The 55,317-nt window shown below is 71.8% G+C and carries 51 protein-coding genes, 1 tRNA gene and 1 pseudogene (2 of these 53 only partly in view); 30 read left to right on the forward strand and 23 right to left on the reverse strand.

Annotated elements, in window-relative coordinates:
- Nucleotides 1-239, forward strand: the 3' portion of a protein-coding gene (locus tag ABZ172_RS13770) for a Fur family transcriptional regulator (protein ID WP_356883547.1). It extends 223 nt beyond the left edge of the window; only the last 239 of its 462 coding nucleotides appear in the window; its start codon lies beyond the left edge, outside the window; the stop codon is at nucleotides 237-239.
- A 30-nt stretch (nucleotides 240-269) separates the two neighbouring features.
- Nucleotides 270-1,235, forward strand: a complete 966-nt coding sequence (locus ABZ172_RS13775) for a folate-binding protein (protein ID WP_356883549.1) — start codon at nucleotides 270-272, stop codon at nucleotides 1,233-1,235.
- A 31-nt stretch (nucleotides 1,236-1,266) separates the two neighbouring features.
- Here the strand turns inward: ABZ172_RS13775 and dtd are convergent, their stop codons facing one another.
- On the reverse strand, nucleotides 1,267-1,716 hold the full coding sequence (gene dtd, locus ABZ172_RS13780) for a D-aminoacyl-tRNA deacylase (RefSeq protein WP_356883551.1): 450 nt from the start codon (nucleotides 1,714-1,716) through the stop codon (nucleotides 1,267-1,269).
- 116 nt (nucleotides 1,717-1,832) lie between these two features.
- On the opposite strand from dtd, the gene ABZ172_RS13785 reads away from it, so the two are divergent.
- The 3 genes from ABZ172_RS13785 (at nucleotide 1,833) to ABZ172_RS13795 (ending at nucleotide 4,924) form a co-directional block, all read left to right on the forward strand.
- On the forward strand, nucleotides 1,833-2,507 hold the full coding sequence (locus ABZ172_RS13785) for an ABC transporter substrate-binding protein (protein ID WP_356883553.1): 675 nt from the start codon (nucleotides 1,833-1,835) through the stop codon (nucleotides 2,505-2,507).
- A gap of 52 nt (nucleotides 2,508-2,559) precedes the next feature.
- The gene (locus ABZ172_RS13790; protein ID WP_356883555.1) at nucleotides 2,560-3,537 is read left to right on the forward strand and encodes an asparaginase; all 978 of its coding nucleotides are present in this window, start codon (nucleotides 2,560-2,562) and stop codon (nucleotides 3,535-3,537) included.
- A 133-nt stretch (nucleotides 3,538-3,670) separates the two neighbouring features.
- Nucleotides 3,671-4,924 (forward strand): GNAT family N-acetyltransferase, encoded by a 1,254-nt coding sequence (locus tag ABZ172_RS13795; RefSeq protein WP_356883557.1) that lies wholly within the window; start codon nucleotides 3,671-3,673, stop codon nucleotides 4,922-4,924.
- Nucleotides 4,925-5,094: 170 nt separating this feature from the next.
- Here the strand turns inward: ABZ172_RS13795 and ABZ172_RS13800 are convergent, their stop codons facing one another.
- Complete coding sequence (locus ABZ172_RS13800; RefSeq protein WP_356883559.1) at nucleotides 5,095-5,922, reverse strand: alpha/beta hydrolase; 828 nt, start codon at nucleotides 5,920-5,922, stop codon at nucleotides 5,095-5,097.
- A 528-nt stretch (nucleotides 5,923-6,450) separates the two neighbouring features.
- Nucleotides 6,451-6,921, reverse strand: a complete 471-nt coding sequence (locus ABZ172_RS13805) for a DIP1984 family protein (RefSeq protein ID WP_356883717.1) — start codon at nucleotides 6,919-6,921, stop codon at nucleotides 6,451-6,453.
- A 273-nt stretch (nucleotides 6,922-7,194) separates the two neighbouring features.
- Here ABZ172_RS13805 and ABZ172_RS13810 point away from each other — a divergent pair, with 273 nt between their 5' ends.
- The 3 genes from ABZ172_RS13810 to ABZ172_RS13820 all read left to right on the forward strand — a co-directional run bounded on the left by ABZ172_RS13810 (nucleotide 7,195) and on the right by ABZ172_RS13820 (nucleotide 8,866).
- Nucleotides 7,195-7,704 (forward strand): helix-turn-helix transcriptional regulator, encoded by a 510-nt coding sequence (locus ABZ172_RS13810; RefSeq protein ID WP_356883560.1) that lies wholly within the window; start codon nucleotides 7,195-7,197, stop codon nucleotides 7,702-7,704.
- Nucleotides 7,705-7,732: 28 nt separating this feature from the next.
- Complete coding sequence (locus ABZ172_RS13815) at nucleotides 7,733-8,413, forward strand: hypothetical protein (RefSeq protein WP_356883561.1); 681 nt, start codon at nucleotides 7,733-7,735, stop codon at nucleotides 8,411-8,413.
- A gap of 117 nt (nucleotides 8,414-8,530) precedes the next feature.
- Nucleotides 8,531-8,866 (forward strand): DUF2516 family protein, encoded by a 336-nt coding sequence (locus ABZ172_RS13820; RefSeq protein WP_356883563.1) that lies wholly within the window; start codon nucleotides 8,531-8,533, stop codon nucleotides 8,864-8,866.
- Here ABZ172_RS13820 and ABZ172_RS13825 read toward each other — a convergent pair.
- From ABZ172_RS13825 to ABZ172_RS13835, 3 genes are all read right to left on the reverse strand, one after another.
- Nucleotides 8,848-10,203 carry a SpoIIE family protein phosphatase gene (locus ABZ172_RS13825; RefSeq protein ID WP_356883565.1) on the reverse strand — a complete coding sequence of 452 codons (1,356 nt, stop codon included), beginning with the start codon at nucleotides 10,201-10,203 and terminating at the stop codon, nucleotides 8,848-8,850. The genes ABZ172_RS13820 and ABZ172_RS13825 overlap by 19 nt on opposite strands.
- A gap of 461 nt (nucleotides 10,204-10,664) precedes the next feature.
- Complete coding sequence (locus ABZ172_RS13830) at nucleotides 10,665-11,732, reverse strand: NlpC/P60 family protein (RefSeq protein WP_356883567.1); 1,068 nt, start codon at nucleotides 11,730-11,732, stop codon at nucleotides 10,665-10,667.
- A gap of 300 nt (nucleotides 11,733-12,032) precedes the next feature.
- Complete coding sequence (locus ABZ172_RS13835; RefSeq protein ID WP_356883569.1) at nucleotides 12,033-12,818, reverse strand: class I SAM-dependent methyltransferase; 786 nt, start codon at nucleotides 12,816-12,818, stop codon at nucleotides 12,033-12,035.
- Between the two features lie 407 nt (nucleotides 12,819-13,225).
- On the opposite strand from ABZ172_RS13835, the gene mshA reads away from it, so the two are divergent.
- From mshA to ABZ172_RS13850, 3 genes are all read left to right on the forward strand, one after another.
- Complete coding sequence (gene mshA, locus ABZ172_RS13840) at nucleotides 13,226-14,575, forward strand: D-inositol-3-phosphate glycosyltransferase (protein WP_356883571.1); 1,350 nt, start codon at nucleotides 13,226-13,228, stop codon at nucleotides 14,573-14,575.
- Between the two features lie 139 nt (nucleotides 14,576-14,714).
- Nucleotides 14,715-15,221 carry a YbjN domain-containing protein gene (locus tag ABZ172_RS13845; RefSeq protein WP_356883573.1) on the forward strand — a complete coding sequence of 169 codons (507 nt, stop codon included), beginning with the start codon at nucleotides 14,715-14,717 and terminating at the stop codon, nucleotides 15,219-15,221.
- A gap of 382 nt (nucleotides 15,222-15,603) precedes the next feature.
- The gene (locus tag ABZ172_RS13850) at nucleotides 15,604-16,383 is read left to right on the forward strand and encodes a hypothetical protein (protein WP_356883575.1); all 780 of its coding nucleotides are present in this window, start codon (nucleotides 15,604-15,606) and stop codon (nucleotides 16,381-16,383) included.
- Between the two features lie 36 nt (nucleotides 16,384-16,419).
- On the opposite strand, the gene ABZ172_RS13855 is transcribed toward ABZ172_RS13850, so the two are convergent.
- Nucleotides 16,420-16,662: a hypothetical protein gene (locus ABZ172_RS13855; RefSeq protein ID WP_356883577.1), complete on the reverse strand. Its 243-nt coding sequence runs from the start codon at nucleotides 16,660-16,662 to the stop codon at nucleotides 16,420-16,422.
- Nucleotides 16,659-16,907: a hypothetical protein gene (locus tag ABZ172_RS13860; protein ID WP_356883579.1), complete on the reverse strand. Its 249-nt coding sequence runs from the start codon at nucleotides 16,905-16,907 to the stop codon at nucleotides 16,659-16,661. Before ABZ172_RS13860 ends, ABZ172_RS13855 begins: the two co-directional genes overlap by 4 nt.
- An 858-nt stretch (nucleotides 16,908-17,765) precedes the next feature.
- On the opposite strand from ABZ172_RS13860, the gene ABZ172_RS13865 reads away from it, so the two are divergent.
- Nucleotides 17,766-19,553 carry a DUF262 domain-containing protein gene (locus ABZ172_RS13865; protein WP_356883581.1) on the forward strand — a complete coding sequence of 596 codons (1,788 nt, stop codon included), beginning with the start codon at nucleotides 17,766-17,768 and terminating at the stop codon, nucleotides 19,551-19,553.
- 573 nt (nucleotides 19,554-20,126) lie between these two features.
- On the opposite strand, the gene ABZ172_RS13870 is transcribed toward ABZ172_RS13865, so the two are convergent.
- On the reverse strand, nucleotides 20,127-20,888 hold the full coding sequence (locus ABZ172_RS13870) for a phosphoglyceromutase (protein WP_356883583.1): 762 nt from the start codon (nucleotides 20,886-20,888) through the stop codon (nucleotides 20,127-20,129).
- Between the two features lie 208 nt (nucleotides 20,889-21,096).
- On the opposite strand from ABZ172_RS13870, the gene ABZ172_RS13875 reads away from it, so the two are divergent.
- Complete coding sequence (locus ABZ172_RS13875; RefSeq protein ID WP_356883585.1) at nucleotides 21,097-22,380, forward strand: MFS transporter; 1,284 nt, start codon at nucleotides 21,097-21,099, stop codon at nucleotides 22,378-22,380.
- Between the two features lie 153 nt (nucleotides 22,381-22,533).
- Here ABZ172_RS13875 and ABZ172_RS13880 read toward each other — a convergent pair whose 3' ends face one another.
- Entirely contained in the window at nucleotides 22,534-22,674 is a 141-nt protein-coding gene (locus ABZ172_RS13880) for a hypothetical protein (RefSeq protein WP_356883587.1), read from the reverse strand.
- A gap of 332 nt (nucleotides 22,675-23,006) precedes the next feature.
- Complete coding sequence (phoU, locus tag ABZ172_RS13885) at nucleotides 23,007-23,684, reverse strand: phosphate signaling complex protein PhoU (protein WP_031093478.1); 678 nt, start codon at nucleotides 23,682-23,684, stop codon at nucleotides 23,007-23,009.
- A gap of 199 nt (nucleotides 23,685-23,883) precedes the next feature.
- Between phoU and ABZ172_RS13890 the strand changes: the two genes are divergently transcribed.
- Nucleotides 23,884-25,152: an ATP-binding protein gene (locus tag ABZ172_RS13890; RefSeq protein ID WP_356883590.1), complete on the forward strand. Its 1,269-nt coding sequence runs from the start codon at nucleotides 23,884-23,886 to the stop codon at nucleotides 25,150-25,152.
- Nucleotides 25,149-25,829 carry a response regulator transcription factor gene (locus ABZ172_RS13895; RefSeq protein WP_069171393.1) on the forward strand — a complete coding sequence of 227 codons (681 nt, stop codon included), beginning with the start codon at nucleotides 25,149-25,151 and terminating at the stop codon, nucleotides 25,827-25,829. Before ABZ172_RS13890 ends, ABZ172_RS13895 begins: the two co-directional genes overlap by 4 nt.
- 140 nt (nucleotides 25,830-25,969) lie before the next feature.
- Here ABZ172_RS13895 and ABZ172_RS13900 read toward each other — a convergent pair whose 3' ends face one another.
- Complete coding sequence (locus ABZ172_RS13900) at nucleotides 25,970-26,614, reverse strand: DUF461 domain-containing protein (RefSeq protein ID WP_356883592.1); 645 nt, start codon at nucleotides 26,612-26,614, stop codon at nucleotides 25,970-25,972.
- A gap of 664 nt (nucleotides 26,615-27,278) precedes the next feature.
- Here ABZ172_RS13900 and ABZ172_RS13905 point away from each other — a divergent pair.
- From ABZ172_RS13905 to ABZ172_RS13950, 10 genes are all read left to right on the forward strand, one after another.
- Nucleotides 27,279-27,761 (forward strand): CarD family transcriptional regulator, encoded by a 483-nt coding sequence (locus ABZ172_RS13905; protein ID WP_006380568.1) that lies wholly within the window; start codon nucleotides 27,279-27,281, stop codon nucleotides 27,759-27,761.
- A gap of 389 nt (nucleotides 27,762-28,150) precedes the next feature.
- Entirely contained in the window at nucleotides 28,151-28,915 is a 765-nt protein-coding gene (gene ispD, locus ABZ172_RS13910) for a 2-C-methyl-D-erythritol 4-phosphate cytidylyltransferase (RefSeq protein ID WP_356883594.1), read from the forward strand.
- Nucleotides 28,905-29,420, forward strand: a complete 516-nt coding sequence (ispF, locus tag ABZ172_RS13915) for a 2-C-methyl-D-erythritol 2,4-cyclodiphosphate synthase (protein ID WP_356883596.1) — start codon at nucleotides 28,905-28,907, stop codon at nucleotides 29,418-29,420. The genes ispD and ispF overlap by 11 nt, the downstream gene beginning before the upstream one ends.
- 811 nt (nucleotides 29,421-30,231) lie before the next feature.
- On the forward strand, nucleotides 30,232-30,843 hold the full coding sequence (locus ABZ172_RS13920; protein ID WP_356883598.1) for a GNAT family N-acetyltransferase: 612 nt from the start codon (nucleotides 30,232-30,234) through the stop codon (nucleotides 30,841-30,843).
- A 27-nt stretch (nucleotides 30,844-30,870) separates the two neighbouring features.
- A complete protein-coding gene (locus tag ABZ172_RS13925) occupies nucleotides 30,871-32,382 on the forward strand; it encodes an ABC transporter substrate-binding protein (RefSeq protein ID WP_356883600.1) in 1,512 nt (503 codons plus the stop codon).
- Nucleotides 32,383-32,386: 4 nt separating this feature from the next.
- Nucleotides 32,387-34,099, forward strand: a complete 1,713-nt coding sequence (locus ABZ172_RS13930; protein WP_356883602.1) for an ABC transporter permease subunit — start codon at nucleotides 32,387-32,389, stop codon at nucleotides 34,097-34,099.
- A complete protein-coding gene (locus ABZ172_RS13935; protein WP_356883605.1) occupies nucleotides 34,096-35,346 on the forward strand; it encodes an MFS transporter in 1,251 nt (416 codons plus the stop codon). The genes ABZ172_RS13930 and ABZ172_RS13935 overlap by 4 nt, the downstream gene beginning before the upstream one ends.
- Before the next feature lie 54 nt (nucleotides 35,347-35,400).
- A complete protein-coding gene (gene cysS, locus ABZ172_RS13940) occupies nucleotides 35,401-36,801 on the forward strand; it encodes a cysteine--tRNA ligase (protein WP_356883607.1) in 1,401 nt (466 codons plus the stop codon).
- Nucleotides 36,802-36,907: 106 nt separating this feature from the next.
- Nucleotides 36,908-37,864: a 23S rRNA (guanosine(2251)-2'-O)-methyltransferase RlmB gene (rlmB, locus tag ABZ172_RS13945; RefSeq protein ID WP_356883609.1), complete on the forward strand. Its 957-nt coding sequence runs from the start codon at nucleotides 36,908-36,910 to the stop codon at nucleotides 37,862-37,864.
- Between the two features lie 377 nt (nucleotides 37,865-38,241).
- Nucleotides 38,242-39,825: a DoxX family membrane protein gene (locus ABZ172_RS13950; RefSeq protein ID WP_356883611.1), complete on the forward strand. Its 1,584-nt coding sequence runs from the start codon at nucleotides 38,242-38,244 to the stop codon at nucleotides 39,823-39,825.
- Between the two features lie 152 nt (nucleotides 39,826-39,977).
- On the opposite strand, the gene ABZ172_RS13955 is transcribed toward ABZ172_RS13950, so the two are convergent.
- The 3 genes from ABZ172_RS13955 to ugpC all read right to left on the reverse strand — a co-directional run bounded on the left by ABZ172_RS13955 (nucleotide 39,978) and on the right by ugpC (nucleotide 42,553).
- On the reverse strand, nucleotides 39,978-40,697 hold the full coding sequence (locus ABZ172_RS13955) for a nucleotidyltransferase family protein (protein ID WP_356883615.1): 720 nt from the start codon (nucleotides 40,695-40,697) through the stop codon (nucleotides 39,978-39,980).
- Nucleotides 40,698-40,733: 36 nt separating this feature from the next.
- Complete coding sequence (locus tag ABZ172_RS13960; protein WP_356883617.1) at nucleotides 40,734-41,147, reverse strand: hypothetical protein; 414 nt, start codon at nucleotides 41,145-41,147, stop codon at nucleotides 40,734-40,736.
- 269 nt (nucleotides 41,148-41,416) lie between these two features.
- Nucleotides 41,417-42,553 (reverse strand): sn-glycerol-3-phosphate ABC transporter ATP-binding protein UgpC, encoded by a 1,137-nt coding sequence (gene ugpC, locus ABZ172_RS13965; RefSeq protein ID WP_014154882.1) that lies wholly within the window; start codon nucleotides 42,551-42,553, stop codon nucleotides 41,417-41,419.
- A 177-nt stretch (nucleotides 42,554-42,730) separates the two neighbouring features.
- On the opposite strand from ugpC, the gene ABZ172_RS13970 reads away from it, so the two are divergent.
- A tRNA-Thr gene (locus tag ABZ172_RS13970) sits at nucleotides 42,731-42,805 on the forward strand.
- 179 nt (nucleotides 42,806-42,984) lie between these two features.
- On the forward strand, nucleotides 42,985-43,824 hold the full coding sequence (locus ABZ172_RS13975; RefSeq protein ID WP_356883619.1) for a hypothetical protein: 840 nt from the start codon (nucleotides 42,985-42,987) through the stop codon (nucleotides 43,822-43,824).
- A 1,816-nt stretch (nucleotides 43,825-45,640) separates the two neighbouring features.
- Here the strand turns inward: ABZ172_RS13975 and ABZ172_RS13980 are convergent.
- The 4 genes and pseudogenes from ABZ172_RS13980 to ABZ172_RS13995 form a co-directional block, all read right to left on the reverse strand.
- Nucleotides 45,641-45,814 (reverse strand): annotated as a pseudogene (locus ABZ172_RS13980) (transposase); the annotation flags it as partial.
- Nucleotides 45,815-45,887: 73 nt separating this feature from the next.
- Nucleotides 45,888-46,247, reverse strand: coding sequence for a hypothetical protein (locus tag ABZ172_RS13985; protein ID WP_356883621.1), 360 nt, complete (start codon nucleotides 46,245-46,247; stop codon nucleotides 45,888-45,890).
- 70 nt (nucleotides 46,248-46,317) lie between these two features.
- Nucleotides 46,318-47,004, reverse strand: coding sequence for a TNT domain-containing protein (locus tag ABZ172_RS13990; protein ID WP_356883623.1), 687 nt, complete (start codon nucleotides 47,002-47,004; stop codon nucleotides 46,318-46,320).
- Nucleotides 47,005-47,496: 492 nt separating this feature from the next.
- A complete protein-coding gene (locus ABZ172_RS13995) occupies nucleotides 47,497-48,906 on the reverse strand; it encodes an FAD-dependent oxidoreductase (protein ID WP_356883625.1) in 1,410 nt (469 codons plus the stop codon).
- 63 nt (nucleotides 48,907-48,969) lie between these two features.
- Here ABZ172_RS13995 and ABZ172_RS14000 point away from each other — a divergent pair, with 63 nt between their 5' ends.
- Nucleotides 48,970-49,878, forward strand: a complete 909-nt coding sequence (locus ABZ172_RS14000; protein WP_356883627.1) for an aminoglycoside phosphotransferase family protein — start codon at nucleotides 48,970-48,972, stop codon at nucleotides 49,876-49,878.
- A gap of 201 nt (nucleotides 49,879-50,079) precedes the next feature.
- Nucleotides 50,080-50,556 carry a GNAT family N-acetyltransferase gene (locus tag ABZ172_RS14005; RefSeq protein WP_356883629.1) on the forward strand — a complete coding sequence of 159 codons (477 nt, stop codon included), beginning with the start codon at nucleotides 50,080-50,082 and terminating at the stop codon, nucleotides 50,554-50,556.
- Between the two features lie 30 nt (nucleotides 50,557-50,586).
- On the opposite strand, the gene ABZ172_RS14010 is transcribed toward ABZ172_RS14005, so the two are convergent.
- Nucleotides 50,587-51,783, reverse strand: a complete 1,197-nt coding sequence (locus tag ABZ172_RS14010) for an FAD-dependent oxidoreductase (RefSeq protein WP_356883631.1) — start codon at nucleotides 51,781-51,783, stop codon at nucleotides 50,587-50,589.
- Between the two features lie 98 nt (nucleotides 51,784-51,881).
- Here ABZ172_RS14010 and ABZ172_RS14015 point away from each other — a divergent pair, with 98 nt between their 5' ends.
- Complete coding sequence (locus tag ABZ172_RS14015; protein ID WP_356883719.1) at nucleotides 51,882-52,589, forward strand: pentapeptide repeat-containing protein; 708 nt, start codon at nucleotides 51,882-51,884, stop codon at nucleotides 52,587-52,589.
- 23 nt (nucleotides 52,590-52,612) lie between these two features.
- Here the strand turns inward: ABZ172_RS14015 and ABZ172_RS14020 are convergent, their stop codons facing one another.
- The 3 genes from ABZ172_RS14020 to ABZ172_RS14030 form a co-directional block, all read right to left on the reverse strand.
- Entirely contained in the window at nucleotides 52,613-53,110 is a 498-nt protein-coding gene (locus ABZ172_RS14020; protein WP_356883633.1) for a hypothetical protein, read from the reverse strand.
- A 345-nt stretch (nucleotides 53,111-53,455) separates the two neighbouring features.
- Nucleotides 53,456-54,088: a response regulator transcription factor gene (locus tag ABZ172_RS14025; protein WP_356883635.1), complete on the reverse strand. Its 633-nt coding sequence runs from the start codon at nucleotides 54,086-54,088 to the stop codon at nucleotides 53,456-53,458.
- Nucleotides 54,085-55,317: the 3' portion of a sensor histidine kinase gene (locus tag ABZ172_RS14030; RefSeq protein WP_356883721.1), read on the reverse strand. It continues 51 nt past the right edge of the window; only the last 1,233 of its 1,284 coding nucleotides appear in the window; its start codon lies off the right edge, out of view; its stop codon occupies nucleotides 54,085-54,087. Before ABZ172_RS14030 ends, ABZ172_RS14025 begins: the two co-directional genes overlap by 4 nt.

The following is a 55,317-nucleotide window of genomic DNA, read 5'->3' on the forward strand; positions in this document are numbered from 1 at the left end:
ACGGCGCCCCGACGTACCACCTGGCGGACCGCCACCACCACATCCACCTCGTCTGCCGGGACTGCACGAACGTCATCGAGGCCGATGTGGACGTGGTCGCCGACTTCACGGCGAAGCTGCGGGGCGCCTTCGGCTTCGAGACCGACATGAAGCACTTCGCGATCTTCGGACGCTGTGCCGACTGCACGGCGAAGGCGGACCGGGACCCGACGCCTCCGGGCACCGGCGGCGCGCGGTAGTCCGGACCGTACGGGTCGTACGCTGGTCGCATGAAGAGCCCTCTGCTGTCCCTGCCCGGTGCCGTGCCCGCCGAGGGCCGTGACGACGGCGTCGCCGCGCACTACGGCGACCTGTTCCGTGAGCAACGCGCACTCGCCGACGGCAGCGGCCTCGTCGACCTGTCGCACCGCGGGGTCGTCACGGTGACCGGTGAGGAACGGCTGACCTGGCTGCACCTCCTGCTCACCCAGCACGTCAGCGACCTCGCGCCGAACCGGGCGACCGAGGCCCTGGTGCTGTCCGCCAACGGACACATCGAGCACGCGGTCTACCTGGTCGACGACGGCACGACGGTGTGGATGCACACCGAGCCGGGGACCCAGGGCGAGCTGATCGCCTACCTGGAGTCGATGAAGTTCTTCTACCGGGTCGAGGTCGCCGACCGCACCGCGGAGTTCGCCGTGGTGCACCTGCCGGCCGGTTCCATCGCGGAGGTCCCGGACGGTGCCGTCGTGCGGGAGACCGCCCACGGCCGCGACCTCTTCCTGCCCCGTGCCGCCCTGGAGGCGTACGCCGCCGCGCACGGCCCGGTGGCCGGGATCCTGGCGTACGAGGCGCTGCGCGTGGAGGCGCACCGCCCGCGCCTGGGCTTCGAGACCGACCACCGCACGATCCCGCACGAGCTGGGCTGGATCGGCAGCGCCGTGCACCTCCAGAAGGGCTGCTACCGGGGCCAGGAGACGGTCGCCCGTGTCCACAACCTGGGGAAGCCGCCGCGCCGCCTGGTCTTCCTGCACCTCGACGGCAGCGAGGTGCACCTGCCCGGCCACGGGACGCCGGTCCGGCTGGCCGCCGACGGCGCGGAGGGCCGTCAGCTCGGCTTCGTCACCACCTCCGCCCGCCACCACGAACTGGGGCCGATCGCCCTGGCGCTGGTGAAGCGGAACGTCGCGGTGGACGCGGAGCTGATCGCGGGTGACACCGCGGCGGCCCAGGAGACGGTCGTCGAACCGTAGACGGCCTGCGCACGCCGTCCCACCGGGGGCGCTACACCTCGACCAGCACGGTGAACGGGCCGTGGTTCGTGAGCGAGACCCGCATGTCCGCCCCGAACCGGCCCGTCTCCACCTGCGCGCCGAGCGCGCGCAACCGGGCCACCACCTCGTCGACCAGCGGTTCGGCGACCTCGCCCGGTGCCGCGGCGTTCCACGTGGGCCGGCGGCCCTTCCTGGCGTCCCCGTAGAGGGTGAACTGGGAAATGACCAGAAGTGGTGCATTCACGTCCGAGCAGGACTTCTCACCCTCCAGTACCCGCAGCGTCCACAGCTTGCGGGCGAGCTGCGCCGCCTTCTCCGCCGTGTCGCCGTGAGTGACCCCCACCAGCACACACAGCCCCTCGCCGGCGATCTCGCCGACCGTGCCGGTCTCCGGCGCACCGTCCGCGGCGCCCGCCACGGTGACGCTCGCGCCGTCCACTCTCTGTATCACTGCACGCATACAGACCAACCTATCTTGGGCTGAACGGGTACAGAGCACCTGCATGAACACCCTGCGTAGTGACACCATGCACGATGTCGGTGTGCCGACGTACCGGTTCGAGGGGACGGAACATCATGACGACACGTGGAACCGGGCCATCGCCCGGTGCCGTACCGAGGGCGCGTACCGCCGGCCTGCGACCGCCGGTCCAGCGGACCGGTGCCGCGCCGGGGCAGCCGCCCGCCCCGCCGCCCGTGCAGCTGCCCGGAGCGGTGTCCGTGCCCGGACAGAGCGGGGGCGGTGCGGTCGAAGGACTGGCCTCCGTCCGGCCGCAGCCCGAGTTCGCCGGGCTGCGGCTGCCGGAACTGCGCACGCTGCGCCGTGACGCCCAGCGCGACGAGGCCGACCTCAGTTACGTACGCCGTCTGGTCCAGGGCCGGATCGACATCCTGCGGGCCGAACTGGCCCGGCGGGTGGACCCGGAGTCGCCCGTCGTGGACCGGCTCTCGGAGATCCTCGCCGACGCCCCGTCCGTCCACCGCTCCTCGGCGCGGCACGTCACCCTCACCACGCCGCGCAGCGACGAGTACCGCCGGCTGGCGGCGGACACCCTCGCGGAGGTCGGGCTCTCCGACCTGGACGCCCGGACGGACGAGGAGCTCCTCACCGCCATGGGGCGGCTCGTGCGCTACGAGCAGCAGGTGTCGCGACGCCGCCACCGGCTCCAGCGGACCGTCGACGATTGCAGCGCCGAGATCGCCCGCAGGTACCGTGACGGGGAAGCACAAGTAGAGGACCTGCTCGCCTGAAGCGACCCTTCCGGGGGCGGGTCACGCCCGCCCCCGGAAGGCCACCCGTCCCATGACCTCCTTCATACCCCCGATGTCGCCCCCGTCTCCCGAGCTCCCGGTGCTGGCCGAGGTCGTGCGGTCCGGTTTCACCGAGGGCCGCCACCGGGGGTCGCTGGTCGTCCTGGCCGCGGACGGGAGTGTGGAGCTCGCACTGGGCGACCCGGCGGCCCCGGTCTTCCCGCGCTCGTCCAACAAGCCGATGCAGGCCGCCGCGATCCTGCGGGCCGGGCTCGACCTGTCGGGGGAGCGGCTGGCGCTGGCCGCCGCCAGCCATTCGGGCGAGGACTTCCACCTCGGCCTGGTGCGCACCATGCTCTCCGAGCACGGCCTGCGGACGGAGGACCTCCAGACCCCGCCCGACCTGCCGCTGGACCCGGTCGAGGCCGAGGCGTACCTCGCGGCCGGGGGTGTGCGGGAGCCGCTCACCATGAACTGCTCGGGGAAGCACGCGGCGATGCTGGCCGTCTGCGTGCGCAACGGCTGGGACACCGCCGGCTACCTCGACCCGGCGCACCCGTTGCAGCAGCTGGTCGGCGAGGTGGTCGCGGAGGCGGCGGGCGAGCCCGTCGCCGCGGTCGGCACGGACGGCTGCGGGGCCCCGCTGATGGCGATCGGGCTGGTGGGCCTGGCCCGTGCGTTCCGCTCCTTCGTGCTGGCGGAGCCGGGCTCGGCGGAGCGCCGCGTCGCCGACGCGATGCGGGCGCACCCGGAGTACGTCGCGGGCACCCGGCGCCCGGACACCTGGCTGATGCGGGAGGTGCCGGGCTCGCTCTCCAAGATGGGGGCGGAGGCGGTGCAGGCGCTGGCGCTCCCCGACGGCAGGGCGCTGGCGTTCAAGATCGACGACGGTTCCACCCGGGCCCTGGGCCCGGTGCTGGCCAGGGCGCTGGGGCTGCTCGGCGTGGACGCCCCCGTGGTGTCCCGGATCGGGCGGGCGCCGCTGCTGGGCGGTGCCGCGGAGGTCGGCGAGATCCGGGCGGCGTTCTGAACGGGGCGCGTTCTGCGAAGGGCGTGTTCGGAGCGGGCCGTGTTCTGCACAGGGCGTGTTCGGAGCGGGCGCGTACGGGGGCGGCGGGAAAAGCGCGCGACAGGGTGCGCGCCCCGTGCCTAGCGTGGGCCGTATGAGCCGTGACCTGCGCACCGTGACCGCCGCCGAGTACCCCGAGTGGCTCCGCGCCGTGGGGACCGGGTTCCTCCGGTCGGCCGCGGCTCCCGGTGAGGAGGAGGTCGCGGTGCGTCTGGCGAACACCGACCTCGCGCGTGTCCAGGGTGTGTTCGACGCCGGGCGGTGCGTGGCGACCTTCCGGTCGTTCGCACAGGACCTCACCGTCGTCGGCGGGGCGAAGGTGCGGGCCGACGCCGTCACCGCCGTGACGGTGACCCCCACGCACCGCCGGCGCGGGCTGCTGAGCCGGATGATGGCCGCGGACCTGGCGGCGGCGAAGGAGCGCGGCGATGTGGTCGCCTCGCTGATCGCCGCCGAGTACCCGATCTACGGGCGGTACGGATTCGGGCCCGCCGCCTGGGCCACCGAGTGGGAGATCGACGTCCCCCGTGCGGGTCTGGACCCGCGTGCGAGGATCCCGTCCGAGTCGGACGGCGGCCGGGTCGAGCTGGTCGACGGGGCCGACGTACGCAAGCTGGGACCCGAGCTCCACGCCCGCCTCGCGGCCCGGCAGCACGGGGCGGTCTCCCGGGACGAGCGCTGGTGGCAGCGCAGCACCGGGGTGGACGTGCCGGCCTTCGAGACGTGGACGGAGCCGTTCTACGCGGTGTACCGGTCGGCGGACGGCGAGACGGACGGGCTGATCGCCTACCGCACCGACGACCACTGGGGCGACGCGAAGCAGCCGCTCAACAAGGCGACGGTCATCGGCATGATCGCCGTGACCCCGGCGGCGGAACGCACGCTGTGGCGGTTCGTCTGCTCCATCGACTGGATCACCACGGTCCGTACCGGCCACCGGGCCCCCGACGACCTGCTGCCGCTCCTGCTCCCCGACCCGCGCGCCGCCCGCGTCGTCACGCACGCGGACTGGCTCTGGCTGCGTCTGCTGGACGTGCCCCGGGCCCTGGAGGCGCGTACGTACGCCACCGAGGCCTCCCTGGTCCTGGAGGTGAGGGACGCCGCCGGGCCGGCGGCCGGCCGGTACCTGCTGGAGGTGTCACCCTCCGGTGCCTCCTGCGCCGCGACCACCCGGACCGCCGAACTCACCCTGGACGTGGCGGAGCTGGGCACGCTCTACCTGGGTGACGAGTCCGCGCTGCGGCTCGCCGCGCTGGGACGGGTGGACGAGCACCGTGCGGGGGCCGTCGCGACGGCGGACGCCGTGTTCCGCGCCTCCCGCCGGGCGTGGTGCCCGGACGTGTTCTGAGCCCTGCCCGGCCGTGGCGGTGCCCGTGCCCCTCGCCGCCACGGCTGCGCCGGCCGCCGCCCGGCCGTGCACGTACGGCCCGTCCCGGCGGCCGGGCAGGGCTGGGGTGCGGCCGGTCCGTTTGGGTGCGGCCGTTGCCCGTGCACAGCCCGTCCCGGAGGCCGGGCCCCTCAGGTCGCGAGGAAGTCCAGGAGGTCCGCGGTGAACCGCTCCTTGTCGCCGGGGACGAGGGCGATGCCGTGCGAGCCGCCCTCGTAGACCTTGAGCGTGGCGTTCTGGAGCAGCTCGGCGGTCTTGCGGCCGGTGGCGTCGATCGGTACGACCTGGTCGTCGTCGCCGTGCACCACGAGGGTGGGGATGTCGAACCTCTTCAGGTCCTCGTGGAAGTCGGTCGCCGCGAAGGCGTCCACACAGTCCACCCCGCCCTGGACGGTCTGGGCCATGGCCATCAGCCAGAACGCGTCCTGGTTGCCCCGGGTGACCTTGTTGCCGTCCCGGTTGGCACCGAAGAACCCGATGGCGGTGTCCTTCCAGAACTGCGAACGCTCGGCCAGGATGCCCTTCTTGATGTCGTCGAAGACCGACCGGGGCACTCCCTCGGGGTTGTCCGGGCCCTGGAGCATCAGCGGAGGGATCGCGGACAGCAGGACCGCGGACCTGATGCGTTCGGTGCCGTACCGGCCGATGTAGCGGGCCAGTTCACCGCCGCCCATGGAGTGGCCGACGAGGGTCACGTCCCGCAGGTCGAGCTGGGTGAGGAGTGCGTCGAGGTCGTCGGCGAAGGTGTCGAAGTCGTAGCCCCGGTAGACCGGCGTGGAGCGGCCGTGTCCGCGGCGGTCGTGCGCGATGCCGCGGAAGCCCGCGTCGGCGACCGCCTTGAGCTGGTCCTGCCAGGCGTCGCCGTTCAGCGGCCAGCCGTGGATGAAGACCACGGGCCGGCCGGTGCCCCAGTCCCGGTAGAAGATGTCGACACCGTCGCGCGTCGTGCAGATCGGCATGAGGTACCTCTCGGTCCGCGGAAGGCCGGCCCGGAGCCGGGCGTCCGTATCGGTGACGAGCCCGCCGTGCGCCGCTGACCGGCACCGGGGCGCCGTGAGGAGGCGCGGCACGAGCCCTGCGTCCGTTCCCCCGTCCCATCTTCCACACGACGGCACCGGCCGCACCTCGGCGTACGGACCGGACGCCGCCACGCCTCGCACGGGCGCCGGCGATCTGCCGTGCCGCGGTGATCGGGGGAGCCCGTCGTGCGGTGGTGGTGGGGGGGTGGTGCTGGGGGAGGCCCGTCGTGCCGCGGTGATGTGGAGAGCCCCGTACCCGCCCTCACCGCTTCGGATCTGCACGTGGTGATGTGCTGTGCAAGGTGCACCGTTACCTGTGCGCCGTGCTGAGCTGCGCCGTGGACGGGGAATCGAACCCCTGCGTTGCTCCTCACGCACCAGGAGTGGACCGGAGAGCCGCCGGCCCTCGGCGTGTGCACGCCTCCGAAGCAGCTACCTGCTCCACATCCGTCCGAGTCCGCCGGACGCTCAGTCCAGCAGGTCCGCCTCCCAGTTCGTCCGCTGGATCCGCACGTCGACCTCGCGGATCTCCCGCGCGAGCAGGTCCGCCCGACCGCGCAGTTCGGCGACCGGCAGTGCGGAGACCATCATCAGCTCGGACCGGAGCTGCCGGCCGTGTCCCCGTTCGCCCGTGCCCGCTGCCGCGTCCGCCGCCGCGGAGACCACGGAGTGGCGCAGCCGCAGGACGTCCCGGCGGGCGAGGGCGTCGGTGAGCGTGCCGTGGGGGTCCACCCGCACGGTGGCGTTGGTCCGGTTGATCCGCCGGATCAGGGTCTCCAGGGTGTCCAGCACCTCGACGGTCTCGGTCAGCAGCTGAGCGGCGTCCTCGGCGGGTGTCTCCCCCTCCTGGTGCCGCGCGCTGCTGACGACGCGTGCCCGCAGCTGCTCCACCCGGCGCGTCGCCTCCGCACGTTCCGCCAGTGCCTCGGCAAGCTTCATCTTCTCCACCTCCCCCTTCATGAGTCGGACGAGTGTACGAGCACCCACCGGTCCGGACGCATCAGGTTTTCGGGCGGCCGGAGGCCTGCCGGGAGGCGGGCGACGGGGCCCGCGCGGAGGTGGACAGCCCCGGAGCGCACCGGGGGTGAGGCCGGCGACGGGGGCGTTGCGGGCACGGGGGCGTGGGGCCGGTCCGGTGAGGCGGGTGTTGCCTGGAACACTTTTGCAAGCATGCGCTTGCAAAAGTTAGCAAGGCTGGTGCACCATCGGGTCATGGCATCACTCAACGTCGGCAATCTCGGCGAGTACCTGCGTGAGCAGCGGCGCACCGCGCAGCTCTCCCTGCGGCAGCTCGCCGACGCCGCCGGAGTGTCCAATCCGTATCTCAGCCAGATCGAACGCGGCCTGCGCAAGCCGAGCGCCGAGGTGCTCCAGCAGGTCGCGAAGGCCCTGCGGATCTCCGCCGAGACGCTCTACGTGCGGGCCGGGATCCTCGACGAGCGGGAGCGGGAGGAGCTGGAGACGCGGGCGGTCATATTGGCCGATCCGTCGATCAACGAGCGGCAGAAGAACGTACTGCTGCAGATCTACGACTCCTTCCGCCGGGAGAACGGTTTCGATGTCGCGCCCGACACCGGGCCCGAGTTCCACGGCGCCGCCGACGCGAAGAGCAGAATCGACGCCGACGCGGAAAGCGGTGCCGGGGACGAGAACGGCGCCGGTCCGGATGCCCGCGGCCCCCGTACGGCCGGCGGCAGTGATGCAGACCCACCAGCGAACTGACTTCTGATGATCCGGGAGGACCACAGTCATGGCCATCACCGATGACCTGCGCAAGACCCTCACCGACCCGACCCCCCTCTACTTCGCCGCCGGCACGGCCGACCTCGCCGTGGAGCAGGCGCGCAAGGTCCCGGCCCTGATCGACCAGCTGCGGGCCGAGGCCCCCGAGCGGATCGAGGCGGTGCGCAACACCGACCCGAAGGCCGTGCAGGAGCGCGTCACCACGCAGGCCAAGGAGGCTCAGGCCACCGTGCAGGCGAAGGTGACCGAGGTCTTCGGGACGCTGGACACCGACTTCAAGAAGTGGGGCGAGACGGCTCAGGACCTGGCGCTGCGCAGCGTGGGCGTGGCCGCCGAGTACGCGGTCCGTGCCCGGGAGACGTACGAGAAGGTCGCCGAGCGCGGTGAGCAGTCCGTGCGCACCTGGCGCGGCGAGACGGCCGAGGAGATCGTGGAGATCGCGGCCGTCGTCGAGGCGGAGCCGAAGTCCGTGCCGAAGCAGAAGTCCGACGCCGCGCCGAAGCCCTCGCCGTCCGCGAAGCAGGCCACCCCGGCGAAGCCGGCGTCGTCCGCGAAGCCGGCGGCCCCCGCCGCGAAGAAGCCCGCTCCGAAGGCCGCGGCCTCCGGCACGACGCCCGCCGCGACGGCGAAGAAGCCGGCCCCCGCGCGCAAGCCCGCGGCGAAGAAGACGACTCCGCCCGCGAAGTAGGCGGACGCGCTTCCGGGATTGTCCGGGGAGCGGGCCGGGCACCTTTCGGGGTGCCCGGGTCGTTGTCCCGGTACCTTGGCCGCGAGGCGCTCATCCACTGACTAGGCGGTGTTCACCGTGTTGCTCGAAGCATTCGGCTCGATCCTCCAGCTGTTGTACCTGGCCATGCTTGTCCTGGCCGTGGTCGCGCTGGTCTTCGCCGTGACGGCGCGCGAGGACGCCTACCGGGCCGCGGACAAGCAGAAGAAGTCCTTCTGGCTGATCATCCTCGGCGTCACCGTCTTCGTGAACCTCGTCATTCCGATCCTGTTCCTGCAGATCGCCGGTGTGATCGCGTCCATCGTCTTCATGGTGGACGTGCGTCCGGCGATCAAGGCCGTGTCGGGCGGCGGCGGCCGCCGCGGAGGTTCCAGCAGTGACGGACCGTACGGCCCTTACAACGGCGGGCGCTGAGCGCCGGCCCGCGAGGCGGCAGAGGGGCGGGAGCGCGCGGCGTTCCTGCCCCTTCGGCATGTCGCCGCACGGGACTCGTCGCGCTCCAGCAGCAGGACCGCCACGTCGTCGGTCAGCTCGCCGCCGTTCAGCTGCTGGACCTGGGTGACCGCGGCCTCCAGCAGCGCTTCGCCGCCCAGCCCCTGCTCCAGCCGGTCGTTGACCACCGCGGTCATGCCGTCCTGGCCGAGCCGCTGGGTCCCCGACTCCCCGACGCGCCCCTCGATCAGCCCGTCGGTGTACATCATCAGGCTCCAGGAGCCGCCCAGCTCGACCTGGCGGCGGGGCCACCGGGCGTGCGGCAGCAGGCCGAGCGCCGGGCCGCCGCCCTCCTGGGGCAGGAGGTGCGCCGCCCGTCCCCGGCGGGCGATCAGCGGTGCGGGGTGACCCGCGATGCACAGGCCCGCCCGGCGCCCGTCGGGGGCGATGTCGACGGTGCAGAGCGTCGCGAAGATCTCCTCGCTCTGCCGCTCGTGCTCCAGGACCTGCTGCAAGGTGGACAGCAGGACGTCGCCGCAGAGCCCGGCCAGCGTCAGCGCGCGCCAGGCGATGCGCAGCTCCACGCCGAGCGCGGCCTCGTCGGGGCCGTGTCCGCAGACGTCGCCGATCATCGCGTGGACCGTGCCGTCCGGTGTCCGGACCGTGTCGTAGAAGTCGCCGCCGAGCAGGGCGCGGCTGCGGCCCGGCCGGTAGTGGGCGGCGAAGACCAGGTCGGAGCCGTCGAGGAGCGGGGTCGGCAGCAGTCCGCGTTCCAGCCGGGCGTTCTCCTGGGCGAGCAGCCGGGACTCGGTCAGCTGGTGCTGGGCGGTGTCGGCTCGTTTGCGCTCCACGGCGTGCCGGATCGCGCGGTTCAGGAGGCGCCCGTCGAGCTCGCTGCGGAAGAGGAAGTCCTGGGCCCCGACGCGTACGGCCTCGGCCGCCCGCTCGGCGTCGTGCTCCGCGGTCAGGGCGAGGACGGCGTGCCGCGGTGCGATGCGCAGGATGTGCCGGAGGGCGGTGAGCTCGTCCGGGCGGCCGGTGCCGTCGGCGGGTCCGTCGGCGCGTGCGTCGGCGGGCAGGGAGGCCACCTCCAGGTCGAGGTCGAGCAGGATGCAGTCGACGTCGTCGGTGAGCAACCGGCCGGCCTCGGTGAGGTTGCGGGCGGTACGGACGCGGACCCGTGTTCCCGCGGCGGACGACAGGTCGGGTACGACGAAGGTGCCCGCAGGGTCGTCCTCGATCACCAGGAGTGTGAGGTCGGCGCCATGGGTGGTCTCCGCAGCGGGAACGGCACGTTGCTGCGGCACGGGTACGGGCATCGGTTCGGGTTTCCTTCCCTCCCCCCGAGGGCGCGGCGGATCGACGAACGACGAACCGCAGTCGGGGACGATAGCGGTCCGCGGCGGGGGAACGGAACGCTGCCCGGCGGTCATCCTCCGTCATGGGCGCGGCCATAAGCCGCGTCCCACCACGGATCCGGCGTGATGGGTGCGCGCGAATCGGACATGCGGTCATGACGAACATCACGCGTCGACCGGTTACATGGCGCACACATGTGCGGGCCGTGTGCGAAGCAGCAGCGTCCGGTGCGCGTGCGCAGCGACCGGGTCCGGGGCCGGTGTGCGTGCGACCGGCCCGGTGTGCGGGCGACGCGTCCGGTGCGACCGGCCCGGTGTGTCCCTCGTGCGAGAGGTCCGGGCCCGGTGCCCGTCCTCCGGCCTCTGCCCCCCTGCCCCCTGCCCCTCCGTCGGCGTATGCCGGCCGGCGGAGGTGTGCGGGGCTACTTGTCCGGCCGGACCACGCCCAGGATCTGCATCGAGCCGGCGCCCGTCAGGGTGACGTGCCGGCCGGGCCGGGGTGCGTGCACGATCTGGCCGTCGCCGACGTACATGCCGACGTGGCTGGCGTCGCCGTGGTAGATGATCAGGTCGCCGGGACGCATGTCCTGTACAGGGATGCGGGGCAGCTGACGCCACTGCTCCTGGGACGTGCGGGGGATCGGCCGCTTCGCCGCCGCCCAGGCCTGCGAGGTCAGTCCCGAGCAGTCGTACGAGCCGGGACCCTCGGCTCCCCAGACGTACGGCTTGCCTATCTGGCCGGTCGCGAAGGCCACCGCCCGCTTGCCGGCGGGGCTCGCCTCGCGGTTGATGTCCTGCAGCGCGCCGGAGGAGAGCCAGGCGGCCTGCGCCGAGGACGCGGCGTCCTGCTCCAGCTCCAGGAGCCGGTCCCGCTCCTTCTCGGCCAGCTGCGACTCGAGCTTCTCCGCCGCCGCGATCTGCGCCTCGATACTCTTCCGGGACTTGGCCTGCTTGACGCGACCGGCCTCGATCTTCTTCCGGTTGAGGTCGGCGTCCTGGGCGTACGTCTCCAAGTCCTCCTGGGCCTGCTCCAGCTCGGTCAGCATGCCCTTGGTGGCCTGCTGACCCTGCCTGGCCTGGTTGAGGCCGTCCATGAAGAGGCTCGGATCGCCGCTCAGCACCATCTGGGTCCCCGGGGGGAGCCCGCCGCTGCGGTACTGCTCGCGGGCCTGGGCGCCCGCCCTGTCCTTCAGCTCGGCGATCTTCGCCTCGCCGTCGGCGATCGACTTGGTCAGCCGGGCGATCTCGCCCGACTGCTTCTCGGCCTGCTCCTCGGCGAGGTTGTACGCGTCCGTGGCCGCCCCTGCCTTGCGGTAGAGGGTCTCGATCTCCGCGCGCACCTCCTCCAGGCTCTTCGCCGCGGCGGGGGGCGCCGTGGTGGTGGGGCCCGGCTCCGGTATCGGAGCGGCCATGGCCTGGACCGGCGCGGTCAGCAGAGCCAGAGCGCAGACCAGAGTGATCGCGGCACTGGCACAGTGGCGTCGGTTCACAAGCTCCCCCTCCGGGCGGACGGCCGTGAAAGCCATGTCCCGCACAGCTGACTTACCGTCAGTAACATTTGTGTGACGACGCGATCGTGCCATGCGGCCCCCCAAAGCGACAGAGGTTCGCGCCGCTCTCCCCGTCACACAGAGGGACGAACGATGCCCCGCGGGCGTTCCCGTATCCGCTCGCGTCCTCCTTTCGGGGAAGCGGTGCGCCACCCGCTCCGGGGCGGGCGGCCGTTCACCCGGGGGTGTCCGCTCCGGGGCCGGCGGCCGCTCACCCCGGGGGTGTCCGCAGGGCGCCGGTCATTCCGCGCCGGGGCGCAGGGCGGACCAGCGCACCGTGATCTCGCCCTGGCGCCAGCGTCGTACGCCGTCCGTCAGGGGCCAGTCGGCGGAGACCGCCCTGGCCGTCGCGATCCAGCGCTGCCGCGCGCCCAGTGAGGCGTACGGCGAGGCCGTGGCCCAGGCGCGGTCGAGGTCCCGCAGGAAGGCGTGCACCGGTTCGCCCGGGACATTGCGGTGGATCAGGGCCTTGGGGAGGCGCTCGGCCAGGTCCGAGGGGCGGTGCAGCGAGCCGAGCCGGGTCGCGAAGGTGACCGTGCGCGGGCCCTCCGGACCGAGCGCGACCCACACGTGCCGGCGTCCGATCTCGTCGCAGGTGCCCTCGACCAGCAGCCCTCCGGGGGCGAGCCGGGCGCACAGCCGTTGCCAGACCGCGGTGACCTCGCCCTCGTCGTACTGGCGCAGGACGTTCGCGGCGCGGATCAGGGCCGGCCGGCCGGCCGTGGGGATCTCGAAACCGCCGTGCACGAAGGTGAGGCCCGTGCGTGCGTAGGGCTGCGCGGCCGCCACCCGTGCGGGGTCGATCTCCACGCCCACGACGGCCGTGCGCGGGTCGGCGCCGCGCAGCCGCTCCAGCAGTTCGACGGCCGTCCAGGGGGCGGCGCCGTAACCGAGGTCGACCGCGAGGGGGGCGTCGCTGCGGCGCAGGGCGGGGCCGTGGGTGGCGGCGATCCAGCGGTCCATCCGGCGGAGCCGATTGGGGTTGGTCGTCCCGCGGGTCGCGGTGCCGATGGGGCGCTGGTGCATGTAGGGGAGCGTATGCGAAGCACCGGCGCACCCCGGGCCCTGCCTGCACCGTCCCGCCCGACTCGCGACGTCGGCCCTGCCTGCTTCGTCCCGCCCGACCGGCGGCGACCGTCCCGCCCGGCCCGCAGGTGCGCTGCCTCGGCGGGGGCGCCCGCGTACGCGCGGCACGCGGGCGGTCCCTCCGCCGTGCGCGCGCACGCACCGGATGCCGCGGGCCCCGCACTGCGGGCGGACGGCGCTCCTTCGAGGACGGGGCCCGGCCGAGCGCGTGGGCGCCCTCCGGCACGCCGTGGGCATCGCAATGATTTGGCAAAGTGGAAATGAAAGGCCGAGTTCCGCTGTTCTGGAGCTTTGAAGGGGCCTCGTGTCCCGTACGTGTCATGCCCTGAGCGAGGAGGAGCGGACCCGTGAGCCAGTACGTCTCCCGGCTCGGCAGCAGCCGTGCGGCACCCCGAATCCGCTTCCCCGGCGGTTTCGCCGGACCACGCAAACCCCGCCGTGTCGCGATGCTCTCCGTGCACACCTCGCCGCTGCACCAGCCCGGCACCGGGGACGCGGGCGGCATGAACGTCTACATCGTCGAGCTGGCCAAGCGCCTCGCCGCGATCGGCATCGAGGTCGAGATCTTCACCCGGGCCACCACCGGCGGGCTGCCCCCGACGGTCGACCTGGCGCCCGGAGTCCTCGTCCGGCACATCGACGCGGGACCGTACGAGGGTCTGGCCAAGGAGGAACTGCCCGCCCAGCTCTGCGCCTTCACCCACGGGGTGATGCAGGCATGGGCGGGCCAGCGCCCCGGCCACTACGACCTGGTGCACTCCCACTACTGGCTGTCCGGCCAGGTCGGCTGGCTCGCCGCGCAGCGCTGGGGCGTCCCCCTCGTCCACGCCATGCACACCATGGCGAAGGTCAAGAACGCCGCGCTCGCCGAGGGTGACACCCCCGAGCCCGCCGCCCGGGTCATCGGGGAGACGCAGATCGTGCACGCCTCCGACCGGCTCATCGCGAACACCGCCGGCGAGGCCGACGAACTGATCCGCTTCTACGACGCCGACCCGGCGTCCGTGGCCGTCGTGCACCCCGGGGTCAACCTGGACCGGTTCCGCCCCGGCGACGGGCGCGCCGCCGCGCGGGCCCGCCTCGGCCTGCCCCAGCACGCCCTGATCCCCTTGTTCGCGGGCCGCATCCAGCCGCTGAAGGCCCCGGACGTGCTGCTGCGGGCGGTCGCCGTGCTGCTCGACCGCGACCCCTCGCTGCGCTCGCGCATCCTGGTCCCCGTCGTCGGGGGCCCCAGCGGCAGCGGGCTCGCCAAGCCGGAGGGCCTGCAGAAGCTGGCCGCACGCCTGGGCATCGCCGACGTCGTGCGGTTCCACCCGCCGGTCGGCCAGGACCAGCTCGCGGACTGGTTCCGGGCGGCGTCCGTGCTGGTCATGCCGTCGTACAGCGAGTCCTTCGGCCTCGTCGCCATAGAGGCGCAGGCGGCCGGCACCCCGGTCGTCGCCGCGTCGGTGGGCGGCCTCCCGGTCGCGGTGCGGGACGGCGTCAGCGGCTTCCTGATCCCCGGCCACGACCCGGAGGCGTACGCACAGGCGCTGGGCCGGTTCGCGGACAGCGCGGAACTGGCCGACCGGATGGGCGAGGCCGCAGCCGCGCACGCCCAGTCCTTCGGCTGGGACACGGCCGCGTCCGCCACCGCCGAGGTCTACACGGCGGCGATGTACGACCACCGGCGCCGCTCCCGCTCGCACCACGGCTGAGGGTGCCGCTCGCGTCGCAGGGCCGGGGCGCTGCCCGCTCCACGGCCGGCGGACCGCTCGCGCCACGCAGGCCGGCGGGACCGCTCGCGCCGTCCCGCAGCCGGGGGAGCCGGCGGGGACGCTGCCGTACGCTCGCACCATGGCTGACGTAACCGACGAGGCAGCAGCGGCGCAGGTCATCGAAGCGTCGCTGGACGACGCGGAGCTGGAATGGGAGAGCCCCGAGCCCGGCACCTTCGTCGTGACGCTGCCCGGCACCCGCAAGCTGTCCACGACCTGTTCCCTGATCGTCGGACAGCACTCGCTGTCCCTCACTGCGTTCGTCATCCGGCACCCGGACGAGAACGACGCCGCTGTGCACCGCTGGCTGCTGGAGCACAACCTCCGCCTCTTCGGGGTGAGTTACGCCATCGACCCGCTCGGCGACATCTATCTCGTCGGCAGGCTCCCGCTCTCCGTCGTCACGCCCGAGGAACTCGACCGGCTGCTGGGGTCGGTCCTGGAGGCGGCGGACGGCGCCTTCAACCCGCTGCTCGAACTGGGCTTCGCGAGCGCGATCCGCAAGGAGTACGCCTGGCGGGTCGAGCGCGGCGAGTCGACCCGCAACCTGGACGCCTTCGCGCACCTCACGCAGCGGCCCTCCTGAGACCGGGGGCGCCGCGCACGGTCACCACACCTTCACGGCCTTCGGCGGGTCCGGCGCCTCCCGCACTTCCCGTATGGCCCAAGCCCCCAGCGGATCCGGTGCCTTCGGTGCGGCGACCGGCTGCGGGAGCGACCGGCTGCGGCGGCGGCCGACTGTGTGGTGTCGGCGGCCTCCCACGGCCCGGCCGCGGACCGACCGGCTCACAGGTCATTCACAAGATGATCACGACGGCGTCACGATCATCCCCTGGGGCATCCGAAGTGATCATCGGCCAAGCGTCCGATCGTAGAGTGTGCGCACTGCGACAGCCCTTCCCGTACCGGCCCGAACGCCGGGCCGGGAGCGCGCCGTTGCTCCTTCCGTACCGAGAGATGAACCCACCATGCGCGCCACCGCCGTACGCCGTACCGCCCTCGTCGCAGCCGCGGTCTCCCTGACCCTGCTCGCCACCGCCTGCGGCGGTTCGGACTCCGACACCGCAGGTGACGGCGGCACCTCCGGGGGCAAGGGCGTGGCCTCCGCCACGCCTTCGGCGGTCAAGGCGCTGTCCTCGGCCGAGCTGGAGAAGGCGTCGCTGGAGCAGGGCGACGTCGCCGGCCACCGGATCACGAAGACCGGGCCCGAGGACATCGCCAAGGCCGACGAGGTCACCGTGGACAAGAAGGAGTGCGAGCCGGTCGGGTTCGCCTTCTACGGGGTGGAGCGCGGCAGCCCGGTCGGCAACGCCGGACGCAAGGCCGTTCAGGAGCCGAAGAAGGACGAGTCCGCCGACCCCGAGGACCTGCTCGCCGGCATGCTCGACGTGACGTCGTCGCTGGTCACCCTCGCCTCGTACGACGGTGACGGCGCGGCGAAGAGCCTCGCCGAACTCCGCGAGTCGGCCGCCGCGTGCGCGACCGGCGGATTCACCCTGTCGGTCAAGGGCTCGAAGCAGAAGGTCACCAAGCTGACCGAGGAGAAGGCGACCGGCGGCGACGAAGCCCTCGCCTGGCGGGTGCAGATCGGTGAGGGAAACAAGGCGACCCCCTTCAAGCTCGTGTCACTGCGCCAGGGCGGCACGGTCGCCACGTTCTTCTCGTTCAACCTCGGCAAGACGGGCGCGCACGCCGACTTCCCCCTCCCGACCGCGCTGATCGACGCGCAGGTCAAGAAGCTCGGCTGAGGCACCGGGGGAGCACGGCGCGGGCGGCGGACGGCGTCACGGCAGCGGTACGAGCCTGACCACGGTGACCGTGAGCACGGACCCGGAGACGTAGTACAGGACGATGGCCCCGTACACCGTCGCCTCGCGCCGGTCGTGCTCGCTCTTCACCGGGGTCGAGGCGTGTCCGTAGGGGTCCAGGCCCAGCGTGCGCGCCATCTCGTCGCGGAACGGATCGGCGTCGCGCATCTTGGCCAGGGTGTCGTCGGCGGGCGGTGCGAAGGAGATGCGGAAACTCAAGAGACGTTCCGCCTCTCGGCCTCGTCCTGGGCGAGCCGGTCGAGGATCTGCTCGGCCTCGGGATCGGGTACCGACTCCAGCATCCAGTGCCGCATGACGGCCTGGATCTCGTGCACCCCGGCCTCGTTGATCGCCCGGTCGAACTCCTCGCGTCTCTCCTCCGGCAGCGCGGCACGGATCGCGGGAATGCTGTTCGGTACCTCGACCTCGGTACCGCCGACGAACGTCCTCAGAGACTCGCCCATGATCGCTCTCCCCGATCCCCTTGTCCTCCGCGTCCCGACCGCCCGAGGCGCGAGAGCGCGCCTCCGGGTAACAGGCTGATGTGCATGCCACGTTATCGGGTGCGCTCCGACGGGCCCGGTGCGCGCACGGCTCAGGGGGCCGGACAGCGAGCCCAGTTGGGCGGATCGGTTGACGGCGAACGCGCCAACAGGCTGTCTAGATAGCCTTGTTGACCTGGGCGTGCGACGCCCCTCAGCGCCTCGCCGATGAAAAGGGCGCCGTGCGCGTGTCTCCCCCAGGCATCGACGGCCTACGCCACACCACCGACTGACCGTGGCGCGCCGCCGTCCGTCTCGTGCGCAGCCCTCCTGAGCGCGCACGGCCGGCGGCCCACTGCGCACTTCCACCCGGCTCGACAGCGAGAAGCCCCCCGGCCGGCGGAAAACCGCGAGCTGGGGGGCTTGTTGAGCTGTGGTTACTTCTTCTTGCCCTGGGTGCTGTCGGGGATCTTGGTAGGCTGGCTTTTTGCTGGTCAGGGGCGGTGGGCGGCCCCTCAACGAAGGGCGGAAATCGTGCCATTCGCGTGCCAGATCCTGCAGGGACTCGCGCGGGAACAGTGGGGACTCGGCCGCGGATCCGGGGAGTGTGTCTCGCTGCACCTCAACCGGCCTCAGCCATGCTACGGGCTTGTGTAATCCAGCAGAGACAGACCCGATGGTTGGCCAGTGGCGAGCTCAGGAAGACGTGGCGCCAAGAGGCGTCTGATGGGTGCGCCGGGACCTGTGGTCGGCACCGTAGCGCTGACCGGTACGGCAGGAAACCGATCCAATCACGTCAAGCCCGTTGCGTGGACATTGCGGTGAACATAGGGTGCATCTGTGCAGAGTTCTGAGCTTTCCGTGCAGGGGCAGAGCCTTCAGACCCTTTACAACCTCTACTTCAACAAGAGGTTGGTCGTAAATCGACGTTACCAGCGCAAGCTGGTTTGGAGTGTCGAAGAAAAGGTAAAGCTCGTCGACTCCGTTGTTCATGAGCTTCCCATTCCGCTGATTCTCCTGGCTCAGCGCAAGAAAGCTGGCGTCGAGACGTACGAAATCATCGACGGGCTACAGCGCCTCGATACATTTTTCTCCTTCATGGAGAACAGATTTGCCTACGAGGGGAAGTATTTCGACCTCGACACCATCGGGGACACGAAGGCGCGTCTCGATGCAGGCGATATTGAACAAGGTGAAGAAAGGCTATCGCGATCTGAATCGCTCGCTATCGCCAACTACCAGATCCCAGTTTCAATTTATCGGGATGCTTCGACCTCCGCCATCGATGAAGTGTTTCGGCGCATTAATAGCGGGGGTAGGCGCCTGAGTCTCCAAGAAATTAGGCAGGCGGGAGTGCTCGGCTCTCTCGCTGATGTAGTGCGGCGATCTAGCGCCTCGATTCGAGGTGACGGCACCTTCTCCGAGAACGTTGCCCTAAATGAAATGGATGAGCTGAGCATTTCGCGTCGCGGGCTTGAATACGGCCTCGCAATGGAGGATATGTTTTGGGTGCGCCATGACATTGTGGCTCAGGATGACATTAGGTCTTCAGGCGACGAGGAAATGGTCCTCGACCTGGTTCTTGATGCCGTTATTCGTCCCTGGCCTACTAGTGGGTGGCAGAACCGAGACGTAGCCTATGGAGTCCCGCGCAAGATCCGAACTGCCTCCTCCGATGACGTTAATGCAGCCGTTGACGCCGTGGGAGTTGAGGAACTCCATCAAATGATCTTGTCTGTGGTCGGGCTCGTTGATGACGTCATGGCGGGCCACGGCTCGCTCGGGCGGCATATGGTGAAGCTGGAGACATATGAAAAGGGGACTCAACGACAGTTCCAGGCCGTGTTTGCCGCACTGTATTCACTAACATTCGAAGACGGCATGGTTCCAAAATCGCACGAAGCTGTGCGCGCTGTTCTGGATAACTTCTGGGGTCGCAAACTGTCGATCCCCACGGGAGGTAGTGCGTGGGGGAAGGACAAGAAGAAGGACCTCTATCCGAACGTGAAACGGAATCTCAGGAAGGCGTTCTATAAGCCAGAGTCTAAGCGCGCAACTGTGCAGTTGAATTCGCGCATGTATATCGATTCCCTTCTTCAGGGGCCGATCGCCGAAGAGCCGTTGATCGAGTTGAAGCAAGGGTTCTGCACGCTTTCTGACCCGCCGGTCGAGGATCCGGATCTTTTCGAGCAGGTAATGCAGACTGCTGTGGGTATGGCCAACCACGGAAAATCTGCTGAAGGGCTGATCCTGATTGGGGTTGCAGACAAGCCCTCCGCTGCTGCTCGACTTGAGCAAATTTTTGGCGTGAAGGCTGTATCCCTGCAAAGTCAACTCGTTGTCGGTACGGCCGAGCAGATCGCACATCTCGGATACGACGTTGATAGATGGTGGCGTAAATGGCAAGCGAAGATTCAGTCCTCAAAGCTGTCGAATGAGTTTGCGAATAGCTTGGCTCACGCCTTCAAACCTGTCTTTTGCGATGGGCTATTGTTGTGGGAGATGAGGCCGAAATCGATTGGTAAGCCGATCACCTACGATGGTCGATTCTTCGTCAGGATTGGAAGCTCAACTCAAGAGATGGCCGCAGATGACTTCTTGAGTCATATGACGATGCACTTCTCTTAGGGCGGCAACATCTTTTTTTTGTTCCTTGTGCCACTGGAACTGCTTTGGTGCGAGTGAACATTCAGGCGGCTGATTGCTAGCGCGCGGCACGGGCGCCGGCCGGGCTGGAGCGGGGCGGAGACAGGAGCGCAGGCCCGGCCGGTGGCCGTGCCTGCGCCCGGCGAAGCAGAGCGCAGCCGGGCTTGAACCAGTAGGGAAAGTTGTAACTCAGTCGGACGGCCGGGGCTTGATGACGTAGGAAACGTCCTATCGCGTCGGTGTCAGACGCTTGCCGTCACGGCTGGGCCCACGGGACGTACCCGTTGGGTGCATCCCAAAGCTGAATCCCACAGAACGAGTTGGCCTTGTCAGGCGTGGGCAACGCCGATCGTGGTCAGAGTCGTGGAGGCGCATGGTCATCGGGTGGCCGTGTCCGTGAACGCGGTCCGTCTCGTCGACGAGGCGGGTGGAGTTTTGATGTTGGGACAGATGACGGATGTCTGGGCCCTGGGGCCCGGTGACGGCCCAGCGCACCAAAAAGCCCCCCCCCACCACGCGGAGAACCCGCAGGTGGGGGGGCTTCTTCGGCTGTGCTTACTTCTTCTTGCCCTGGTTCTTCACGGCCTCGATCGCGGCCTTCGCCGCGTCCGGGTCCAGGTAGGTGCCGCCCGGCTTGAGGGGGCGGAAGTCGGCGTCGAGCTCGTAGGCGAGCGGGATGCCGGTGGGGATGTTGAGGCCCGAGATGGCGTCGTCGGAGATGCCGTCCAGGTGCTTCACCAGGCCGCGGAGGCTGTTGCCGTGGGCGGCGACCAGGACGGTCTTGCCGTCGAGGAGGTCCGGGACGATGCCGTCGTACCAGTACGGCAGCATGCGGACGACGACGTCCTGGAGGCACTCCGTGCGCGGGCGAAGCTCCGGGGGGATCGTCGCGTAGCGCGGGTCGGCGCTCTGCGAGAACTCGGTGCCGTCCTCCAGCGCCGGCGGCGGGGTGTCGTACGAGCGGCGCCAGAGCATGAACTGCTCCTCGCCGAATTCGGCGAGCGTCTGGGCCTTGTCCTTGCCCTGCAGGGCGCCGTAGTGGCGCTCGTTCAGGCGCCAGGAGCGGTGCACCGGGATCCAGTGACGGTCGGCGGCCTCCAGTCCGAGCTGGGCGGTGCGGATCGCGCGCTTCTGGAGCGAGGTGTGCACGACGTCGGGGAGCAGGCCGGCGTCCTTGAGCAGCTCACCGCCGCGGACCGCCTCCTTCTCGCCCTTGTCGGTGAGGTCTACGTCCACCCATCCGGTGAACAGGTTCTTCGCGTTCCATTCGCTCTCGCCGTGGCGGAGGAGGATCAGCTTGTACGGTGCGTCGGCCATGGGTCCGAGCGTAATCGAACCCGCGTGGCCCCCGCGCGCCCGGCCAAGGGGCGGAACGGAGGGGCGGACCGGGCCGACGATTGACGGGCGGCGTCAATCCGGTGGCGGTCGGGGAATCCGTCTTCGTAATGTTCGGAGTCACGCCGGGCCACTTACGCGGAGCAGGTCGGCGTTCCTTTCGCATCCGTACGTCGTCCTGGGGGAAGCCATGTCCGTCGCCGGTCTCAGGAAGGCGGCACACGAGACGGTCGCCGGTCTCCCGCGGGAGTTCTGGTGGCTGTGGACCAGCACGCTGGTCAACCGTCTCGGTGCGTTCGTCGCCACGTTCATGGCGCTGTACCTGACCCTGGACCGGGGCTACTCGGCCTCGTACGCCGGTCTCGTCGCGTCCCTCCACGGGCTCGGCGGGGTCGTGTCCTCGCTGGGTGCGGGGGTGATGACGGACCGGCTCGGGCGCCGTCCGACGATGCTGCTCGCGCAGCTCTCGACCGCCGGCTCCGTGGCCGTGCTCGGCTTCATGGTGCACCCGGTGGCCATCGCGGGTGTCGCCTTCGTCGTGGGCATGGCCAGCAACGCGTCCCGGCCGGCGGTGCAGGCGATGATGGCCGACATCGTCCGGCCCGAGGACCGGGTCAGGGCCTTCTCGCTCAACTACTGGGCCATCAACCTGGGGTTCGCCGTCTCGTCCGCCGCGGCGGGGTTCATCGCCGAGTACAGCTACCTCGCCGGCTTCCTGGGCGAGGCGTCCCTGACGCTGGTCTGCGCGGTCGTGGTCTTCCTCAAGGTGCCCGAGTCCCGGCCCGAGCCCGCGCCCCGGAGCACCGGAACGCCCGCGCCGGACGAGGTGAGGCTGGGCACGGTCCTGCGGGACGGGCGTTACATGGGGGTCGTCGGGCTCTCGTTCCTGGTCGCGTTGATCTTCCAGCAGGGGTACGTGGGCCTGCCGGTGGCCATGGGGGCGGACGGGCTGTCCAGCTCGGACTTCGGTACCGCGATCGCCGTCAACGGGGTGCTGATCGTGGCCCTGCAGATCCCCGTCACCCGGTTCATCCAGCACCGCGACCCGAGGCGGCTGCTGATCCTGTCGTCCCTGGTCGCGGGCTACGGCTTCGGGCTGACCGCCTTCGCGGGGTCGGTCGGGGCGTACGCGCTGACGGTGTGCGTCTGGACCCTGGCCGAGATCGTCAACGCGCCCACCCAGACGGGCATCGTCGTGCAGCTGTCCCCGGCGCACGGCCGGGGGCGCTACCAGGGCATGTACACGATGTCCTGGTCGGTGGCGGCGCTGGTCGGTCCGCTGATGTCCGGTTTCGTGATCGACCGCTACGGGGCCGCCTGGCTCTGGGGTGCCTGTGCGGTGCTGGGCACGATGGCGGCGTCCGGCTACTGGCTGCTGATGCGGAACCTGGCCCGGCCGGAACCGGTGGTCGCCGCCTCGCCCGCGCCCGCGCCGGAATCCGGGGAACGGTCGGTCGCCACCCCCACGGCCTGACGGCCCGCCCGGCGCCGGTGCCCCGCCCGGGATGCCGGCGCGGGCGGCCCTGCGCCGTGCCGCCCCGCCACGGACACCGCCCCGCCACACGGACACCGCCCCGCCACGGACATCGGTCCGTTCGCGGGGCGGTGGCGCGGGATCCGGCCGGCCTCAGCCGCCGCAGCGGCAGGGCGCGCCGGACTGGCAGCCGCACCCGCAGCCCGAGCCGCAGCCGCAGGCTCCCAGCACGGGCAGATGCACCACTTCGGTCGGGGTCTCCTGCTGGGGTTCGGTCATGGGTGAATCGGCCATGGTCCCTCCTCAGGGCGTACGACTCGACGGCGTACGGCAGGTGCGTGGGCACACGAGCCGACGACGGGGGGCCGCGCGCACGGCGCAGCGCCCCCGCACCCCTTGCATGCCCAGGACGGAGGGCGCATCAACGGCGCACGAGCGCGGGAACTGAGGTGCGGCCGTCGCCAAGACTGCGCCCCCTCACGCCCCGGTCCGGCGGTACTGACCGCCCTGCCCGCCCCCGACCCCCGCCCGTCCCCGGCCCGGCGCAGCCCCCGGCCCGACCGTCCGATCCGCCCCCGGCCCGGTTGCCGGCCCGCCGGCCCCGGCTCGTCCCGGTCCGCTGTGCGCTACGCGCCCTCCACCGGGGCCGCCGCCTGGATCTCGTCCGCGTGCTCGCCCGTGACCAGGTAGACGACCCGCTTGGCGACCGACACGGCGTGGTCGGCGAAGCGCTCGTAGTAGCGGCCGAGCAGGGTGACGTCGACGGCGGTCTCGATCCCGTGCTTCCAGCGGTCGTCCATCAGATGCTGGAACAGCGTCCGGTGCAGCAGGTCCATCTCGTCGTCGTCCTGCTCCAGCTGGAGCGCCAGGTCGACGTCCTTCGTGATGATCACCTCGGCGGCCTTCGCCATGAGCCGCTGGGCGAGCTGCCCCATCTCCAGGATGGTCGCGTGCAGGTCGTGCGGCACCGCCGACGCGGGGAAGCGCAGCCGGGCCAGCTTGGCCACGTGCTGGGCGAGATCGCCCGAGCGCTCCAGGTCGGCGCTCATCCGGAGCGAGGTGACCACGATCCGCAGATCGGTGGCCACCGGCTGCTGGCGTGCGAGCAGCGCGATGGCGCGTGCCTCCAGGTCGTGCTGGAGGTCGTCGACCTTCTGGTCCGCGGCGATCACGCTCTCGGCGAGCTTGAGATCGGCGTCGAGCATGGACGTCGTGGCCCGTCCGATGGCCGAGCCGACGAGCCGGGCCATCTCGACCAGGCCCTCGCCGATCGAATCGAGTTCCTCGTGATAAGCGTCGCGCATGGAAGTCCCTCTCCAGATCCTTGCTGAGACCGGGGTCTTGGCACCGACCCCCACGCTTTCACGGTGCGGGGCGAACGCGACGGGATCCGTCCCCCGAAGTGAACCGTCACTTTCCCCTTGGTGAACTCTGGGCGACGAGTGTTCGAGATGGCACTCGGATGGCTGGGAGAGTGTCGGCGCGCCCGCATAACCTTGACGCATGGACGTGAATGCGGCGGTCGCCGCAGCTGCCGCGATCGCCGGTCTCTGCACCGGTGTGATCGCCACGCTGGCGTTCCGCTGGAGCGAGCGTGAGCAGAAGCGCCCGACGCGGACTTCCCTGCGGCCCGACGGCAACGCCGCGCTCCCCCCGGGCGTGGACACGGTCCTCTCGGTGCTCAGCTCGTCCGCCGTGGTGCTCGACGAGAGCGACAGCGTCGTCAAGGCCAGTTCCGCCGCGTATGCGCTGGGCCTGGTCAGGGGCGGGCGCCTGGCGGTCGAGCCGATGCTGCACCTGGCCCGGGACACCCGGCGGGACGGCGAGATACGACAGGTCGAGCTCGACCTCCCGCGCCGCGGCACGGGACGGGGCGAGGTGCTCGCCGTGTCGGCCCGGGTCGCCCCGCTGGGCTCCCGTCTGGTCCTGCTGCTGGTCGAGGACCTCACGGAGGCCCGGCGCATAGAAGCGGTGCGGCGCGACTTCGTCGCCAACGTCAGCCATGAGCTCAAGACCCCGGTCGGCGCGCTCTCCCTGCTCTCCGAAGCCGTCATGGGCGCCTCCGACGACCCCGAGGCGGTGCAGCGGTTCGCCGGCCGGATGGAGATCGAGGCGACCCGGCTGACCAATCTCGTGCAGGAGCTCATCGACCTCTCGCGGGTGCAGAACGACGACCCGCTGGAGGACGCCGAGCCCGTGCGGGTCGAGGAGCTGGTCGAGGAGGCGATCGACCGGTGCCGCCAGCAGGCCGGGTCGAAGCAGATCACCATGGCCTCGGGCGGCACCGCGGACCTCAGCGTCTGGGGCAACCGCAGCCAGCTCGCGGCCGCCCTCGGCAATCTCGTGGAGAACGCCGTCAACTACAGCCCCGCCCGCACCCGCGTCGGCATCGCCGCGCGGAAGATCGCCGCGCCCGGCGGGGACCTGATCGAGATAGCCGTGACCGACCAGGGCTTCGGCATCTCCGAGAAGGACCGTGAGCGCGTCTTCGAACGGTTCTACCGCGTCGACCCGGCCCGCTCACGGGCCACCGGTGGCACCGGTCTCGGCCTCGCCATCGTCAAGCACGTGGCCGCCTCGCACGGCGGGGAGGTCACCGTATGGAGCTCGGAGGGACAGGGCTCCACGTTCACCCTGCGACTGCCCGAGTCGGGCGTCGTACGGGGTCGTACCACCGGCGGACCCCTCGTCGTCAACGGCGCTGTCGACGACGACGGACCGTACGGAACCGATACTTTTGAACCATTTCCTGCCCCGGAGGCTCTTCCGTGACCCGAGTGCTTGTCGTCGAGGATGAGGAATCCTTCAGCGACGCCCTGTCCTACATGCTCCGCAAGGAAGGCTTCGAGGTGGCCGTCGCGGCCACCGGCCCCGACGGCCTGGACGAGTTCGAGCGCAACGGCGCCGACCTCGTGCTGCTCGACCTGATGCTCCCGGGCCTGCCCGGTACGGAGGTCTGCCGCCAGCTCCGCGTCCGCTCGAACGTCCCGGTGATCATGGTCACCGCCAAGGACAGCGAGATCGACAAGGTGGTCGGCCTGGAGATAGGAGCCGACGACTACGTGACCAAGCCCTTCTCCTCGCGGGAGCTGGTGGCCCGCATCCGTGCGGTGCTGCGCCGCCGCGGCGAGCCGGAGGAGGTCACCCCGGCGGCCCTGGAGGCCGGCCCGGTCCGGATGGACGTGGACCGTCACGTCGTCACGGTGTCCGGCGGCAAGGTCGACCTCCCGCTGAAGGAGTTCGACCTCCTGGAGATGCTCCTGCGCAACGCGGGGCGCGTGCTGACGCGCATGCAGCTCATCGACCGGGTCTGGGGCGCGGACTACGTGGGCGACACCAAGACCCTGGATGTCCACGTCAAGCGGCTCCGCGCCAAGATCGAGCCCGACCCCGGAGCGCCCCGCTACCTGGTGACGGTGCGCGGCCTGGGCTACAAGTTCGAGCCGTAGACCGAGGGCTGCGGGCTGCCCCCGGGGCGGCCGGGACCTGCGCCCCGCTTCCGGTCCGCTCACGCGGCCCGTGCGGGGGCCGAAGGGCGTCAGGGGGTGTCTCCCAGCGGAGACACCCCCTGACGCGCTGTGCGGTGCGCTCAGTTGCCCGCGGTGGCTTCGTCCGTCGGTGTGGCCGTGTCCGAGGGGCTCTCGGATCCCTCGCCCGCCGCCGGGGAGGCGGAGCCGGACGGGGACGCCGAGGGCGTGGCCGTGGGCTTCGTGGAGGGCAGTGCGCTCGGGCCGAAGCCCTCGAAGAAGCTGGTCGCCGGGACGATGGCGGCGCCGAGCTCGATGTCGCCCGTCTCGCTGAACGTGAAGGCGACGGGCTGCACGTTGCCGTTGGCCCCTGCCTCGCGGCCGTTCTCGATCACGGCCGAGGCGTTGTCCTTGCCGCCGATGACGACCCGGCCGCCGACCGGGACCACGAGCTTCCCCTTGCCCCCGGCGGGCTGCAGCTTCACGGTGGCGCCGGTGCCGGGGAGGGCGATCCGCTCCACGACCTCCTGCTTCGTGCCGTCGTTGAAGAGGGTGGCGGCGATGACGGCGGGGCCCTCGGCGTCGGCCTCGGGCTGGGTGATGATGTTCAGGTTCTGGATCTTGATGTTGTCGACAGCGGTGGCTGCGTTGTCCGGCCTGACCTGAAGCGTCTGCGCGTCATTGCCGGCGCTGCACGCGGACAGGGCGGCGATCGAGAACACGAGGGCAGTGGCGGCGAAGGCGCCGTGTCGAAGGCTGCGGCTCACGGCGGCGGCAACTCCTTGAACGTTCGGACTGCGGACTTCGGACTCTGCGGACAGGAAGGCCCGAGCGGCCGTAAAGCCGCCCTAAGTGTGTGTCAGCGGGCTCAGGTTACCGAGCCGTCGTCCGGGGCCCGCACCCGACCCGCCCCCCGGCGCCGTCCGAGCTGTGCACCGGCGCCCTCCACCCGCGCTGCGGACACCTCCCGGCCCCGTCCCCGCGGTCCCGCCGGCCACCGGGATTCGTGCCGCGTTCAGAAAATACCGCTGATCAGTGTCGTGATCGGCCGATGATCGATTTTCGGACTGCAGCAAATGTGTGGTGCATAATCCACCCCCGCTCCGGTCCGATGATCAATTCATTGGCCATCCACACTTAGGGCCGTACGGGTGATCGAAGTCCGAACGGAGTACGGAAAGTTCACCATCCGGAATCCGACAAAACGGGATGTTCGGCCCCTTCTGGAGGTCTTCCGGCATGTGTGACGGGCGTGTTTCGCTTCGGCCGTGCGCCCGCTCCGACCTGCGGATATCGCCTTCCGGGAGGCCTTCGCAGCACGTTCGTGGCGCAGTTGTCAAGCCCCGAGATATGCCCTGACCTGCGAAAACGCCATTCAGGAGATGCGGTTCTCGTGTTACTCTGGATAGCCACGGAAGGGGTACCTGTCACATGACGTTCAAGGTTGGCGACACCGTGGTCTATCCCCATCACGGGGCCGCGCTGATCGAGGCTATCGAAACTCGCCAGATCAAAGGCGTGGACAAGACCTACTTGGTGCTCAAGGTCGCCCAGGGCGACTTGACGGTTCGCGTACCGGCAGACAATGCGGAGTTCGTCGGTGTGCGCGACGTAGTCGGGCAGGAAGGCCTGGACCGGGTCTTCGAGGTGCTGCGCGCACCGTATGCCGAGGAGCCGACGAACTGGTCCCGTCGCTACAAGGCAAACCTCGAGAAGCTCGCCTCCGGCGATGTCATCAAGGTCGCCGAAGTGGTGCGCGACCTGTGGCGTCGCGAGCGCGAGCGTGGACTCTCCGCAGGTGAGAAGCGGATGCTCGCCAAGGCGCGCCAGATTCTGGTGAGCGAGCTCGCTCTCGCGGAGAACACCAACGAGGACAAGGCCGAGGCTCTCCTCGACGAGGTCCTCGCGTCCTGAATCCGGACGACACCGCTGACCGGATGAGGCCGGCGAACCGAATCCGGTCGTAGAAGATATGCCGCGGTGCCCGCTGACCAGCCGTATGTACGGTGCGTCGTCGGGCGCTGCTGCATGTCCGGGGGTCCTCCGCCGCGGCGGAGGACCGGCGAACGCCCACGGGGGATCCACGGTGATCCGCCCGGAAGCCGCTCGACGCTCCCGCATTCCCTGATTCTCTTTTTTGCCGAGCCTGCCGCGATCCGGTCGGCCGGGGGTCACGGAAGGGGTCCCGGCCGGATCGAGCCGCAGCGCACGACTCTCCCCCCGGCCTGCGGTCGGGGTGTGCCCAGCCCCTACCCATGTCCGCCGTGGAAACAAACCTGCCGAAGCTTCGGAGTGCACCCACGATGTCATCGATGTCACCGACGCCCGCTGAACAGGGCTCTTCCCGGACCGCGGCGGTCATTCCCGCAGCGGGCCGCGGCGTCCGGCTGGGCCCCGGTACCCCGAAGGCGCTGCGCGCGCTCGGCGGTACGCCCATGCTGATCCACGCCGTGCGCGCCATGGCGGCCTCCCGGGCCGTCACCCTCGTGGTCCTGGTCGCGCCCCCGGACGGCGCGGCCGAGGTCAAGAACCTCATCGACGGGCACGCCCTGCCCGAGCGCACGGACTACGTCGTCGTGCCCGGCGGGGAGACACGGCAGGAGTCCGTGAAGCTCGGACTCGACGCCCTGCCGGAGGACGTCTCCGTCGTCCTCGTCCACGACGCGGCCCGGCCCCTCGTGCCGGTCGACACCGTGGACGCCGTCATCGAGGCGGTGCGGGGCGGAGCTCCGGCGGTCGTCCCCGCGCTGCCCCTCGCCGACACCGTCAAGGAGGTCGAGCCGGGTGAGCCGGGTGCACCGGAGCCGGTCCTCTCGACCCCCGAACGGGCCCGGCTGCGGGCAGTGCAGACGCCCCAGGGCTTCGACCGGGACACCCTCCTGCGGGCGCACGCGAGCGTGGCGGTCGACGGCGAGGGCGCGACCGACGACGCGGGCATGGTCGAGCGGCTGGGTGCACCGGTCGTCGTCGTGCCCGGACACGAAGAGGCGTTCAAGGTGACCCGGCCCCTGGATCTGGTCCTCGCGGAGGCCGTTCTCGCACGCCGGAGGGCGAACGATGGATTCTGAAGCAACGCGGCAGCAGCCGGCCCCCGTGATCCCGCGCGTGGGTATCGGGACCGACATCCACGCCTTCGAGGAGGGCCGGGAGCTCTGGTGCGCGGGACTGCTGTGGGAGGGCGAGGGTCCCGGCCTGGCCGGGCACTCCGACGCCGACGTCGTGGCCCACGCGGCCTGCAACGCCCTGTTCTCCGCCGCCGGCCTCGGGGACCTCGGGCAGCACTTCGGCACCGGCCGCCCGGAGTGGTCGGGCGCGTCCGGCGTCACCCTGCTGACCGAGGCCGCCCGGATCGTGCGGGCCGAGGGCTTCGGGATCGGCAACGTCGCCGTGCAGGTCGTCGGTCTCCGGCCGAAGATCGGCAAGCGGCGTGACGAGGCGCAGAAGGTCCTGTCCGACGCGGTCGGCGCGCCCGTCTCACTCTCCGCCGCCACCTCCGACGGCCTCGGCTTCACCGGCCGGGGCGAGGGCATCGCGGGCATCGCGACCGCCCTGGTCTACCGCGCCGAGGGCTGACACGGGGCGCGGGGACCCCGGCCCCCGGGCCGGGCCCCCGGAACCGGCTGCGGTGTATCGCGCCTCGCGCCTCGCGCCTCTTGCCTCTTGCCTCGTCCTGCGCGCCTCGCGAGACGGGCTCGGGGCGCTGGGTGCGAGCGGGGTGGAGCGGTCCGGCCCGGCGGTCCGCGCACCTCGCTTCCCGCAGCCCCGCGCACCTCGCGTCCGCTTCCCGCAGCCCCGGCACGCCGGGGCTGCGGCGTCGCCCTCGCCTAGTCCCGGCCCCCCCGCCCGGCCCACCGACCCCGCACGGGGGCGGTCCGGTCCGGCCGCGCTCCCGTCGCCGCACACCCCGTCGCGCCCCTGCGCGCCCCTGCGGCCCCGGTGCGCCCAGGCCGCGGCGACGGCCCTGCCTGCCGAGCTCCCCGCCCCGGGAGCGAGCCCCACGTGCGGATCCGGCCCGGCCCGGCCGCCCCGCTCGCCCTCGCCCCGGCCCGGCCCACCGGTCCGCCTCGGCACTTCCACCCGCTGGACCCCGCCCGGCCCCGCTGGACCCACCGGCCCGCCTCGGCACCTCCACCCCGCTGGACCCCGCCGGCCCGTCCCGACCCCCGCCCGGCCCCGGCCCGCCCCGCCTCGGCACCTCACCCCGCTGGACCCGCCGGCCCGTCCCGACCCCGGCCCGTCCTGACCCCCGCACCCTCCGACGGCCGCCCCTCCGAACGCGTCCCCGGCATCAGGCGCCCGCCCCGCCGCCTTATTGCACATGGCTTGCACGTACGCTGGTCCGGCAGATGACCGGGGACACGGCCGAGAGCGAGGGTGAGCGTCAGTGGTGAGTGCGACCGCCGGGGCGACGAAGGTGCCGGACGCGCCGGCCGGTACGGGCGGCTACGTGCTGCGGACGGCCACCGCGCAGGACGTCGGCGGCGCGCGGGCCGTCATGCTGGACACCGTCTACCGCGACCTGCGCTCGGGCTACGTCCCCCGCTGGCACGCCGACATCATCGACCTCGACGGCGCCTATCTGCGCCCCGCGCGCTGCACGCTCCTGGTGGTCGTGCGCGACGGCGAGGTCGTGGCGACCGGTGCGGTGCGGGACCGGGGCCCGCAGGCGCCGCCCAATCCGCAGTGGGTCGCGGACCGCTTCCCCTCGGGGTCGACGGCCCAGCTCTGCCGGATCTACGTACGCCCCGGGCACCGCAGGCACGGGCTGGCCCGCATGCTGGTGCGGGAGCTCGGGGAGTTCGCCGCGCGGGCGGGCGGCTACACCTCGCTCTACCTGCACACCGACCCGTCCGTGCCGGGCGCCGAGCCCTTCTGGCGGTCGCTCGCCGAAGAGGTCTGCGATGAGCGCGCGTTGCCGGGCGGAGGGCAGGGCATCATCCACTTCGCGCTGCCGCTGCCCGGGGTCGCGGGGCCGGTCACCTCACCCATCAGATGATAATCGTTTCCATATAGGGTCTCCGTCATGCCTACGTCCCGAAACCGTCGCCTCCGGCTGCCGGTCGTCGTCGCCGCCACCGCCGCCCTGCTCCTCCCGCTCGCCGCCTGTTCCGAGTCGAGCGGCTCCGGCGACGCGCAGCGGCTCCGGGTCGTCATGGCCTTCCCGCCCGCCCAGGCCATGTCGCCGTACGGGGACGACGCGGTCACCCTGAGCCGGCTGGCCGTCATCGAGGGGCTCACCACCCTGGACGAGAACGGCGCGGCCCGGCCGGCCCTCGCCACGTCCTGGAAGCGGGACAATCCCACCACCTGGACGTTCACCCTCCGCGACGCCGCCTTCCAGGACGGCGACCCGGTCGACGCGGACGCCGTCGTCCGCTCCCTCACGGCCGCGGGCAAGGCGTCCCCGCTGCCCCGGGTGCTGTCCGACACCCGCCTGACGGCCACGGCCACGCGCCCCGGCACCGTACGGATCGTCACCGGGACCGAGGACCCCCTGCTCCCGCAGCGGCTCGCCAACCCGTCCCTCGCCGTCCTGTCCGCCGCCGCCTACCGGAACGGCAGGGTGGACCCCGCCGGCCACGCCACCGGCCCGTTCACCCTGACCGACGTCAAGGGCGCGGTGGCCGCCACGCTGGAGCGCAACTCCGACTACTGGGGTGCCGGGGCGAAGGCCCCCGGCGTCGACGTCACCTTCGCCGCCGACGGCACCGCCCGCGCCAACGCGCTGCGGACCGGGGCCGTCGACGTCGCCGAGTACCTGCCGATCGCCCAGGCCTCCCTGCTCGGTGACTCCTTCGTCCACGCGTTCCCGTCCGCCCGGACCACCGGTCTCTCGCTCAACACCCGGGACGGGGTCTTCGCCGACCCCGCCGTGCGCGCCGCCGCCCGCGAGGCCGTCGACTCCCGGGCCCTGGTCGACGGTGTGTACGAGGGCCGGGCCGACACCGCGGAGGGGCTGCTGGGCCCCGGCGTCCCCTGGGCCGCGGGGAAGCGCACCGCGCCCACCGGCCGCACGCCGGCGGCGAGCCGCGCGGAGGTGGCGGGGACCGAGGAGATCGTCCTGGCCACCTACACCAACCGGCCCGAGCTCCCCGAGGCCGCGACACTCGTGCAACAGCAGCTGGAACGGCGCGGCTTCACCGTGCGGCAGGTGGTCCGCGACTACGCGCAGATGGAGGCCGACGCGCTCGCCGGGAGGTACGACGCGTTCATCCAGGCCCGCAACACCCTGCTGGACACCGCGGACCCCGTCTCCTACCTCTCCTCCGACTTCACCTGCGACGGCAGCTTCACCATCTCCCGGCTGTGCGACAAGGGCGTCGACGCGGCCGTGGACGCGGCCGCCGCGTCGAGCGGCACCGACGCCCGCCACGCCGCCGTGATGGCCGCGGAGGCCGCCGTGCTGGGCACCGACGCGCTCGTACCGCTCGTCCACGAGCGTTTCGTCCAGGGCTACGACGACGCCCGCGTCGAGGGGGTCGCCCTGGACCCGATGGAACGCACCCTGATCACCGCCGACACCCACGTCGGGTGACCGGGTGAAGCACCTGTCCGGGCGGCTCGGCGCGCTGCTGGCCGTCGTCGCCGTCATCGGCCTGCTGCCCGGACTGACCCGCACCGATCCGGCGCTGACGATCCTGCACGCCCGTTACGCCGACCGTCCGCCCACCCCCGCCGTGCTCGACGCGATCCGCGCCGAGACCGGACTCGACGGCGGCCCGCTGCACGTCCTCGGCGCGTGGGCGTCCGGGCTGCTCCGCGGCGACCTGGGGGAGTCCTGGGTCTCCGGGCAGCCGGTCGGCCCCGACGTGCTGTCCGCGCTCGGCGTCTCCCTCACCCTGATGGCCGCCTCGCTCGCCGTCGCCGTCTGCCTGGCCCTCGCCCTCGCCGCCGGCACGCTCCGGCGCGGCGCCCACCGCCGGCTCGTCACCACCCGGGCGGGCGCCGGCGCCGCCGTGCTCGCCGCACTCCCGGAATTCCTCCTCGCAGCCGTGCTGGCCACCGTCGTCGCCGTACAGCTGGGCTGGCTGCCCGCACTCGGCTGGGGCGGCGCCGACCAGGCCGTGCTGCCCGCCCTCGCCATGGGCGTCCCCGCGGGAGCCCTGCTCGGACGGCTGCTGGACGACGCGCTGCCCGCCGTGTTCGCCGAGCCCTGGGCGCGCGCCGCCACCGCCCACGGACTGCCCGCCCGCCGGATCGCCGCCCACGCCCTGCGCCGCGCCCTGCCCGCGCTGCTGCCCCAGGCCGGACTCGTCGTCGTCGGCCTGACCGGGGGCGCGGTCGCCGTCGAGACGCTCTACGCCGTCCCGGGCCTCGGCGGCACCGCCCTCGCCGCAGCCCTGGCCCAGGACCTGCCCGTCCTCCAGGCCTGTGTGCTGCTGCTGCTCCTCCTGGGCGTCGCCGCCGGACTCGCGGCGCGGCTCGCCTCCGGCGCCCTGCTCGGTCCCGCACGGACCGACGGCGCCCTGCCCGCGCTCGTCGCGCCGTCCCTGCCCGCACGCAGGACCGTGGCCGCCGGGGCGGCGCTGCTGGCCGCCCTCCTCGTCGCCGTCGTCGTCGCGGGCCTGCTGCGCGACCCCTTGTACGCCGACGCCGCCGCCCGCCTCGCACCGCCCTCGGCGGCCCACCCGCTGGGCGCCGACGCGCTGGGCCGCGACGTGCTCGCCCGCCTCGGCCACGGGGCGGCCCGTACGGTGCTCACCGCCGTCGGGGTCGGCGCCGCCACCCTGCTCCTCGGCCTGCTCGCCGGGGCCGCCCGCGCCGGAGCCCTCACCGAGACCGCGAACGCCCTGCCCGCGGTCCTGGCCGGCCTCGTCGTCGCGGGGATCGCGGGCCCCGGCGCGGTGGGAGCGGCCGTCGCCGTCACCGTCGTCGCCTGGGCCCCGCTCGCCGCCCACACCGCCGCGCTGTACGCACAGGAGCGCGCCGCCCCGCACCTCACCGCGGCCCGCGCCCTCGGCGCCGGTCCCCGGCACCTGCTGCGCCGCCACGTCCTGCCGGGCGTCCTGCCCCCGGTCCTGCGCCACGCGGTCCTGCGCATCCCCGCCGTCGCCCTGGCCCTCGCCTCCCTCGGCTTCCTCGGCCTCGGGACACCGGCCCCGACGCCGGAGTGGGGCCGCATGCTCTCGGAGAACCTGCCCTACGCCGAACGCGCCCCCTGGGCGGTCCTCGCCCCCGCGGCCGCGCTCGCCGCCCTCGGCGCGCTCGCCGTGCTGACCTCGGCCGCCGTGCGCGGCCGGGGCCGCCGATGACGGCCCCCGTCGAGGACGCCGGCCCCGCGCTCACGCCCTACCTCAGGCTCCTGACCGCCACCCAGTTCGCCTTCAACACAGGCTTCTACGCGGTGCTGCCCTACCTCGCCACCCACCTCGGCGACGGACTCGGGATGGCCGGATGGCTCGTCGGGCTCGTGCTCGGGCTGCGCACCTTCAGCCAGCAGGGACTCTTCGTGGTCGGCGGCGCCCTCACCGACCGCCACGGCCCGCGGCCCGTCGTCCTCACCGGCTGCGTCCTGCGCATCGCCGGATTCTGCTGGCTCGCCCGGGCCGACACCACCGCCGGGGTCATCGGCGCGGTGCTCCTCATCGGTTTCGCCGCCGCCCTCTTCTCGCCCGCCGTCGAATCCGAGACCGCCAGGGCCGCCGTCGCCTTCGAGACCGCGACCGGCACACCGCGCGCCCAGGTGCTCGCGGTGTTCTCCGCCGCGGGCCAGGCCGGAGCCTTCCTCGGACCCCTCCTCGGGAGTCTGCTGCTGCTCCTCGGCGGCGACTTCCGGACCGCGTGCCTGGCGGGGGCGCTCGTCTTCGTCGGCGTCCTCGCCGGCCACGCCCGCCTCATGCCCCGCCGGCCGCGCCGGGCCGGACCCCGCGGACCGCGGGCGGCCGCTCCCCGCCGGCTCCTCACCGACCGGCCCTTCCTGGTGCTCTGCCTCGTCCACAGCAGCTACCTCGTCTCCTACAACCAGCTCTACCTGGCCCTGCCCGTGGAGGTGGAGCGGGCCACCGGCTCCCAGAGCGCGCTCGGCGGACTCTTCGCCCTCTCGTCGCTGCTCGTCGTCGTCGCCCAGCTGCCGCTCACCCGCTGGTCCGCCCGCCGCCTCGCACCCCGGACCGCCCTGGTGGCCGGGCTCGCCGTCGTCGCCGCCGGATTCGCCGCCGTGCCCCTCGCGCCGGACGGGCCCGCCGGGCTGCTCCCCGGCGCCGTGCTCGTCGTCCTGCTCACCCTCGGGCAGATGCTGCTGGTCCCCGCCGCGCGGGGGCTGGTGCCCGACCTGGTCGACGACGAGCGGCTCGGGCTCGCCACCGGAGCCCTGTCCTCCGTGTCGGGCCTCGCCGTCCTCGTGGGCAGCGCCGCCACCGGCACGCTCCTCGGGACACCCGGCCCGGTCCTCTGGGCGGTGCTCGCCGCGGTCCCCCTGGCGGGTGCCGCGCTCGCCCTCACCCTGTCCGCGGGGCGGCGCGCGCCGGAGCCGGATACCACCGTCACGGATCGGTTGTGACACGTTTTCCACAGGGGGCGCCGTGCACGGGTGCGGGCCCACTACCCTTGAGGGGTGACTATTCGCCTGCATGACACCGACGCCCGGCAGATCCGTGACTTCGTCCCGCTCACCGCGGGCTGTGTCTCGATCTACCTCTGTGGCGCGACTGTCCAGGCCGCTCCGCACATCGGGCACATCAGGTCCGGACTGAACTTCGACATCATGCGCCGCTGGTTCGAATACCGCGGCTACGACGTGACGTTCATCCGGAATGTCACCGACATCGACGACAAGATCATCAAGAAGTCCGCCGAGCAGAACCGCCCCTGGTGGTCCATCGGCTACGAGAACGAGCGCGCCTTCAACGACGGCTACGACGCCCTGGGCTGCCTCCCGCCGACGTACGAACCGCGCGCCACCGGCCACATCACCGAGATGGTCGAGATGATGCGCGGCCTCATCGAGCGCGGCCACGCCTACGAGGCGGACGGCAACGTCTACTTCGACGTCCGCTCGTACGAGGGGTATCTGTCGCTCTCCAACCAGGACCTCGACGACCTGCGCCAGCCGTCCGGCGACAACGAGACCGGCAAGCGGGACAAGCGCGACTTCGCCATGTGGAAGTCGGCCCGGCCCGGTGAGCCGAGCTGGGAGACTCCCTGGGGCCGCGGCCGGCCCGGCTGGCACCTGGAGTGCTCCGCGATGGCGCACAAGTACCTCGGCACCGCCTTCGACATCCACGGCGGCGGCATCGACCTGATCTTCCCGCACCACGAGAACGAGATCGCCCAGGCCAAGGCCTTCGGCGACGACTTCGCGCGGTACTGGGTGCACAACGGCTGGGTCACCATGTCCGGCGAGAAGATGTCGAAGTCCCTCGGGAACTCCGTGCTGGTCAGCGAGATGGTGAAGGCCTGGCGCCCCATCGTGCTGCGCTACTACCTCGGCACCCCGCACTACCGGTCGATGATCGAGTACAGCGAGGAGGCCCTGCGCGAGGCCGAGTCCGCGTTCGCGCGGATCGAGGGCTTCGTCCAGCGCGTGGTGGAGAAGGCCGGGGGACCGGTCGAGGCCGCGGCCGAGGTGCCGCCCGCGTTCGCCGAGGCCATGGACGACGACCTCGGTGTCCCGCAGGCGCTCGCGATCGTCCACACCACCGTCCGGCAGGGCAATTCCGCCCTCGCCGCCGACGACAAGGAAGCCGCCGTCGCCCGCCTCGCCGAGGTGCGCGCGATGCTCGGCGTCCTCGGCCTGGACCCGCTCGACCCGCACTGGGCGGGCGAGAGCGACCGCGGCGACGATCTGCACGGCGTCGTCGACACCCTCGTACGCCTCGTCCTCGACCAGCGCCAGTCCGCCCGCGCACGCAAGGACTGGCCGGCCGCCGACGCGATCCGCGACCAGCTCAACCAGTCGGGCCTCGTCATCGAGGACGGCCCCACCGGACCCCGATGGACGCTCGGACCCCGCTGAGCGGGCCCCCGCGCCCTGCGTGAGCAGCGCAAATGTGCCGCCCGGCCGTCCGGGCGGCACACTTTCACTTGACGACGTTTTTCTGAAGCAACGAAACAGGTAGGTCATGGCCGGGAACAGCCAGCGCAGGAACCGCCGCACGTCCAACAAGAAGGGCATGCAGGTCGGCAGCGGTGGCCAGCGACGCCGTGGTCTCGAAGGCAAGGGACCGACGCCGCCCGCCTCCGTCCGCAAGGGACACAAGAAGAACAGGGTGGCGAACGCCCAGGCCAAGCAGGCCGCGGCACGCCGTCCCGCACCGCGCCGCGGAGGCGTCAAGGGCACGTCGGAGATGGTCGTCGGCCGCAACCCGGTCTTCGAGGCGCTGCGCGACGGCGTCCCGGCGACCACCCTCTACGTCCAGCAGTACATCGACAACGACGAGCGGGTCCGCGAGGCCCTCCAGCTCGCCGGCGAGCGCGGCAACATCAACCTCATGGAGGCCCCGCGCCCCGAGCTCGACCGGATGACGAACGGCCTGAACCACCAGGGCCTCGTCCTCCAGGTCCCGCCGTACGAGTACGCGCACCCGGAGGACCTCACCGCCGCCGCGTACGACAACGGCGAGGACCCGCTGATCGTCGCCCTCGACGGTGTCACCGACCCCCGCAACCTCGGCGCGATCGTCCGTTCCGTCTCCGCCTTCGGGGGCCACGGCGTCGTCGTCCCTGAGCGCCGGGCGGCCGGAATGACCGCCGGAGCCTGGAAGTCCTCGGCGGGCACCGCCGCGCGTACGCCCGTCTCGCGCGTCACCAACCTGACCCGCGCCCTGGAGGGCTACCAGAAGGCCGGGCTCACCGTCGTCGGCCTCGCCGCGGACGGCGAGCACACGGTCGAGGACCTCCAGGAGCTGGAGGGCCCCGTCGTCATCGTCATCGGCAGCGAGGGCAAGGGCCTGGGCCGCCTCGTCGGTGAGACCTGCGACTACCGGGTCCGCATCTCCATGCCGGGCGGTGCCGAGTCCCTGAACGCCGGTGTCGCCGCGGGCATCGTCCTCTACGAGGTGGCCCGCCGCCGGGCGTGACACCCGGGCCTCCGGGACCCTTCGGAGGTCCCGGCGGTCCACCGCCCCGGGGCGCGGTCCGCTCCGGCGGAGGCGCGGAGCACCGCGCATCCGCCCGCCGCGCGCCCCCGGGCGCCCCGGCGGGCCGTGGGCGCCGTGCGGCGGGGGCGGACCCCCGCCGGTGCCCCCACCCCGCCCACCAGCGACGGAGCGGTTCCGGCAGCAGAGCCGGCCGCTCGTCCGCGTCCCCGGCGTACGCCGAGGGGCACGCCGGGGAGCACGGTTGACGGGTCTCGGACACTCTGGGCGCGTCAAGGCAGTGTCCTAATCACACATCACTCGGTTAGATGAGTGTGGACACCAGAACGCCTCGGTTCGACGACCAACCCCCCCTGAGCATGACGAAGGTGGACAGCGACCCCGCGCAGGTCATCGTCAGCCACGCCAGCTTCCGGGTGCAGCTCGCCCCGGGCCAGCGCACCCGTCTGCGCCCGGTGGGCTCCGCCGGGCAGGCCAGGATCCCCGCCATGAGCGGCGCGGGCGGCCGCAGGCGTGCTCCCGTCGTCTGGAGCGGCAGGTCCGAGCCGGGCGACCCCGGAGCGACCGGACTGCTGCAGGCCGTACGGAACTCCACCGCCGGCCACCTCGACACCCGCCCCGGCGGCGACTTCGGCGCGGGCCACGACGACGCGGGCGTCGGCACCCAGGTCATCCCGCGCCTCGACGAGACCCAGCCCAACCCGGTGGTCCCCGCGCCCCACCGGCCCGGAGACGGCCGCACGGGCCCGCTGCTGCCCCCCATGCGGCAGGCGGTCGGCGCGTACGACGCCGCGGACGCCCAGGACCGGGACGCGTACGACCTCTACGACGACGACGAGGACGGGACGGAGGACCGGGACGGCAGGTCCGGCGGTGAGCGCCGGCAGACCGGTGACACCGTCCGGCACGCCTACTACCCCGGCCGCCGGATGAACCTCGGCGTCGTGCTGCTGCCGCTGCGCGTCATCCTCGGCTTCCTCTCCATCTACGCCGGCATGGGCAAGCTCTGCGACCCCCTCTACTTCGACGGCGGCGACCGCGGCTCCATGGTCAAGTGGCTGACCTCGCTGCACCCGTGGTCGGGTGCGGAGCCCCTGCGCGAGGTGGCGCTCTCCCACCCCGTCGCGGCCGGTCTCACCGTCGCCTTCCTCCAGGTCGTCGTCGGTGTCCTCACCGTCCTCGGGCTCTGGCAGCGGATCGCGGCGGCCTTCGGCGTCCTGCTCTCGGCCGCTCTGCTGGTGACGGTCAGCTGGCGCGGCACCGGGGCCTACGACACGTCCGACATGATCCTGCTCGCCGCCTGGAGTCCCCTCGTCATCGCGGGTGCGCCCGTGTACTCCCTCGACGGGCGGCTCTCCGGTGAGGCCTGGCGCACGCTCGGTCCCCGTTCCGCGATCTGGGACCTGCGACGCCGGGTCCTGCGCCGCGGCAGTGTGCTCGCCACCGTCGTGGTGGGGCTGACGCTGCTGGTCGGTTCGATGCTCGGCGGTGCCGTCCGCTCCACCCAGGTCGTCACCGTGCCGGGCCCCGACAGCTATCCGACCAACCAGCTGCCCGGCTCCCCGCTCCCGGACGAGACCGCGGGCGAGAAGGGCGAGCCGTCCGGCGCCCCGGCCGACCGTGCCCCGGAGACCTCGCCCTCCAGCGCGCCGGGCACCCCGTCGGCCGAGGAGTCCACCCCGGGCTCCGAGTCCGGCCGTGAGTCCGGGCCGACGGCCGGGGCGAGCACCGGGCAGCCCAGCCAGACCCAGGGCACCGGGCAGGCGCCTCCGCAGGAGCCGGCCCCGCAGGAGCCCCCGGCGGGCGACGAGGGCCCCAGCTCGTCGGGCTCCGCCTCCTCCGGTGGTACGGACGGCGGGTCGGACGGCGGTTCCGACGGCGGCTCGGACGGCGGCTCGTCCGGCAGCGCCGGCCAGAACCCCATCGGCGGTCTCCTCGGCTGACGGCACCGGCCGGCAGCGGTCGTCAGCCGTCGACAGGCGGCTGACGGCCCGCACCGTCGGCTCAACGCGGGAGGGCGGCCACCGGACATCCGGTGGCCGCCCTCCCGCAGTTATGGGTGTCCGGTGGCCGCCCTTTCACAGGCCGGGGGCTGTCAGCCGCGCGTGTGGGCGCCCAGTTCCTTCGCCGCCTCGGTGAGGTCCTTCGCGGTGTCGATCGCCCGCCAGTACGCGCCGTGGGGCAGCGGGAACCCGGCCAGGCGGCGCTCACGGGCCAGCCGGGGGAAGGTCGTCCGCTCGTGGTCGCCGCGGTCCGGCAGCATCCCGGCGAACGGGGGCGCGAAGACGTACACCCCGGCGTTGATCAGGTAGGGGGAGGGCGGCGACTCGATGAAGTCGGTGATGTGCCCGAAGGCGTCCGTCTCCACGGCGCCCCACGGGATGCGCGGACGGGCCAGGGCGAGCGTCGCGGTGGCGTCCCGCTCGGTGTGGAACGCGGCCATATCCCGCAGCGAGAAGCGGGTCCAGATGTCGCCGTTGGTCGCGTACCAGGGCTGCGACGGATCGGGCAGCCGCTTCGCGGCATGCTTGAGGCCGCCGCCCCGGCCCAGGGGCTCGGTCTCGACGACGGTCGTCACACGCAACGGAAGATCGGCCGAGGCCAGCCACTCCTGCAGCACATCCGCGAGATGGCCGCACGAGACCACGGCGTCGGTGACGCCCTCGGCGGCCAGCCAGGACAGCTGATGGCCGATGATCGGGGTCCCGGTCCCCGGGATCTCGACCATCGGCTTCGGGCGGTCATCGGTGTACGGGCGAAGCCGCGAGCCCTGACCACCCGCCAGGATCACGGCCTGCGTCGGAAACGTATGCATGCCAGGCACGATATGCCGTGCCCGGACATACCGGGCTCAGCTGAACTGTGCGACTCCCGAGGCGAAGGAGGTGTCGCAGACCGGGCGGGAGAAGCGGTGGGCGCGCGTGGGGCCGTACTGGTCCACGGCGGCCTTGCCGAGCGCCTTGGCGATCGACATGCAGTGCTTCGCCAGCGAGGGGCGTCCCTCGACGGTGCGCTGAAGGCTCGTCAGGGCGGCACCCGGGTCCTTCTCGCGGAGTTCCAGCAGGAGCTTGTCCCGCAGAACGTCCTGAGGAGCCGGGGCCTTCGCCTGCTTGGACACGGTCTCCGAGGAGGCGGTCAGCAGCTGGGTCTCGGTGTCCTGCCCGGACCACTGCACACGGGTGACCGCGAGGGTCCCGGACAGAACCATGACGACGGGCAGGACGAGGGCTAGGGTTCGGCCGATGCGGCGCGCGGTGTGGTTCACGCTGCGAGCGTAGCGGGCAGTGACCACTCAACGACATTTCGTCACCCTTGCGGGGGACGGTTCGAGTGGTCATTTCGAATTACCCGTTGACGGGCTGGGCTGAATTGACCGGTGTGCCAGGGTATTTGAGGCCCCGTCGATCCGAAACCCGAACCGGGCCGCGACACGCGAACGGCCCCGCGTCCTCGGGGGACGCGGGGCCGGGGCGCCGGACCGTGCGGGCCGGACGGGTCGTGCGGTGGTGCCCGGTCCGCCGGACCGGGCCGGGATCAGGCGGTCAGCCGCTCACCGGTCGAGGTGGCGAAGACGTGCAGCTCGTCCGGGCGCGGCACGACGTGGAGCTCGGTGCCCTTCTCCGGGACGGCGCGGCCGCCGACGCGGACGACCAGGTCCTTGTGCTCGCCACCGACCTGCGCGGCGCCGTAGACGAAGCCGTCGGCGCCGAGCTCCTCGACGACGTTGACCGAGACGGCCAGGCCGGCCGGCGCGTCGGAGGAGGCCTTGGAGAGGCCGGTCGCGGCGGCGCCCCCGTGCTCGACGATGTCGAAGTGCTCCGGGCGGATGCCGACGGTGACGGTGGTGTCACCGCGGTTCGCGGCGGCGGTGAGCGCCTCGCGGGAGACCGGGACGACGCTGTTGCCGAACTTCACGCCGCCGTCGGTGATCGGGACCTCGACGAGGTTCATCGCGGGGGAGCCGATGAAGCCGGCGACGAAGAGGTTCGCCGGGCGGTCGTACATGTTGCGCGGCGAGTCGACCTGCTGGAGCAGACCGTCCTTGAGGACCGCGACACGGTCGCCCATGGTGAGGGCCTCGACCTGGTCGTGGGTGACGTAGACGGTGGTGATGCCGAGGCGGCGCTGCAGCGAGGCGATCTGCGTACGCGTCGACACACGGAGCTTGGCGTCGAGGTTCGACAGCGGCTCGTCCATGAGGAAGACCTGCGGCTCACGCACGATCGCGCGGCCCATCGCCACACGCTGGCGCTGACCACCGGAGAGCGCCTTCGGCTTGCGGTCGAGGTAGTCGGTGAGGTCCAGCATCTTGGCGGCCTCTTCGACCTTCGCCCGGATCTCGGTCTTGTTCACACCGGCGATCTTGAGGGCGAAGCCCATGTTGTCCGCGACGGACATGTGCGGGTAGAGCGCGTAGTTCTGGAACACCATGGCGATGTCCCGGTCCTTCGGGGGCAGGTGCGTGACGTCGCGGTCACCGATGCGGATGGCACCGCCGTTGACGTCCTCCAGACCCGCGAGCATGCGCAGGGAGGTCGACTTGCCGCAGCCGGAGGGACCGACGAGGACGAGGAACTCACCGTCCGCGATGTCGATCTCGAGCTGGTCCACGGCCGGCTTCGTGGAGCCGGGGTAGACGCGGGACGCCTTGTCGAACGTGACACTGGCCATGGCGATTCTTCTCCTCCACCGGCAGGAACGTGCCGGACGATCCGAGTAAGGGAGTGGTGTGGTCCACTGGAGTGAACCTGAGGTGACGCTACCTGGCCTTTTCGAAGATGTCAGTAGTCCGGGGGCCCGAATATCCGGCAGGTTCCGGTCCGCACGTTGGTTAGACTGCTCCCGCACGCCTCCTTAGCTCAGTCCGGCCAGAGCAACGCACTTGTAATGCGTAGGTCGTCGGTTCGAATCCGACAGGGGGCTCGGTGAAACCCCAGGTCACATAGCTCGTGACCTGGGGTTTCTGTCGTTCCGGGGACGGCGTGCCGGATGGCCGGGCGCGGTGGGCGGACCTGCCTGAGCGGAGGAGCTCAGGGGCTTCCATACCTTGGTGAGGTGGGGTGTATCGGTCCCCATCACCCGGGTGGTCACCAACACCACCAGTGCCGGCAACACCACCGCTTCCGCTGGATCCTGTCCGCCAACACACCCACGCGGAGGGAGTCGTACGCGTCACCGACCCCCGCGGCAAGCACACGATCAAGACGGGCGACGGCTACTGGCGCACAAAGAACACCGAGGACCCGCTCGGACACAAGCGCTCGAAGTCCTGGGGCACGGACAACAACGTCATGACGGCCACCGACGCCATGGGCGCCTCCCCGGACGACGGCAACGTCACCAGGTACACCTACGACTCGGCTTTCAACCCCACCACCGCCACCATCTCCACCGGCGCCTCGGCGACATCGACGTGGGTGAAGAAGGGCAGTGGCTACTTCCCCGAGACCGTCACCACCGCCTCGGCGCAGAAGACGGCCGACGGATACGACGCCTCCGGCAACCTGCTCACCTCCACCGACTCCACCTCCGGCGGCACCAGGGCCAAGTGGACCTACACCTACAACCCCGAGGCCGATTCCGTGCGCGAACCTGCACACACGTCGGTGGCTATGAGGAGCGGTGGAAGCAGCCAGTACCACCTCGCCGACGCCCAAAGCTCTGTCATCGGCCTCGTCGACCCAACCGGCAAGCGCACCAACACCGGCATCAACCAGCCCTACCGCTACACAAGCACCTACCAGGACCCCTCCGGCCTCTATGAAATGGGCCGCCGCTACTACGCCCCCAACCTTGGCCGCTCACCTCTCCTGACCCCTCCGGTCAGGAGAGCGACGCCTGCCTCTATGCGGGCGGAAACCCCGTCAACAAGATCGACCCCACCGGTCTCCTCGGATGGTCTGCCTTCGGCGAGAACGTCGGTGCTTTCGCCGGAGGGGTAGTAGCAGGTGCTGCCACGGCGGCCGTCTGCACCACCGTGGTCGGGTGTGTCGCGCTGGGCATCGGCCTCGGGGCGCTGGGCGGAGCATCCGGGGGGCTATTGGGTTGGCCCTGGGTACTGGCTCTCTTGCGGACAGGGAAGTTGTCTTCTGCGGTAATGCGCTCGGCGACGCCCTACCCGCGGCTGGAGCGATTCGGTGGCTTGGTTGGTGGGCAGAATATCTGTGCCTCCTCCGTTGCAGCGGAAGGGGCACTCTCTTAGGGAACTACCTTTGGGGAGGAATGAGAAAAGAATTTCGCATACAAGCCATGCTGTTATTTTCTCTCGGCGGCATAATGTCACTCAGTGTTGCGCGAGTGGTTGGGTACGGGCTTGACTGGTCTGTAGCAATCTCCGCGGGCATAGGGCTGCTTGGTGGCGTTATTGTTGGATGTGTGATTCCTGCTCGATGGTTCAAGCGTGAACTGTAGACCGCGCATCAGGCGTGACCAACCCCTAGCTCAGCGGTCAAGAAGAGAACCCCTGGCTTCACATCGAAAGGGAGCGAGAAGTGATACAACCGGGTAGAGGGGGCCAGATCCTTCTTTTCGGCCTCCTTTCTGTAGTCTGCGGTGCGTTCCTCTTGGCTATTTCCTCAGGAAATTCTCCTGCGCTGGAACTCGGAGTGCTGCTCGTTGTTGGCGGGGTAGTCGTCGTGCCAATTAGCCTGATCAGCAGGAAGAGGGGGAAGGGATGACATGCTGTCTAGCCGCCCCGCCACCCCTTCAGAATGGACAGGCTGCGCTCCTCTTCACCATTGGTTTTGTCGTTCTTGTGGGGGCTGTGCTGATCTTCTTCCTTAATGGGAGGAGGTGACATCTCAGTGCGCTATCAGGAACGGGAAGTATATTGGTTGGCGGCCAGGCGCCGCGCAAAAGCGTTACGCACCACTAGGGAAAGTCGATTTTCGAATGACAGACGGTAACGCGCCTACGAAGCAAGCCCTGTGCACTCTGCGGATCTTCTCCGCAATCCTTGTTGTGGGAGGATTCGGATTCTGCATCTCGGGCGTCGCGGCCTCCGATATGGCGCCGATGGTATTCGGAGCGATTGCAGTACTATGTGGCGTTGTGCTTGCCGTCCTCGCCCTGCTGGCTGGCCGCAAGCTCAGGCTGTGAGCTGTTTCCGGCCTGACGGGTGGTTGGACGGGCGACTCCGGCGGTGTGCGTGAGGAAAGCTCCTGGTAGGCGGGTTCACGAACAAGATCACCCGTGCCGACCGAAAGCCTCGTGTGCTTGTCCACCCGTCGGCGAACGATCTGTCCAGCAGGCACCTTCGTGAACTCTCTCAGCACCTGGCCGCTGGCCGTCGCGAGACAGGCACCCGGGGGTGGCGGTCCGTGGGGCAGCTTTACTTCCGACCGGTGGCGGGAAGAGATTGAGTGTGTCGGATCCGCATGTCGGATGGGTGATGGGGTAGCGGGCCGCCGTCAGGCGGTATGCGCGGACCGCGGCCGTTTTTTATTTCTGGGTGCAGACTTGTCGGTCTTCCTGATTGCCTCGGGGGAAAGTGGAGAATGGGGGCTTTTGGTAATAATCGCATGCATCTCGGAGGTGGGATATTTTTTCATCCAGAGAGGGATGAATTGGCGGGCCTGACAGCAGTAGGCGTGGGCGGCGCCGACCCGTAAATTTCAGGAAGCGCCGGTCCGATATGTCGAGAGAGTTTTAAAACAGTTCTTTCCCGCCCGGGGCGCTTCAGGGCGGTTCCCGGTGGCGGACCGCCGCTACGCCGTCCTCCTGTGGTGCGTCGTCGCCCACCTGCACGGGCAGGGCGTCGGGCCTGCGGCGGGGCCGGCCTTCGACGGGCGGGATGCCGTCGATCAGGGCAAGGGTCTGGGTGACGGCGTTGACGTTGGCCGCAGTCGTGATGACCTTGAGCGGGGCGCCGCGTCCGTCGCAGATCAGGTGGTGCTCGCTGCCCGTCTTCCGCCGGTCGACCGGCGACCGACCGTTGTCGGAGCCCTCGGTGAAACCCCAGGTCACGAGGGCTGCGACCTGGAGATTCTGTCGTTCCGGCCCGTGTTCAGTGACTCCCCGCGGCCCCGTCGTCGGGGGCCCGGTCGAGGTCCTCCTCCGCGCGGCGCTGGATCGCGTCGGCGTCGGCGAGGAGCCGGTCGACCCGCTCCGCGCCGCCGGGGACCGGTGGGGGGACGTCGGTGAGGGTGTCGTACAGGTAGCCGCAGGCCTCCGCCTCGGTCCCGAAGCGGGCGATGACCTCCTCCCGGCCCCGTTGGCGCAGCAGGACCGGCCAGTTGCCGGCTTCCGGGCGCAGGACGTAGTACGCGTCCAGCTGGACGGGGACGCGGTGGACGCCCGGGATCTCGTAGAGCGCGTCCGGTACTCCCTCGTGGCGGAGCCGTTCGGTGAGCTCGGTCCTGTTCATCGGGTCCCCTCGCATGCGTCTGGGCGGGCCCCGGTGGTGCCGGGGCCCGCCCAGGAAGGTGCGGTCGTGATCAGTTCAGGGCTTCGAGCTTCTCGGCGTTGACGAGCTCGGAGACCCGCTGGTCCGTCTTGTACTGGATGCCCAGACCGGGCTGTCCGAACCAGGGCCGGATGCGGCCGGCCTGCACCGTGAACGCCTCCGTGACCCGGTACAGGTGGTAGCTGTACGGGTAGTCCGCGGTGTACGTGACGAGGTTGCTCGGCGGGATGGCGCGCTTGGCGTACGGGGTGCCGGCGGGGGCGAGGAAGTTGCCGCGTCCGCTGCCGAAGAGGTCGACGAGCTGGCCCACGCGGAGCGTCAGCGCCTTCTGCACCGGCTCGCCGGCGCGGTCCAGGACGAAGCCGTCGTGGTCCGGGTACCACCAACCGGACACGCCGGTCTGCGGGTTGGTCTGCCAGTAGCAGCCGAGGAACCAGTACGGGGAGGCCCCGCCGGTGCGGTCGTAGCCGCGCAGCATCCTGCCGATGGCGCCGGTCCTCGGCAGGACCGCGGGGCCGAGCCGCCAGTCGTCGAGGTAGTACTGCTCCAGGGCCGGATCGGGTGCTCCTGCCGTTCCCCGTGTCCGGTCGTCCGTCGGGCAGTGGGCCGCGGGACGGACCCGGTCACCGGTGTCGGCGTGGGCGGCCGTCGGGGCCGGGCCGACGAGGAGGAGCAACGAGGCGATCGCGCTCCAGGCGATATTCCGCAGCACCCGCATGAAGGTGGTCCCTTCTCAGGGCCCGCGCAGGCCGGAGCCGGGGCGGGCGTGGGGGTCGCGCGAGGGCGCCCCGGAGGAGGACGTCGCGCAGTGGTGACCCACAGTCAATTGCGCCTGGAAGCAAGGGAGGGGGCGGGAACGGGCGCCGTCACCCGTACGGAGCCGTGCGTTCTCCTGATCGGCCTACGGCGCCTCCCGGGGGACTCCGGCACCGCGGGTGACGGCGGCGCCTCCGGGAGCGCGGCCCCCACCGGCCTGCGGTGCTCCCGGCGCGGCCCGGACCGGCCTACGGTGCTCCCCGCGCGGCCCGCATCAGCCTGCGGTGCTCCCCGCGCGGCCCGCATCAGCCTGCGGTGCCTCCGGGAGCGCGGGCCGGACCGGCCGGTGGTGCGGCCCGCACCGGCCCGCACCGGCCTGGCCCGGCCGGGCGCGGGTCCCTCCGGGGCTCGCGGCGTGCCGCGGAGGGACGCGCGGGTGGTTCCGTGCAGGTGGTCAGTGCCGGCCCGAGACGCGGTCCGCGGCCTTCGCGATGCGGTCCGTGACGGGGGACGAGGAGGCGGCCTCGCGGCGGTCGGCGGTGCGGTAGGCGGCGTAGAGGGCGTGGACGCCGAGCCAGCGGAGGGGTTCGGGTTCCCAGCTGCGGACCCGGTGGTTGACCCAGGGGAGGGCGGTGAGGTCGGTGGGGCCGGCCTGGCCGGAGTCCTGCTGGATGAGGTCGCGCAGGGTGCGGGCCGCGAGGTTGGCGGTGGCGACGCCCGAGCCGACGTAGCCGCCGGCCCAGCCCAGGCCGGTGCTGCGGTCCAGGGTGACGGTGGCGCACCAGTCGCGGGGGACGCCGAGCACGCCGGACCAGGCGTGGTCGATGCGGGTGCCGGCGGTGGTGGGGAAGAAGCGGACGAGCAGGTCGCGCAGGGCCTCGACGGTGGCGGGACGGGTCCGGGCCGTTCCGTGGACGGTGGCCGCCGCCGATCCGTAGCGGTAGGGGACGCCGCGCCCGCCGAGCGCGATGCGGCCGTCGGCGGTGCGCTGGGCGTACATGTAGGCGTGGGCCAGGTCGCCGAGGGTCTCCCGGCCGTCCCAGCCGATGGTGTCCCAGAGGGCCTCGGACAGCGGCTCGGTGACGATCATGGAGGAGTTCATGGGGAGCCAGGTGCGCTTGTGGCCCTTGATCCCCGCGGTGTACCCCTCCGTGCAGCGCAGCACGTAGGGGGCGCGGACCGTGCCGTACGGGGTGACGGCGTGCTTGGGCCTGATCTCGGTGACCGGGGTCGACTCGTGGATCGTGACGCCGAGGGCCTCGACGGCGTCGGCGAGGCCGGTGACCAGCTTGGCGGGGTGCAGGCGGGCGCCGTGCGGGGTCCAGGTGGAGCCGACGGCGCCGGAGACGCGGATGCGTTCGGCGGTCTCGCGGGCTCCGCGCAGGACGCGGTCGGTCTCGCCGAACGCGATCTCCACCGAGTGGAAGTCCTTGAGGCGGGCGAGCTGGGCGGGGGTGTGGGCGACTTCGAGGACACCGCCGTGGTGGATGTCGGCGTCGATGCCCTCCTCGCCCGCGACGCGTACGACCTCGCCGACGGTGTCGTTCATGGCCTTCTGCAGGCGGACCGCCGCTTCGTGGCCGTGCAGCCGGGCGTAGCGGTCGCGGCCGGCTATGCCGTTGTAGAGCCAGCCGCCGTTGCGGCCGGAGGCGCCGTAGCCGCAGAACTTCGCCTCCAGGACGGTGATGTTGAGGAAGGGGACCGCCTTCTTGAGGTAGTACGCCGTCCAGAGGCCGGTGTAGCCGCCCCCGACGATGCAGACGTCGGCGGCGGTGTCGCCGGGCAGGGGTTCGCGGGGGGCGGGGGTGCCCTTGTCCGCGTACCAGAACGAGATGCCGCCGTTGACGGTACTGACGGTGTTCATGTGTCCCCTGCTTGTCCGTGTGCAGCCCAGTCGCTGGAGGGACGGTACCTCTAGGCTCGCGGTGTGATCGACGTTCCGGACGACCTGGTCATGAATCTGGCGATGCACAGCGGTGCGGCGGGGCGGGAGTTCGCCGATGCGCTGCCCGCTCTGGCGGGGAGGTGCCTGGAGGCGTGGGGGCTGCGGCCGGACGGTCCCCCGATGAGCGGGATGTGCGCGCTGGTGCTGCCCGTGGTGCGGGAGGCGGACGGCCGGCCGGCGGCGCTGAAGCTCCAGCCGGTGGACGGGGAGACGGCGGGGGAGCCGGTCGCGCTGCGGGTCTGGGGTGAGGCCGGTGCGCGAGTGGTGGGTCTGCTGGATCACGATCCGGCGACCGGGGCGATGCTGCTGGAACGGCTGGACGAGCGGCGTCCGTTGGCCTCGGTGGCGGATGCGCGGGCGGCGGTGCGGGTGCTCGCGGAGTCGTTGGCCGGGCTGGTCCGGGTGCCGGCTCCGCCGGGGATGCGGAGCCTCGGGGACGAGGCCGTCCGGCTGCTGGCGGAGGCCCCCGGTGCGGCGGCGAGGCTGGTGGACGAGGGCGAGCGGCGGTTGTTGCTCGACTGCGCGGCCGCGGTGCGGGAGGTGGCCGGGGAGCCCGGGGACCGCTTGCTGCACTGGGACCTCCACTACGACAACATCCTGGCGGGGCGTGCGGAGGACGGCCGGGCGGGGGAGTGGGTGGCGCTGGATCCCAAGCCGCTGAGCGGGGATCCGGGGTTCGAGCTGTTCCCGGCGCTGGACAACAGGTTCGACGCGTCCGAGGTGCTGTGGCGGTTCGACCTGCTGTCCGGGGTGCTGGGGCTCGACCGGGAGCGGGCGCGGGCGTGGACCCTGGGGAGGGTGTTGCAGAACGGGCTGTGGATCCGGGGCGGGGGGCGGCGGCTCCCGGCGGACCATGCGGAGATCGCCCGGCGGTTGCTGGGGCGGAACTGAGGGGTGTGCGGCCGGACCGTCTGTCCAAGGGCTGTCCCGTAATCCCCGGTGGATCAGCGCGCGGCGTCAGATGCGGCGCATCGCAAGGCGGAGGGACGTCCGCATACTGGATTTATTCGGGCGTTCCGACAACGCAGCGAGGTGCCGTAGCTGTCGTCGCGCGCCCGCCAGGGATCACGGGGCAGCCCTTAGGCTGCCCCCATGATTCGTACAGCCACGTCCGAGGACGTCCCCGCCATTCACGCCATGATCCGTGAGCTCGCGGACTACGAGAAGGCGCTCGACGAGGCGAACGCCACCGAGGAGCAGCTGCGCGAGGCGCTGTTCGGCGAGCGGCCCGCCGCGTACGCCCATGTCGCGGTGTCGGACGACGACGGTGAAGTGGTCGGTTTCGCGCTGTGGTTCCTCAACTTCTCCACCTGGCGCGGGGTGCACGGGGTGTATCTGGAGGACCTGTACGTGCGTCCGGAGAGGCGGGGCGGCGGCTACGGGAAGGCGCTCCTGAGGGAGCTGGCGCGGATCTGTGCGGAGCGTGGTTACGGGCGCCTGGAATGGTCGGTGCTGAACTGGAACGCCCCGTCCATCGCCTTCTACGAGTCGCTGGGCGCCCGTCCGCAGGACGAGTGGACGGTGTACCGGCTGACGGACGGGGCGCTGGCGGAGCTCGGGGCGTCCTGAGCGGGTTCGGGGGCGGCCGGGTGCTCCGGGTCAGCGGGATTCCGTCGTGCGGGGGGTGTCCGGGGGTGTGCCGCCGAGCAGGCGTACGGCGAGGATCGCGGCTTCGACACCGCTGTTGAACGCGACCTCGCTGAGCAGCCCCGGGGCGGCGACCTGGTCGCCCGCGAGCAGGATCCCGTCGCCACGGTCGACCGCGGGCCGGTCGCGCCAGGTCGTGCCCGGTGCGTCGACGGCGCCGGTGCGGCCGGCCGCGAGCGCCTCGCGGCGCCAGGTGGTGCGGTCGCGCCAGCCGGGGAAGCCGAGGTCGAGCAGGTCCTCGGCGCGGCGCAGGGCGTCGGCGCGCGGGGTGCCGGGGGCGAGGGGGATCTGGGCCTGGAGGAGCTGCTCGCCCGGCGGGGCGAGGGTGGGGTCCTGGGCGGTGAAGCGTTCGATCCAGCCGGGGGCGTCGAGGTCGGAGACGACGAACGGGTCGCCGCGCCGGGTCCGCAGGGCCAGGTCGAGCAGGGCGGTCCTGCCGCTGCCCCAGGTGAGGGTGGGGTCGTCCAGGAGGGTGCGGGCGGAGTCCAGGTGGGTGGCGACGATCACGGGGCCGCCGCGCCGGAGTTCCGCCAGGTCCTGGGGGCCGACGCGTGCGTCGGTCCGGATCCGTACGCCGAGGTCCCAGGCGCGGGCGGCCATACGGTCGACGAGCCGTGCCCAGCCGCCGACCGGGTAGCGGGCCTCCGGGGGCACCGCGGCGGCGCGGCGCAGCCGTTCCTGGACGAAGGCGGCGGAGAGCGAGCCGGGGTCGTGGTGGAAGAGGGCCACGCCCATGTAGGCGGCCGCTGCGCGGGCGCCCTCCTCGCCCACCCGGCCGGTGGCCCAGCTGTGGAAGTCGGTGTCGGCGGGTGCCCGGCGGGTGCTGCGGCGGGCGAGGCGCAGCAGGGCGAGGGGCGGGGTCCTGCGCAGGGCGCCGTCGCGGTGGAAGAGGAAGCGGGCACCTTCCCGGGGCGGTACGGAGACGACGTCGCCGAGAAGCCCTCGCCGGGCGAGCCAGGTCCAGTGGGGTCCGCGGCGGTAGAGGGCGTGCGGGCCGTCGTTGGTCAGGTAGGGGCCGTCCGAGGTCCTGGCCCGTCCGCCGAGCGTGTGGTGGGCCTCGTGGAGGGTGACCTGGGTCCGGGACTCGGCGGCGGTGATGGCGGCGGTCAGTCCGGCGAGGCCGCCGCCGACGATGTGGATGCGCTGCATGGCTGGGTCTCCTCGCGGTGGGTGCTGGTGCAGGGAGGACGGTTCGGACGGCCTGTTCCGTGACACGGGGTCGGGCGATGTCAGTCGTGTGCGTCACGATGGGGGGCATGGCACGTACGGGCAACAGGAGCGGCGGGGGCGCGGGGGCGAAGGACGGGGTGGCGCGGGCGAGACGGCCCGAGGTGCGGTTGCCGCCTCTGGAGGAGTTCGACGGGGAGGGCCTGGAGCCCGACGGGGACTACGACGGGGTGCGGTTCGAGGGCACGGATCTGGCCGACGCGTCGGGTCCCGGTGCCCGGTTCATGGACTGTGAGCTGCGGGGCTGCGCCCTGGACCGTGCGGAGCTGGTGCGCGCCCGGTTCATCGACTCGGTGCTGACGGGCGTGCGCGGTGTGGGCACCGATCTCGCCGGGGCGTCGCTGCGCGATGTGGAGGTCCTGGACGCCCGGCTGGGCGGGGTGCAGCTGCACGGCGCGGTGCTGGAGCGGGTGCTGGTGCGGGGCGGGAAGATCGACTACCTGAATCTCCGGAAGGCCCGGCTGAAGGACGTCGTGTTCGAGGGGTGTGTGCTCTCGGAGCCGGATTTCGGCGAGGCGCAGCTGGTGCGGGTGGAGTTCCGGGACTGCGTGCTGAAGCGCGCCGACTTCAGCTCGGTGCGGATGGAGTCCGTCGATCTGAGGACGGTCGCCGAGCTGGACATCGCGCGGGGCGTGGAGCGGCTGGCGGGGGCGGTGATCAGTCCGTCCCAGCTGATGGAGCTGGCTCCGGCGTTCGCGGCGCAGATCGGGGTGCGGGTGGAGGCGTAGTGCCCGCCGCGTCCGTGACTGCCTCAGATGCGGGGGAAGCGGGCCTGGAGGTCCCAGACGGCGGGGTTGTCGGCGAGGCCCTCGTGCATGTCGGCCAGGTCGGCGATGAGGTCGTGCAGGAAGTCGCGGGCCTCGCGGCGCAGCAGGGAGTGGCTGAAGGTGAGCGGGGGCTCCTCGCCGGGCATCCAGTCGGCCTCGACGTCCACCCAGCCGAAGCGGCGCTCGAAGAGCATGCGGTCGGAGGACTCGGTGAAGTCGAGCTCGGCGAACTGCCGGCGGTGCGAGCGGTTGCCCCGGGGGTCGCGGTCGATCTGCTCGACGATGTCGCAGAGCGCCCAGGCGAAGTCGAGCACCGGGACCCATCCCCAGGCTGTGGACACCTCGCGGTCTTCCTTGGTGTCGGCCAGGTAGACGTCCCCGGAGAACAGGTCGTGCCGCAGGGCGTGGACGTCCGCGCGGCGGTAGTCGGTCTGCGGGGGGTCCGGGAAGCGCCGGGAGAGGGAGTAGCCGATGTCGAGCACGGCTCGATGGTGTCATGCCGTACGGGGTGCGCCCGCGCCGCCCGGGGGCCTCGGGGCGTGCGGGCGGGACGGCGGGTGCGTGACGCTTCCGGGAGGCCCGCGGACGCCTGCGGCCGGGAACCCCGCGGGCGCCTGGGTGCGGAGAGGCCCGGGGACGTGTGAGTGCCCGGGGTCCCGGCGGGCGCGTAAGGGGCCGGGGCCCCTGCGGACGGGGGGAGTGCCGGTGATCTCCCGGCGGTCGCGTGACTGCCGGGAAGGCGCAGCGGGGTGCAGCCTGCCCGGCGTTTTCGTGGGCGGGACCTGTCCCGGCGGGCGGGCTCGGCCCGGTGGCCGCGGGACCGGGCCTCAGGGGAGCAGGCGCTGCTCCTTGGCGACGGAGACCGCCCCGGCCCGGGTGTCCACACCGAGCTTGTCGTAGATCCGGCCCAGGTGGGTCTTGACGGTGGCCTCGCTGATGAAGAGGGCCCGTGCGATGTCACGGTTGCCGAGGCCCTGGGACAGCTTGCCCAGGATGTCGAGTTCGCGTTCGGTCAGGGTGGGCCGGGGGCTCCGCATCCGGGCCATGACACGGCTGGCGACCGGCGGTGAGAGAGTCGTACGGCCCTGCGCGGCGGCCCGGATCGCGGCGAAGAGCTCCTCCGGGCGCTCGGCCTTCAGCAGGTAACCGGTGGCTCCCGCCTCGATGGCGCGGGTGATGTCCGCGTCGGTGTCGTACGTGGTGAGGACGAGGACGTTGACCGCGCCGGGCCCGGCCGCCGTGATGCGGCGGGTCGCCTCGACGCCGTCGATCCCGGCGCCCAGCTGGAGGTCCATGAGGACGACGTCGGGTTCCAGCCGCGCGGCGAGGGCGACGGCCTCCTCGCCGCTGCCCGCCTCGCCCACGACCTCGATGTCGGGTTCGCCGCCGAGGAGGGCGAGCAGCCCGGCCCGTACGACGGCGTGGTCGTCGCAGAGCAGGATCCGTACGGGCGGGGTCATGCGCGTTCCTCCGGAGCGGGAGCGGGAGCGGGGCGTGTGGCGGGTGCTGGGGGCGGTGCGGGAGGTGTGGACGGATCGGGATGCGTGGAGGGTGCGTGCGGCGCGGGTGCTGCCGGCCGGGTGGCCAGGGGCACGGCGGCGGACAGGACGGTTCCTTCGCCGGGGGCCGACTCGACGGTCAGGGTGCCGCCGAGCTGCTGGACCCGGGCCCGCATCGCGGGCAGCCCGTGGCCGCGTACGCCCGCGGCCGGCCGGGGCGCCCCCGTGCCGGTGCTGAAGCCGCGGCCGTCGTCGGCGATGTCCAGGACGACGCGGTCACCGAGGTGGGTCAGGGTCAGCGCGGCGACGGTGGCCTCCGCGTGCTCGGTGACGTTGGCGAGGGCACCCTGCGCGATCCGCAGGAGAGCGGACTGCACCCGGTCGGGAAGCGGGGCGGCCGGGGCGCCCTCCACATGGCAGCGGACGGTGAGGCCTCCGCGGGCCTGGGCGGTCTCCCGGTCGGCGAGCGCGTGCAGCGCCGCTTCCAGCCCGCCGCCCTCCGCCAGGTCGGCGGGCGCGAGGTCGTGCACGAAACGGCGGGCCTCGGCGAGGTTGCGTTCCGCGATACCGGTCGCGGTGAGGACGTGGCGACGGGCGGCGGCCGGGTCGGTGTCCCAGGAGCGGTCGGCGGCCTGGAGCAGCATCTGCTGGCTGGAGAGCCCCTGGGCCAGAGTGTCGTGGATCTCCATGGAAAGCCGCTGGCGTTCGGCGAGGGTCCCTTCCCGGCGCTCGGTGGCCGCCAGTTCCCGCCGGGTGCGGAGCAGGTCGTCGATCAGTTCGCGCTGCCGGACGGCCAGCTCCCGTTGGCGTACGGCCTGGCGCTGCATGTGGACGAAGACGGCGGTGGCGACGGCCGCGACGGCGGGCGGCGCCAGGACGAGATTCGGGTCGAAACCGGTGGCGAGCCGCAGCTGCGCGGCCACGACGAACACGGTGAGCAGGGCGACGAGCGCCAGGGCGGCGCGCGGCGGCAGGATCCGCAGGCCGGTGTAGAAGAGCGGGACGGCGCACCACGCGAAGCTCGGCGCGAGGACGACCAGCACCATCCACACGATGACGAGCGCGCCGAGCCAGGTCAGCCGGCGGGGCGTGGGACGGGAGCCGAGCACCGGGCCGAGGAGGTACAGCACGGCGAGGACGGCCGACAGCCCGATGATCCAGGGCGTGCGGGTCTCGCCGGGGTGGCGCAG

Origin of the sequence: Streptomyces sp. NPDC006296, assembly GCF_040613235.1 — a bacterium.
Classification (GTDB): domain Bacteria; phylum Actinomycetota; class Actinomycetes; order Streptomycetales; family Streptomycetaceae; genus Streptomyces.

What these genes read in the sequence shown, in the direction of transcription:
- ABZ172_RS13790 (WP_356883555.1), top strand. Translation starts at nt 2,560, where the DNA reads ATGACCTCCTTCATACCCCCGATGTCGCCCCCGTCTCCCGAGCTCCCG.
- ABZ172_RS13880 (WP_356883587.1), bottom strand. Translation starts at nt 22,674, where the DNA reads ATGGCCGATTCACCCATGACCGAACCCCAGCAGGAGACCCCGACCGAA.
- ABZ172_RS13815 (WP_356883561.1), top strand. Translation starts at nt 7,733, where the DNA reads ATGGCCATCACCGATGACCTGCGCAAGACCCTCACCGACCCGACCCCC.
- ABZ172_RS13860 (WP_356883579.1), bottom strand. Translation starts at nt 16,907, where the DNA reads ATGGGCGAGTCTCTGAGGACGTTCGTCGGCGGTACCGAGGTCGAGGTA.
- ABZ172_RS13850 (WP_356883575.1), top strand. Translation starts at nt 15,604, where the DNA reads ATGCGCGCCACCGCCGTACGCCGTACCGCCCTCGTCGCAGCCGCGGTC.
- ispF (WP_356883596.1), top strand. Translation starts at nt 28,905, where the DNA reads ATGGATTCTGAAGCAACGCGGCAGCAGCCGGCCCCCGTGATCCCGCGC.
- ABZ172_RS14015 (WP_356883719.1), top strand. Translation starts at nt 51,882, where the DNA reads ATGGGGGGCATGGCACGTACGGGCAACAGGAGCGGCGGGGGCGCGGGG.
- ABZ172_RS13805 (WP_356883717.1), bottom strand. Translation starts at nt 6,921, where the DNA reads ATGAAGCTTGCCGAGGCACTGGCGGAACGTGCGGAGGCGACGCGCCGG.
- ABZ172_RS13985 (WP_356883621.1), bottom strand. Translation starts at nt 46,247, where the DNA reads ATGAACAGGACCGAGCTCACCGAACGGCTCCGCCACGAGGGAGTACCG.
- ABZ172_RS13875 (WP_356883585.1), top strand. Translation starts at nt 21,097, where the DNA reads ATGTCCGTCGCCGGTCTCAGGAAGGCGGCACACGAGACGGTCGCCGGT.
- ABZ172_RS13990 (WP_356883623.1), bottom strand. Translation starts at nt 47,004, where the DNA reads ATGCGGGTGCTGCGGAATATCGCCTGGAGCGCGATCGCCTCGTTGCTC.
- ABZ172_RS13825 (WP_356883565.1), bottom strand. Translation starts at nt 10,203, where the DNA reads ATGCCCGTACCCGTGCCGCAGCAACGTGCCGTTCCCGCTGCGGAGACC.
- ABZ172_RS13835 (WP_356883569.1), bottom strand. Translation starts at nt 12,818, where the DNA reads ATGCACCAGCGCCCCATCGGCACCGCGACCCGCGGGACGACCAACCCC.
- ABZ172_RS14025 (WP_356883635.1), bottom strand. Translation starts at nt 54,088, where the DNA reads ATGACCCCGCCCGTACGGATCCTGCTCTGCGACGACCACGCCGTCGTA.
- ABZ172_RS14005 (WP_356883629.1), top strand. Translation starts at nt 50,080, where the DNA reads ATGATTCGTACAGCCACGTCCGAGGACGTCCCCGCCATTCACGCCATG.
- ABZ172_RS14010 (WP_356883631.1), bottom strand. Translation starts at nt 51,783, where the DNA reads ATGCAGCGCATCCACATCGTCGGCGGCGGCCTCGCCGGACTGACCGCC.
- rlmB (WP_356883609.1), top strand. Translation starts at nt 36,908, where the DNA reads ATGGCCGGGAACAGCCAGCGCAGGAACCGCCGCACGTCCAACAAGAAG.
- phoU (WP_031093478.1), bottom strand. Translation starts at nt 23,684, where the DNA reads ATGCGCGACGCTTATCACGAGGAACTCGATTCGATCGGCGAGGGCCTG.
- ABZ172_RS13955 (WP_356883615.1), bottom strand. Translation starts at nt 40,697, where the DNA reads ATGCATACGTTTCCGACGCAGGCCGTGATCCTGGCGGGTGGTCAGGGC.
- ABZ172_RS13905 (WP_006380568.1), top strand. Translation starts at nt 27,279, where the DNA reads ATGACGTTCAAGGTTGGCGACACCGTGGTCTATCCCCATCACGGGGCC.
- dtd (WP_356883551.1), bottom strand. Translation starts at nt 1,716, where the DNA reads ATGCGTGCAGTGATACAGAGAGTGGACGGCGCGAGCGTCACCGTGGCG.
- ispD (WP_356883594.1), top strand. Translation starts at nt 28,151, where the DNA reads ATGTCATCGATGTCACCGACGCCCGCTGAACAGGGCTCTTCCCGGACC.
- ABZ172_RS13795 (WP_356883557.1), top strand. Translation starts at nt 3,671, where the DNA reads ATGAGCCGTGACCTGCGCACCGTGACCGCCGCCGAGTACCCCGAGTGG.
- ABZ172_RS13950 (WP_356883611.1), top strand. Translation starts at nt 38,242, where the DNA reads ATGACGAAGGTGGACAGCGACCCCGCGCAGGTCATCGTCAGCCACGCC.
- ABZ172_RS13800 (WP_356883559.1), bottom strand. Translation starts at nt 5,922, where the DNA reads ATGCCGATCTGCACGACGCGCGACGGTGTCGACATCTTCTACCGGGAC.
- ABZ172_RS13890 (WP_356883590.1), top strand. Translation starts at nt 23,884, where the DNA reads ATGGACGTGAATGCGGCGGTCGCCGCAGCTGCCGCGATCGCCGGTCTC.
- ugpC (WP_014154882.1), bottom strand. Translation starts at nt 42,553, where the DNA reads ATGGCCAGTGTCACGTTCGACAAGGCGTCCCGCGTCTACCCCGGCTCC.
- ABZ172_RS13785 (WP_356883553.1), top strand. Translation starts at nt 1,833, where the DNA reads ATGACGACACGTGGAACCGGGCCATCGCCCGGTGCCGTACCGAGGGCG.
- ABZ172_RS13810 (WP_356883560.1), top strand. Translation starts at nt 7,195, where the DNA reads ATGGCATCACTCAACGTCGGCAATCTCGGCGAGTACCTGCGTGAGCAG.
- ABZ172_RS13995 (WP_356883625.1), bottom strand. Translation starts at nt 48,906, where the DNA reads ATGAACACCGTCAGTACCGTCAACGGCGGCATCTCGTTCTGGTACGCG.
- ABZ172_RS13935 (WP_356883605.1), top strand. Translation starts at nt 34,096, where the DNA reads ATGACGGCCCCCGTCGAGGACGCCGGCCCCGCGCTCACGCCCTACCTC.
- ABZ172_RS13925 (WP_356883600.1), top strand. Translation starts at nt 30,871, where the DNA reads ATGCCTACGTCCCGAAACCGTCGCCTCCGGCTGCCGGTCGTCGTCGCC.
- ABZ172_RS13775 (WP_356883549.1), top strand. Translation starts at nt 270, where the DNA reads ATGAAGAGCCCTCTGCTGTCCCTGCCCGGTGCCGTGCCCGCCGAGGGC.
- ABZ172_RS13870 (WP_356883583.1), bottom strand. Translation starts at nt 20,888, where the DNA reads ATGGCCGACGCACCGTACAAGCTGATCCTCCTCCGCCACGGCGAGAGC.
- ABZ172_RS13845 (WP_356883573.1), top strand. Translation starts at nt 14,715, where the DNA reads ATGGCTGACGTAACCGACGAGGCAGCAGCGGCGCAGGTCATCGAAGCG.